The 57,137-nt window shown below is 69.2% G+C and carries 51 protein-coding genes (1 of these 51 cut by a window edge); 27 read left to right on the plus strand and 24 right to left on the minus strand.

The features are described from left to right. Window positions 1–389: 389 nt before the first annotated feature. Entirely contained in the window at window positions 390–1,043 is a 654-nt protein-coding gene (locus ACIHAO_RS22130) for an alpha/beta fold hydrolase (protein ID WP_396560592.1), read from the minus strand. Window positions 1,044–1,099: 56 nt separating this feature from the next. After that, on the minus strand, window positions 1,100–3,034 hold the full coding sequence (asnB, locus tag ACIHAO_RS22135; RefSeq protein WP_396560594.1) for an asparagine synthase (glutamine-hydrolyzing): 1,935 nt from the start codon (window positions 3,032–3,034) through the stop codon (window positions 1,100–1,102). A gap of 192 nt (window positions 3,035–3,226) precedes the next feature. Between asnB and ACIHAO_RS22140 the strand changes: the two genes are divergently transcribed. Beyond that, window positions 3,227–4,165 carry a cytochrome c oxidase subunit II gene (locus ACIHAO_RS22140; protein WP_199749040.1) on the plus strand — a complete coding sequence of 313 codons (939 nt, stop codon included), beginning with the start codon at window positions 3,227–3,229 and terminating at the stop codon, window positions 4,163–4,165. A gap of 40 nt (window positions 4,166–4,205) precedes the next feature. Further along, window positions 4,206–4,625, plus strand: coding sequence for a cytochrome c oxidase subunit 4 (locus tag ACIHAO_RS22145; RefSeq protein WP_125787918.1), 420 nt, complete (start codon window positions 4,206–4,208; stop codon window positions 4,623–4,625). A gap of 69 nt (window positions 4,626–4,694) precedes the next feature. Here ACIHAO_RS22145 and ACIHAO_RS22150 read toward each other — a convergent pair whose 3' ends face one another. Continuing rightward, window positions 4,695–5,579, minus strand: a complete 885-nt coding sequence (locus ACIHAO_RS22150; RefSeq protein ID WP_396560596.1) for a DMT family transporter — start codon at window positions 5,577–5,579, stop codon at window positions 4,695–4,697. Between the two features lie 82 nt (window positions 5,580–5,661). Here ACIHAO_RS22150 and ACIHAO_RS22155 point away from each other — a divergent pair, with 82 nt between their 5' ends. After that, window positions 5,662–6,624: a GlxA family transcriptional regulator gene (locus tag ACIHAO_RS22155; protein WP_125787916.1), complete on the plus strand. Its 963-nt coding sequence runs from the start codon at window positions 5,662–5,664 to the stop codon at window positions 6,622–6,624. On the opposite strand, the gene ACIHAO_RS22160 is transcribed toward ACIHAO_RS22155, so the two are convergent. Beyond that, the gene (locus tag ACIHAO_RS22160; protein WP_396560599.1) at window positions 6,621–7,010 is read right to left on the minus strand and encodes a cupin domain-containing protein; all 390 of its coding nucleotides are present in this window, start codon (window positions 7,008–7,010) and stop codon (window positions 6,621–6,623) included. The genes ACIHAO_RS22155 and ACIHAO_RS22160 overlap by 4 nt on opposite strands. Before the next feature lie 52 nt (window positions 7,011–7,062). On the opposite strand from ACIHAO_RS22160, the gene ACIHAO_RS22165 reads away from it, so the two are divergent. Then, on the plus strand, window positions 7,063–8,028 hold the full coding sequence (locus ACIHAO_RS22165; RefSeq protein WP_396560601.1) for a helix-turn-helix domain-containing protein: 966 nt from the start codon (window positions 7,063–7,065) through the stop codon (window positions 8,026–8,028). Between the two features lie 297 nt (window positions 8,029–8,325). Here ACIHAO_RS22165 and trpD read toward each other — a convergent pair whose 3' ends face one another. The 3 genes from trpD to ACIHAO_RS22180 all read right to left on the minus strand — a co-directional run bounded on the left by trpD (window position 8,326) and on the right by ACIHAO_RS22180 (window position 10,250). Continuing rightward, window positions 8,326–9,357, minus strand: coding sequence for an anthranilate phosphoribosyltransferase (trpD, locus tag ACIHAO_RS22170; RefSeq protein ID WP_396560603.1), 1,032 nt, complete (start codon window positions 9,355–9,357; stop codon window positions 8,326–8,328). Between the two features lie 4 nt (window positions 9,358–9,361). Then, complete coding sequence (locus ACIHAO_RS22175) at window positions 9,362–9,772, minus strand: hypothetical protein (RefSeq protein WP_016336048.1); 411 nt, start codon at window positions 9,770–9,772, stop codon at window positions 9,362–9,364. 61 nt (window positions 9,773–9,833) lie between these two features. After that, a complete protein-coding gene (locus ACIHAO_RS22180; RefSeq protein WP_396560605.1) occupies window positions 9,834–10,250 on the minus strand; it encodes a hypothetical protein in 417 nt (138 codons plus the stop codon). Window positions 10,251–10,345: 95 nt separating this feature from the next. Here ACIHAO_RS22180 and ACIHAO_RS22185 point away from each other — a divergent pair, with 95 nt between their 5' ends. Genes ACIHAO_RS22185 through ACIHAO_RS22200 form a run of 4 tightly spaced genes read left to right on the plus strand, consistent with a single transcriptional unit; the run spans window position 10,346 to window position 14,637 of the window. Continuing rightward, window positions 10,346–10,969: a heme-copper oxidase subunit III gene (locus tag ACIHAO_RS22185; protein ID WP_125787912.1), complete on the plus strand. Its 624-nt coding sequence runs from the start codon at window positions 10,346–10,348 to the stop codon at window positions 10,967–10,969. Window positions 10,970–11,024: 55 nt separating this feature from the next. Continuing rightward, window positions 11,025–11,843: a c-type cytochrome gene (locus ACIHAO_RS22190; protein ID WP_125787911.1), complete on the plus strand. Its 819-nt coding sequence runs from the start codon at window positions 11,025–11,027 to the stop codon at window positions 11,841–11,843. Continuing rightward, entirely contained in the window at window positions 11,840–12,973 is a 1,134-nt protein-coding gene (locus ACIHAO_RS22195) for a ubiquinol-cytochrome c reductase iron-sulfur subunit (RefSeq protein WP_396560608.1), read from the plus strand. Before ACIHAO_RS22190 ends, ACIHAO_RS22195 begins: the two co-directional genes overlap by 4 nt. Then, window positions 12,970–14,637, plus strand: a complete 1,668-nt coding sequence (locus ACIHAO_RS22200) for a cytochrome bc complex cytochrome b subunit (protein ID WP_125794857.1) — start codon at window positions 12,970–12,972, stop codon at window positions 14,635–14,637. The genes ACIHAO_RS22195 and ACIHAO_RS22200 overlap by 4 nt, the downstream gene beginning before the upstream one ends. Before the next feature lie 72 nt (window positions 14,638–14,709). Here the strand turns inward: ACIHAO_RS22200 and ACIHAO_RS22205 are convergent, their stop codons facing one another. From ACIHAO_RS22205 to ACIHAO_RS22235, 7 genes are all read right to left on the minus strand, one after another. Then, entirely contained in the window at window positions 14,710–15,102 is a 393-nt protein-coding gene (locus ACIHAO_RS22205) for a hypothetical protein (RefSeq protein WP_396560610.1), read from the minus strand. Then, window positions 15,099–18,971, minus strand: a complete 3,873-nt coding sequence (locus ACIHAO_RS22210; protein ID WP_396560612.1) for a nucleic acid/nucleotide deaminase domain-containing protein — start codon at window positions 18,969–18,971, stop codon at window positions 15,099–15,101. Before ACIHAO_RS22210 ends, ACIHAO_RS22205 begins: the two co-directional genes overlap by 4 nt. A 128-nt stretch (window positions 18,972–19,099) precedes the next feature. After that, complete coding sequence (locus ACIHAO_RS22215) at window positions 19,100–21,256, minus strand: AbfB domain-containing protein (RefSeq protein WP_396560614.1); 2,157 nt, start codon at window positions 21,254–21,256, stop codon at window positions 19,100–19,102. An 85-nt stretch (window positions 21,257–21,341) separates the two neighbouring features. Next, the gene (locus ACIHAO_RS22220) at window positions 21,342–23,402 is read right to left on the minus strand and encodes an AbfB domain-containing protein (RefSeq protein ID WP_396560616.1); all 2,061 of its coding nucleotides are present in this window, start codon (window positions 23,400–23,402) and stop codon (window positions 21,342–21,344) included. Between the two features lie 72 nt (window positions 23,403–23,474). Continuing rightward, a complete protein-coding gene (locus ACIHAO_RS22225; RefSeq protein WP_396560618.1) occupies window positions 23,475–24,560 on the minus strand; it encodes a hypothetical protein in 1,086 nt (361 codons plus the stop codon). 465 nt (window positions 24,561–25,025) lie between these two features. Next, window positions 25,026–25,310 (minus strand): Lrp/AsnC family transcriptional regulator, encoded by a 285-nt coding sequence (locus ACIHAO_RS22230; protein WP_005154220.1) that lies wholly within the window; start codon window positions 25,308–25,310, stop codon window positions 25,026–25,028. Between the two features lie 39 nt (window positions 25,311–25,349). After that, the gene (locus tag ACIHAO_RS22235; RefSeq protein ID WP_396560620.1) at window positions 25,350–27,071 is read right to left on the minus strand and encodes a DEDD exonuclease domain-containing protein; all 1,722 of its coding nucleotides are present in this window, start codon (window positions 27,069–27,071) and stop codon (window positions 25,350–25,352) included. Between the two features lie 96 nt (window positions 27,072–27,167). On the opposite strand from ACIHAO_RS22235, the gene ACIHAO_RS22240 reads away from it, so the two are divergent. The 4 genes from ACIHAO_RS22240 (at window position 27,168) to ACIHAO_RS22255 (ending at window position 31,964) form a co-directional block, all read left to right on the plus strand. Continuing rightward, a complete protein-coding gene (locus ACIHAO_RS22240; RefSeq protein ID WP_396560622.1) occupies window positions 27,168–28,556 on the plus strand; it encodes an NYN domain-containing protein in 1,389 nt (462 codons plus the stop codon). Between the two features lie 432 nt (window positions 28,557–28,988). After that, window positions 28,989–29,231, plus strand: coding sequence for a hypothetical protein (locus ACIHAO_RS22245; protein WP_125787906.1), 243 nt, complete (start codon window positions 28,989–28,991; stop codon window positions 29,229–29,231). Between the two features lie 445 nt (window positions 29,232–29,676). Then, the gene (locus ACIHAO_RS22250; protein ID WP_396560624.1) at window positions 29,677–30,729 is read left to right on the plus strand and encodes a C40 family peptidase; all 1,053 of its coding nucleotides are present in this window, start codon (window positions 29,677–29,679) and stop codon (window positions 30,727–30,729) included. 77 nt (window positions 30,730–30,806) lie between these two features. Continuing rightward, window positions 30,807–31,964: a glycosyltransferase family 4 protein gene (locus ACIHAO_RS22255; protein ID WP_396560626.1), complete on the plus strand. Its 1,158-nt coding sequence runs from the start codon at window positions 30,807–30,809 to the stop codon at window positions 31,962–31,964. Window positions 31,965–31,968: 4 nt separating this feature from the next. On the opposite strand, the gene ACIHAO_RS22260 is transcribed toward ACIHAO_RS22255, so the two are convergent. Then, window positions 31,969–32,592, minus strand: a complete 624-nt coding sequence (locus ACIHAO_RS22260) for a uridine kinase (RefSeq protein WP_396560628.1) — start codon at window positions 32,590–32,592, stop codon at window positions 31,969–31,971. A 124-nt stretch (window positions 32,593–32,716) separates the two neighbouring features. On the opposite strand from ACIHAO_RS22260, the gene ACIHAO_RS22265 reads away from it, so the two are divergent. The 10 genes from ACIHAO_RS22265 to ACIHAO_RS22310 all read left to right on the plus strand — a co-directional run bounded on the left by ACIHAO_RS22265 (window position 32,717) and on the right by ACIHAO_RS22310 (window position 44,484). Beyond that, window positions 32,717–33,070, plus strand: coding sequence for an SRPBCC domain-containing protein (locus ACIHAO_RS22265; RefSeq protein WP_396560919.1), 354 nt, complete (start codon window positions 32,717–32,719; stop codon window positions 33,068–33,070). Window positions 33,071–33,095: 25 nt separating this feature from the next. Then, window positions 33,096–34,295, plus strand: coding sequence for a cytochrome P450 (locus tag ACIHAO_RS22270; RefSeq protein ID WP_396560630.1), 1,200 nt, complete (start codon window positions 33,096–33,098; stop codon window positions 34,293–34,295). A 25-nt stretch (window positions 34,296–34,320) separates the two neighbouring features. Next, window positions 34,321–35,601, plus strand: a complete 1,281-nt coding sequence (locus tag ACIHAO_RS22275) for an adenosylmethionine--8-amino-7-oxononanoate transaminase (protein ID WP_396560632.1) — start codon at window positions 34,321–34,323, stop codon at window positions 35,599–35,601. A gap of 239 nt (window positions 35,602–35,840) precedes the next feature. Next, window positions 35,841–38,099 (plus strand): bifunctional SulP family inorganic anion transporter/carbonic anhydrase, encoded by a 2,259-nt coding sequence (locus tag ACIHAO_RS22280; RefSeq protein WP_396560634.1) that lies wholly within the window; start codon window positions 35,841–35,843, stop codon window positions 38,097–38,099. A 257-nt stretch (window positions 38,100–38,356) separates the two neighbouring features. Beyond that, window positions 38,357–40,558, plus strand: a complete 2,202-nt coding sequence (locus ACIHAO_RS22285; protein WP_396560921.1) for a SulP family inorganic anion transporter — start codon at window positions 38,357–38,359, stop codon at window positions 40,556–40,558. Window positions 40,559–40,606: 48 nt separating this feature from the next. Then, entirely contained in the window at window positions 40,607–41,329 is a 723-nt protein-coding gene (bioD, locus tag ACIHAO_RS22290) for a dethiobiotin synthase (protein ID WP_396560636.1), read from the plus strand. Between the two features lie 84 nt (window positions 41,330–41,413). Then, window positions 41,414–42,430, plus strand: a complete 1,017-nt coding sequence (gene bioB, locus ACIHAO_RS22295; protein ID WP_125787900.1) for a biotin synthase BioB — start codon at window positions 41,414–41,416, stop codon at window positions 42,428–42,430. Then, window positions 42,417–42,620, plus strand: coding sequence for a hypothetical protein (locus ACIHAO_RS22300; RefSeq protein ID WP_396560639.1), 204 nt, complete (start codon window positions 42,417–42,419; stop codon window positions 42,618–42,620). The genes bioB and ACIHAO_RS22300 overlap by 14 nt, the downstream gene beginning before the upstream one ends. A gap of 153 nt (window positions 42,621–42,773) precedes the next feature. Next, window positions 42,774–43,379, plus strand: coding sequence for a DUF2567 domain-containing protein (locus ACIHAO_RS22305; protein WP_396560641.1), 606 nt, complete (start codon window positions 42,774–42,776; stop codon window positions 43,377–43,379). Window positions 43,380–43,425: 46 nt separating this feature from the next. Further along, window positions 43,426–44,484, plus strand: a complete 1,059-nt coding sequence (locus ACIHAO_RS22310) for a M48 family metallopeptidase (RefSeq protein ID WP_396560646.1) — start codon at window positions 43,426–43,428, stop codon at window positions 44,482–44,484. A 152-nt stretch (window positions 44,485–44,636) separates the two neighbouring features. Here ACIHAO_RS22310 and ACIHAO_RS22315 read toward each other — a convergent pair whose 3' ends face one another. Both ACIHAO_RS22315 and ACIHAO_RS22320 read right to left on the minus strand, forming a co-directional pair. Next, entirely contained in the window at window positions 44,637–45,353 is a 717-nt protein-coding gene (locus tag ACIHAO_RS22315) for an LON peptidase substrate-binding domain-containing protein (RefSeq protein WP_125794869.1), read from the minus strand. Between the two features lie 40 nt (window positions 45,354–45,393). After that, the gene (locus ACIHAO_RS22320) at window positions 45,394–46,029 is read right to left on the minus strand and encodes an NUDIX domain-containing protein (protein ID WP_125787895.1); all 636 of its coding nucleotides are present in this window, start codon (window positions 46,027–46,029) and stop codon (window positions 45,394–45,396) included. Window positions 46,030–46,144: 115 nt separating this feature from the next. Here ACIHAO_RS22320 and nadA point away from each other — a divergent pair, with 115 nt between their 5' ends. Genes nadA through ACIHAO_RS22340 form a run of 4 tightly spaced genes read left to right on the plus strand, consistent with a single transcriptional unit; the run spans window position 46,145 to window position 50,910 of the window. Then, a complete protein-coding gene (gene nadA, locus ACIHAO_RS22325) occupies window positions 46,145–47,155 on the plus strand; it encodes a quinolinate synthase NadA (protein ID WP_396560649.1) in 1,011 nt (336 codons plus the stop codon). After that, on the plus strand, window positions 47,152–48,807 hold the full coding sequence (locus ACIHAO_RS22330) for an L-aspartate oxidase (protein ID WP_396560651.1): 1,656 nt from the start codon (window positions 47,152–47,154) through the stop codon (window positions 48,805–48,807). The genes nadA and ACIHAO_RS22330 overlap by 4 nt, the downstream gene beginning before the upstream one ends. Then, the gene (gene nadC, locus ACIHAO_RS22335; protein WP_396560653.1) at window positions 48,804–49,694 is read left to right on the plus strand and encodes a carboxylating nicotinate-nucleotide diphosphorylase; all 891 of its coding nucleotides are present in this window, start codon (window positions 48,804–48,806) and stop codon (window positions 49,692–49,694) included. The genes ACIHAO_RS22330 and nadC overlap by 4 nt, the downstream gene beginning before the upstream one ends. A 46-nt stretch (window positions 49,695–49,740) precedes the next feature. After that, window positions 49,741–50,910, plus strand: coding sequence for a S8 family serine peptidase (locus ACIHAO_RS22340; protein WP_396560655.1), 1,170 nt, complete (start codon window positions 49,741–49,743; stop codon window positions 50,908–50,910). A 64-nt stretch (window positions 50,911–50,974) separates the two neighbouring features. Here the strand turns inward: ACIHAO_RS22340 and ACIHAO_RS22345 are convergent, their stop codons facing one another. The 6 genes from ACIHAO_RS22345 to ACIHAO_RS22370 form a co-directional block, all read right to left on the minus strand. Beyond that, window positions 50,975–51,355 (minus strand): hypothetical protein, encoded by a 381-nt coding sequence (locus tag ACIHAO_RS22345; protein ID WP_396560657.1) that lies wholly within the window; start codon window positions 51,353–51,355, stop codon window positions 50,975–50,977. Window positions 51,356–51,365: 10 nt separating this feature from the next. Continuing rightward, a complete protein-coding gene (locus ACIHAO_RS22350) occupies window positions 51,366–52,712 on the minus strand; it encodes an alpha/beta hydrolase (RefSeq protein ID WP_396560659.1) in 1,347 nt (448 codons plus the stop codon). A gap of 30 nt (window positions 52,713–52,742) precedes the next feature. Next, on the minus strand, window positions 52,743–54,044 hold the full coding sequence (locus tag ACIHAO_RS22355) for a WXG100 family type VII secretion target (protein ID WP_396560661.1): 1,302 nt from the start codon (window positions 54,042–54,044) through the stop codon (window positions 52,743–52,745). Continuing rightward, window positions 54,041–54,445: a hypothetical protein gene (locus tag ACIHAO_RS22360; RefSeq protein ID WP_396560663.1), complete on the minus strand. Its 405-nt coding sequence runs from the start codon at window positions 54,443–54,445 to the stop codon at window positions 54,041–54,043. Before ACIHAO_RS22360 ends, ACIHAO_RS22355 begins: the two co-directional genes overlap by 4 nt. Before the next feature lie 111 nt (window positions 54,446–54,556). Beyond that, a complete protein-coding gene (locus ACIHAO_RS22365; protein WP_005155348.1) occupies window positions 54,557–54,859 on the minus strand; it encodes a hypothetical protein in 303 nt (100 codons plus the stop codon). A 21-nt stretch (window positions 54,860–54,880) separates the two neighbouring features. Further along, window positions 54,881–55,222, minus strand: a complete 342-nt coding sequence (locus tag ACIHAO_RS22370; RefSeq protein ID WP_125787887.1) for a WXG100 family type VII secretion target — start codon at window positions 55,220–55,222, stop codon at window positions 54,881–54,883. Between the two features lie 206 nt (window positions 55,223–55,428). Between ACIHAO_RS22370 and ACIHAO_RS22375 the strand changes: the two genes are divergently transcribed. Next, window positions 55,429–56,406: a hypothetical protein gene (locus ACIHAO_RS22375; RefSeq protein ID WP_396560666.1), complete on the plus strand. Its 978-nt coding sequence runs from the start codon at window positions 55,429–55,431 to the stop codon at window positions 56,404–56,406. A gap of 159 nt (window positions 56,407–56,565) precedes the next feature. Here the strand turns inward: ACIHAO_RS22375 and ACIHAO_RS22380 are convergent, their stop codons facing one another. Next, window positions 56,566–57,137: the 3' portion of a S1 family peptidase gene (locus ACIHAO_RS22380; RefSeq protein WP_396560923.1), read on the minus strand. It continues 127 nt past the right edge of the window; 572 of the gene's 699 nt are visible here — the last part of the coding sequence; the start codon falls outside the window, past its right edge; its stop codon occupies window positions 56,566–56,568.

Genomic DNA, 57,137 nt, shown 5'->3' on the forward strand with positions numbered 1-57,137 from the left:
GGTTGCGCATTGGTGTGGGGGTCGCGGGAATTGGCTCGCGGCTGTGGGTCCGGCCGTGTCGCGAAAGCCACTTTCGGGACCTCAGGCGTCGCGAAAGTGGCTTTCGCGACGCATCTCGACCGTGGGTTTCAGCGACGGCACCTGTGGTGGCGAAGACGCCGTCTTCGCTACCACGCCCCTGCCCCGACGTTGCGAAAGCCACTTTCGCAACGTTGAACGTTGCCAAAGTGGCTTTCGCAACCTGCCACCTTTGCCCTACCCGTCAATAACCCCTTCGCTGCATCGGGGTGTCGTGAGCGTGCCGGGTTCCGGCGCACGTGTGTCCGGAGCCGGATCTCGTGTGTTCAGGCCGGATCACGTGAGTTCGGGCTGACAGGCGGGCGGGGTCTTCACGCGCGTGCGGTGAGAATTCCGGCGATTTCCGCGGGCCGCGAAATGTGCGGGCAGTGCCCGGCGTCGATCTCGATCGCGGTCACGCCGAGCCGGTCCCGGGCGGCCCGGCGCAGCCAATCCGGGCGAAGCGTGCGGTCCCGGGAGGGGACGATCACCGTCGACGGGATCTCCGGCGCGGGTCCGGCGGGATGCGTCGCGAGAACCGCGGGACTGAACAGCCGCAGGCTCTCCAGCGCCCGCCGTTCGGTCTCGGGATCGCAGTCGTGGAAGAGGAACTCGGACGCCTTCGCGGGGTCGGCCGTCGGGTCCACGCCGATCCAGTCCGGTTCGAGCACGGCCATGGCCTCGTCCCGCAGGGTCTTCCCGCCGGCGAAATCGGGGATGTAGGCGGCGATCCACACCATCGCCCGCGCGTCGAGCGCTTCGGCGATCGCGGGAAGCAGTACGCCGGATCCGGAATGGGCCACGACGACCGGCCGTCCGCCGTCGTACTGCTCCCGCGCGTGCTGCGCGTAGCCCTCGATCGGCAGCTCCGCCGGGGTCAAGAGGTCCACGGCGATCGCGCGATGCCTGGCGGCGGTGAGCAACTTGGCCACCCGGTCCCAGCCCGACGGGCCCTGCGTCGTGCCGTGCACGAGGACGAAGTCCATCCCTTCATGCTGGCCTCCACCGCGTGAAGGGTGAAGGCCAGCGAAGGGAGTCGTGACTAGAGCTTCACCGGGTAGACGGGTTCCGGCACCTCGGGCTTGATGCGGTTCTCCACGAAGATGCCGTGCCACAGCATGAACATCAGCAGCGCCCAGAGCTGGCGGCTGCGGTCGTGCTGGCCTTCTTTGTGCTCGTCGAGCAGTGCCAGTGCGGCCTTCTTGTCGATCAGCGCGTCGGTCCGGGAGTCGGAGATGATGCCCTTGGCCCAGTCGTACATCTCGTCGCGCAGCCACAGCCGGATCGGCACCGGGAAGCCGAGCTTGCGCCGGTTGAGCACGTGCCCGGGAATGATCTTCGCCAGTGCCTGGCGCAGCGCGTACTTGCTGGTCCCGTGCGTGAGCTTCTGGTCGACGGGGATGGTCGCGGCGACCTTGAACACCTCGGGGTCGAGGAACGGCACGCGCAGTTCCAGCGAGTTCGCCATGGTCACCTTGTCGGCCTTGACCAGGATGTCGCCGCGCAGCCAGGTGAACAGGTCGACGTGCTGCATCCGCGCGACCGGGTCCCAGCCTTCGGAAACGCGGTACCAGGGAGCGGTGACGTCCTTGAACCCGACGCCCTCCTGGTAGGTGCGCAGCACGGCACGGAGCTGCTCGTCGCGGAAGTTGCGGGCGTTGCCGTAGTAGCGGTCCTCCAGCGACAGCGCGCCCCGCCGCAGCAGGTCCTTCCCGCGGGTGCCCTCCGGGATCTTCGTGGAGACCTTCCCGAGGATCTTGCGCACCCCGCCGGGGATCTTCTCGAACGGCGCCAGCGAGATCGGCTCGTTGTAGACGGTGTAGCCGCCGAAGAGCTCGTCGGCGCCTTCACCGGACAGCACGGCCTTGACGTGCTTACGTGCTTCGCGGGCGATGAACCACAGCGGTACGAGCGCCGGGTCGGCCACCGGATCGTCCAGGTACCAGACGATCAGCGGCATCGCCTCCATCATCTCTTCGGCCGACACCACCCGGACCACGTGCTTCACCCCGATCGCGGCGGCCGTCTCGGCGGCGACGTCGACCTCGGAGTAGCCCTGGCGGTCGAAGCCGCTGGTGAACGCGATGAGGTTCGGGTTGTGCTCCTTCGCCAGCGTCGCGGTCGCGGTCGAGTCGATACCGCCGGAGAGGAACGCGCCGACCGTGACGTCCGGGTCGGAGATCATGTGCTTGCTGACCGAGTCGCGCATCACGTCGGCGATCCGCTCGTACAGCGCGTCCGCCTCCGCCTGGCCGTTGACCGGTTTCGCGGTGAACTGCGGGTGGAAGTAGCGGGTGAATTCGACGTCGCCGCCCGGCACCAGCCGGAACGAGGTGCCGGACTCGACGCGGCGGATCCCGGTGTGCAGCGTCTCGGGCTCCGGCACGTACTGCAGCACCAGATAGTGCTGCAGGGCCGTCTTGTCCAGCTTCTCCTCAACGCCGAGCACGCTCGAAAGCTCCAGCAGGCTCTTCTTCTCACTCGAGAAGGCGACCTTGCCGGGGCCGGCGGAGTAGAACAGCGGCTTGATGCCGAACGGGTCGCGCGCGCCGAAGACGACCTTCTCCTGGGAGTCCCAGATCATGAAGGCGAACATGCCGCGCAGCTTCTTCACCGCGTCGTCGCCGAGGTAGTGGTACGCCGCGACGATCGCCTCGCCGTCACCCTCTGTGGCGAATTTCGCACCGTGTTCGGCGGCCAGCTCGTCGCGCAGCTCTTTGTAGTTGTAGATCTCGCCGTTGAAGTTCAGCGTGTAGCGCTCGGGAGCCTCCGGCGGGCCCCAGATCAGCGGCTGGTGGGCGTGGTCGACGTCGATGAAGGCCAGCCGGTTGAAGCCGTAGACCACCTCGGCGTCGGCCCAGGTGTCGTGCTCGTCGGGGCCGCGGTGCCGCTGGCAGCGCATGGCCGCGTCGACGGCGTCACGGGCGCTCGCAGCGTCGGCTTCGGTCGAACAGATCAGTCCAAGCAGGCCGCACACGTCTAGTTCACACACCTCTTGTTGGCCGAGCGGGGAGAAGGGCCCAGTATGCCGGTGGGCGTGTACCCCCGGATGTGGTGGGGGATACGCGTGTTGGGGTCACCCCTTGGTCAGCGCGGCCCCGTAACTCGGCTAGGCTCCGCGTGAACAAGAAGATCGGTCGAGGAGGCTCTGGTGAAAGGGCAAGGCGCAGTGGGAAATCCAGAGCGCATCCCGGTTAAGCGGGCTGGTCGCGTCGCAGCGCTGGCCGCGCTGGTGATGCTGACCGCGACGGGCTGTTCCGGGGACGAGATCCTCCGCTTCGGCTGGCCTGTCGGGGTGACCCCGCAGGCGCACGACATGCGCACCCTGTGGACGTGGACGGTCGTCGCCGCGCTGGTCGTCGGTGTCATCGTCTGGGCGCTGATCTTCTGGACCGCGATCTTCCACCGCAAGAAGAAGACCGCCGACGGTGCGGAAGAGGAACTGCCCCGCCAGTTCCAGTACAACATCCCGCTGGAGATCTTCACGGTCGTCGTCCCGACGATCATGGTCTGCGTGCTGTTCTTCTTCACCGCGACCACCGAGAACCGCGTGCTCGCCGAGACGGACAACCCGGACGTCACGGTCGACATCGTCGCGTTCCAGTGGAACTGGGAGTTCAAGTACAAGAGCGACTCCAAGAACCACGACGACCCCGAGATCACCACGGTCGGCAGCTCGACCGAGATCCCGTTGCTCGTCCTGCCGACGAACAAGACGATCCAGTACAACCTGCGGTCGGCCGACGTCATCCACTCCTTCTGGGTGCCGGAGTTCCACTTCAAGCGGGACGTCATGCCGGATCCGGAGAAGAACAACCAGGACTTCACCTTCCAGAACTCGATCGACAAGGAAGGTTCGTTCGTCGGCCGCTGCGCGGAACTGTGCGGCACCTACCACTCGGGGATGAACTTCGAGGTCAGGGCGCTGTCGCCGGACAAGTACGCGCAGTACATCCAGCTCCGCGGCACGGTGAACCCGAAGAGCGGCAAGCCGAACACGGCTTCCGAGGCGCTGACGGCGATGAACTGCGGCGACCTGTGCTCGCCCTACGCCGTCACCACCACCCCGTTCAACACCGACCGCACCGCGCGGGTCGCGTCCAACTGACCCGGCTGTTCGAGCCCGAAACAGGAGTGAGGCAACGTCCATGAAGGTCGAAGGACGGATTTTCTTCCTCGTCGCGGTCTTCTCCGTCGTCGTGGCGGGTATCTACGCGTACATGACCGGAACGATGACCCGGGACGGCGTCGAGCCGGTCGGTGTGGTGGCCCTGATCCTCACCGGTGGCCTGGCCTTCCTGGCCGGGAGCTACCTGCAGTTCGTGGCGCGGCGCATCGAGCCGCGTCCGGAGGACCGGGAAGACGCCGAGATCAGTGACGGTGCCGGCGAGCTGGGCTTCTTCAGCCCCGGCAGCTACTGGCCGATCGGTCTCGCGGCGGCCGCCGCGCTGACCGGTGTCGCGCTCGCGTTCTTCCACATCTGGCTGCTCATCATCGCGCTGGGCCTGGTGATCGTCGCCATCGGCGGGCTGGTGTTCGAGTACCACACCGGTCCGAACCACGAGTGACGTTCTGACGCCGAAGCGGCGCCCCGCTCCCCTTGGTGGGAGCAGGGCGCCGTTTTCGCGTTCAGAGGACTAAACGCGGGCGGGGAGCGGTGCTTCGGGCTTGACCGGTCGCTTCGGCGCCAGCGCCGCCGCCAGGACGGCCAGCATCCCCGCGATCTCCGGCCACGTCGGCCGGTGCCCGTAGGCGAGGACGTCCACCACCACCGCGACCACGGGATAGACGTAGGACAGCAGAGCCACCGTCGTGGTCGGCAGCTTGCCGATGCTCGCGTACATCAGGACGTACATCAGCGCGGTGTGCACGGTTCCGAGCAGGACCAGCCACAGCAGCCCCGAGGTGTCCGTGGGCAGCGGCGTGACGAGCAGCGCGGGGGCGAGCACGATCGTCCCGGTCGCCAGTTGGACGGCCGCCAGGACGTGCGGGCGCAGGTGCTTGAGCTGTTTCGCGATGAACGAGGCACCGGCGTAGAGCGCGGCGGCGCCGAGGGCGAGCGCGATCCCCGCCAGTCGTACCGGTTCGCCGTCGGCACCGTGCGCCGACAGTGAGATGAGCGCCACCCCGCCGAACGCGATCAGCGCTCGGACCAGCTGGCTCTTCGCCATCTTCTCGCCGAGGAACGCGGCGGCGAGACCGACCAGCATCAGCGGCTGCGTGTGGTAGACGACGGTGCTGACCGAAATCGACGACAGCGCGTACGAGGCGAACAACAGCACCCAGTTCCCGACCAGGAACAGCCCGCCGAGGACGGCGAGCAGCAGGTCGCGGCGGCTGAGCGTCCACGGGCGGAGCCATCCCCTGGCGGCGCTCCACACCAGGAGCAGCAAGCCGCCGACGAGGCTCCTCGCGAACGCCACGGCGGGCGCGTCTGCGCCGCTTTCGAGGACGACGGCGCCGATCGTGCCGGAGAGTGCCATCGCGGCGGTCCACTGCAACACGGGGTTGTTCTTGTTCATGGCGACCACTTTCGGCCGTGGGGCCGCTTTCAACCAGTGTCAGAGATGACATCGACCGCAAAACTTGTGACACACTGCGCGGATGGATGTGAAGAAGGTCGCGGTGGTGCTCGCCGACCAGGTCTCACCGTTCGAACTCGGCGTCGCGTGTGAGGTCTTCGGCACCGATCGCAGCGCGGACGGCATCGAGGGCTGGGATTTCGCGGTCTGCTCGCCCGGTGGCGAGAACGTCCTGAGCTGGTCCGGATTCGGGCTCGATGGCTTGGAGAGCCTGGACTTCGCGGCGTCGGCCGACCTGCTGATCGTGCCGACCTGCGCCCCGCGCAGCGCGAGCCCGCCGGAACCGGTGCTCGAAGTCCTCCGCGACGCGGCGAGCCGGGGCGCCTGGGTCGCGGGCTTCTGCGCGGGCGTCTTCTCGCTCGGGTACGCGGGACTTCTCGACGGGCGCAACTGCACCGTCCATTGGGTCTACGAGCAGGAATTCCGGTCGCGCTTCCCGACCGCGAAGGTCGACCCGAAGGCGTTGTACGTCGACGACGGTGGAGTCCTCACCAGCGCGGGAACCGTCGCCGCCGTCGACCTGTGCCTGCATCTGGTGCGGGAACTGCGCGGCGTCGCCGCGGCCACCACGCTGGCGCGGCGGATGGTCGCGGCGCCGCACCGGGTCGGCGGGCAGGCGCAGTTCGTGCAGGCGCCGGTGCCCGAGACCGCCGCGCCGGACGACACCGTGCTCGCCGAAGCGCTCGAATGGATCGAGCGGCGGCTGGACCGGCCGTTCACCGTCGCGGAACTCGCCCGGCGCAGCGGTTTGGGGGAGCGCACGTTCCTGCGCCGGTTCTCGGCGGCCACCGGTACGACGCCGCACCGGTGGCTCACCGAACGCCGCCTCGATCGGGCGCAGTCGCTGCTCGAGGAAGGTCGTCTGTCCATTGAGGACATCGCGGTCGCCTGCGGATACGCTTCCGCCGCGGCACTGCGGCATCAGTTCGGCAAGCTGCGCGGGACCAGCCCGAGCGCTTACCGCCGGACGTTTTCCGCGGGCTAGATTTCCTGCCCCACGGTGACATGGACATGGTCGGGGACCTCTTCGTGCCGGTCGCCGACGGTGAGCGTTCCGGTCGGTTCGAACAGCAACAGCGACGCACCGTCCACTGAGGACGGTTTGTGGAAAGTGCCGCGCGGGACGACGAACACGGAGCCGCGGGGGAGCGTGACGACCCGCTCGCCCGTGTTTTCGCGCAGCGCGATGTCCAAGGTGCCGTCGAGGACGAGGAAGAACTCGTCGGTGTTCTCGTGAACGTGCCAGACGTGCTCGCCGGCGACCTTGGCGAGGCGGACGTCGTAGTCGTTGACGTGCGCGACGATCCGCGGGCTCCAGATCTCGTCGAAGCCGGCCAGCGCGGTGTCCAGATCGATCGGTTGCTTGCTCATGATCCGATCCTGGCCGCTGGACCACCGGAGCGGTGAGTGCTAGGAATCGCATATGTCGCATGATTTCTCGCACGAGGTCGCCGTCCTGGTGGACGAGGGGTCCAACCCCTTCGAAATGGGGGTCGCGACCGAGCTCTTCGGCCTGCGGCGGCCGGAACTGGATCGCCCCTGGTACGGCCTCACACTGTGCGCCGCCGAGCCGTCCGTGCGCATGCACCTGGGGATGTTCACCCTCACCGGCATCGCCGGACTCGAAGCCGTGGAGACCGCCGACACCGTGATCGTGCCGAACCGGCCCGATCCGGAAGGTCCGGTCCGGGAGCCGGTGCTGACGGCCATCCGCGACGCGGCCGCGCGGGGAGCCCGGCTGGTGAGCTTCTGCACCGGCGCCTTCACCCTCGCGCGGGCGGGCGTGCTGGACGGACGGCGCGCGACGACCCACTGGAAGTGGGCGGGACTCTTCCGCGAGCTGTATCCCGAAGTCCTGCTGGAGCCGGACGTCCTCTTCGTCGACGACGGCGACATCCTGACCGCGGCGGGCAGCGCGGCCGCGCTCGATCTGGGCCTGCACCTGATCAGCCGCGACCACGGCGCCGAGATAGCCAACGCGGTGAGCAGGCGGCTGGTGTTCGCCGGGCACCGCGACGGTGGCCAGCGACAGTTCGTCGAACGCCCGCTGCCGCCGGTGCCGGACACCTCGCTGGCGCCGATACTCGCCTGGGCGCGCGAACGGCTGGACCACCCACTGACCGTCGCCGACCTCGCCGCGCGGGCGGCGGCCAGCCAGGCGACGCTGCACCGGCGGTTCCGCGCCGAACTGGGGACCACGCCGCTGGCGTGGCTCACCACCGAACGGATCGCGCTGGCGTGCCGGCTGATCGAGCGCGGTGAGCAGCGGCTGGATCGGGTGGCGCGGGCGTCAGGCTTCGGTACCGCTGCGAACCTGCGTACGCAGCTTCGGCGGGCTACGGGACTGACGCCTACGGCTTACCGGGCGCGGTTCAGTACCGCTTCGTAGTCGGTCGCCTGTGCAATGAAAGGCCCCTTCATTGCGAAATTTGCAATGAAGGGGCCTTTCATTGCACGTCGTGAGTGGGACGCGATGGGCCTCTTCGCCGACCACGGACTCCCTGGAGCAATAGAACTCCCGTGCCATGAAAGGTCCTTTACTTGCAAAATTTGCAAGTAAAGGACCTTTCATGGCACGGGAGGAGGGGCGGAGGTGCTCGGCGGGGGACCGATGTCATGAAAGGGTCGTTCAGGACAAAAAACGTCCTGAACGACCCTTTCATGACACTTACGCGAGAGAGAGCTGTCAGGCGAAGGCGATCCACCGGTTCAGCAGGTCGGCCGCCGCACCCGAATCGACGGCCGAGGCCGCCCGGGCGAGCCCGGCGGCCAGGTCGTCTTCCAGCGAGCCCGAGAACCCGGTGAAAGCCGCCAGCGCGGCCGCCGAGTTGAGCAGCACCGCGTCCCGTACCGGCCCGGTCTTCCCGGCCATCACCTGCCGGAACACCTCGGCGTTGTGCGCCGCGTCGCCGCCGCGCAGGTCTTCCGCGGTCGCGCGGGCGATGCCCAGCGACGCGGGGTCGAAGCTCCGCTCGGTGATCTCGCCGCCGGAGACCACCCACACCGAACTCGTGGTCGTGGTGGTGATCTCGTCCAGCCCGTCGTCGCCGCGCACGAGCAGCACGGTCATCCCGCGCCGCGCGAACACCTCGGCGAGCACGCGGGTCTTGTCCGCGTACGCGCAGCCGATCAGCGAACTGCGCGGTTGCGCGGGGTTGGTGAGCGGGCCCAGCAGGTTGAACGTCGTCGGCACGCCGAGTTCACCGCGCGTCGGGCCGGCGTGGCGCAGGGCGGGGTGGAACTTCGGCGCGAAGCAGAAGCCGATGCCCAGTTCGTTCACGCTGCGCTGGACGGTCTCGGGCGGCAAGTCGATGGTGACGCCCAGTTCCTCCAGCACGTCGGCCGCGCCGGACTTCGACGAGGCGCTCCGGTTGCCGTGCTTGGCCACCGGGGCGCCGGCCGCGGCCGTCACCACCGTGGCCATGGTGGAGATGTTGACCGAATTGGACCGGTCGCCGCCGGTGCCGACGATGTCCACCGACGGCCTGTCGATCGTCACCCGTTTGGCGTGCGCCAGCATGGCGTCGGCCATGCCGGAGATCTCCGCCGGTGTTTCACCCTTCGCGCGCAGCGCGACGGCGAACCCGGCGATCTGGGAGGGCGTCGCCGCCCCGCTCATGATCTGGTCCATCGCCCACGCGGTGTCCTCCTCGGACAGATCCGCGCGCGCGATGAGCTGGTTGAGCAGGGACGGCCAGCTCTTGGCGGCCGCGCTCATCGGCTCAGCCGTGCACGGCCGGCACCCGGCGGGCGCGCAGCACGTCGGCGACGGTCTCGGCGGCCGTCAGCGGGTCGAGCGGGTGGACGAGCACCGCGTCGGCCTGCGACCAGGTCGCGAGCCAGCGGTCGTCCTTGCGCCGGACCGAAACCACGATCGGGGGGCAATCCTCGATCTCGTTCTTCAGCTGGCGGGTCAGCCCGATGCCGCCCGTCGGCTGCGCCTCGCCGTCGAGGATGGCCAGGTCCACGTTGCCCGCGTCCATCTCGACGAGGACCTCGGAGATGCCGGAGGCCTCGGTGTAGTCCACCCGGCCGAGGTCGGCGGCGGGCCTGCGGCCGACGGCGTTGATGATCGCCTCGCGCACCTCCGCCTTGTGGCTGAACACCAGGATCCGCATCGCCTGCTCGCCCATGAGCGCGCCTCCGCCTCGTCTAGTCATGTCGACCCCGCGATGTTATCCGCCATGACCGACATCACGTGGACGCACCCGACGGCTGGAGCGCGTCCCAGCCCAGCGAATCGCCGCCGAGCCGCTGCGCGAGGCCCGCCATCCGTGACCGTTCCTGCGCGCAGTGCAGCGCGTCGAGGGTCTGGACGCGCACCGCGTGCGTCAGGGTGAAACCGCCGTCGGGGCCCTGTTCTCGCAGCTCCCAGCCGTCCTGGGCGAGGATCGATGTCGCCTCCGCCACCTTTTCGGGCGGCAGTTTCAAGTGGTGGCGCAGGATCGCGGGCGCTTCGGCGACCCAAGCGGGTGATCTCGCCAGCACCGAAGAATCCGCCTCGGCCGGGTCGAAAGCCTCCGCGACGATCTCCACGCCGGGCGTGTCGACGGTCAGACCTGGGAGCTTCGGCTTCTTGACCAGGTCACGAAGCCGATCTAGTAAACCCATGAGTAGCCCTGTTCCCACTTTCGTTCAGATGTGACCCGACACGCACGCGACTTGCCGTGGACCCACCCGGCGGGCCCCGTGCGTGAGAGGACATAATGCGACGCGTGACAACGGCAGCTCCCACCATCAGCCAGCGGGTCCACTCGCTGAACCGGCCGAACATGGTCAGTGTCGGCACCATCGTGTGGCTGTCCAGCGAACTGATGTTCTTCGCCGGACTGTTCGCCATGTTCTTCACCGTGAAGGCGCAGAACGCGTCCGGCCAGTGGCCGCCGCCGCTGCACGGTGAGCCCTTCCACCTGAACATCGCGCTGGCGATCCCGTTCACCGTGATCCTCGTGGCGTCGTCGTTCACCTGCCAGTTCGGTGTGTTCGCCGCCGAAAAGGGTGATGTGTTCGGCCTCCGCCGCTGGTACATCATCACGTTGATCATGGGCGCGATCTTCGTCGGCGGCCAGGGTTACGAATACATCAACCTGATCCACGAGGGGCTGACGATCCCGTCCGGCGCGTACGGCACGGTCTTCTACCTCGCGACCGGGTTCCACGGCCTGCACGTCATCGGCGGGCTCATCGCGTTCGTGTACTTGCTCATCCGCACCAAGCTGAGCAAGTTCACCCCGGCTCAGGCCACCTCGGCGATCGTCGTGTCGTACTACTGGCACTTCGTCGACATCGTGTGGGTGGGCCTGTTCGCGGTGATCTACATCCTTCCGTGAACGAAGCCGCCACCACGACCTATCGGCCTGAACTGACAGCAAGGGTTGCCGCAAGATGACCTCCAGCAAGAACAACACGGAGCGCCGCTTCCGCAAGCGGTCGAAGGCACGCAGGCGGTTCGCCGGCGCGCTGGCGCTCGGGATCGCGCTGCTGAGCGTGGGCGGGTTGTACGCCGTTTTCGCCCCGGAGCCGCAGACCGCGCAGGCGCAGGGCGAATCCGCCCTCCTGCGCGAGGGCGAGAAGCTCTACAACAACACGTGTATCGAATGTCACGGGCCGAAGCTCGAAGGTGTCACCGACCGTGGCCCGAGCCTCATCGGCATCGGCGACGCGGCCGTGTACTTCCAGACCTCCACCGGCCGTATGCCGGCGGTCCGCCAGGAAGCCCAGGCGCAGCGGAAGCCGCCGAAGCTGTCCGAGGCCGAGATCAACGCCCTGGGCGCCTACATCCAGGCCAACGGCGGTGGCGCGCAGCGCCCCACCGAGAAGGGTGACGCGCTGCGCGGCGAGGACGTCGCGCGCGGCAGCGAACTCTTCCGCCTCAACTGCGCCTCCTGTCACGGCTTCACCGGCCGCGGCGGCGCGCTCTCCTCGGGCAAGTTCGCCCCGAACCTGGACCCGGCCACGGAAGAGCAGATCTACACCGCGATGCTCACCGGGCCGCAGAACATGCCCAAGTTCTCCGACCGGCAGCTGTCGCCGGAGGAGAAGAAGGACATCATCGCGTTCGTGAAATCCGTTAGTGACGGGAAGAACTCCCCTGGCGGTAGCTCGCTCGGCGGTCTTGGCCCGGCCTCGGAGGGCGCGATCGCGTGGATCGTCGGGATCGCCGCGCTGATCGGCGTGACGTTGTGGATTGGATCGAAGGCATGAGCGCCGAAGGGCCGAAGCCGCCGACAGAGGCGGAATTGGCGGACATGGATCGCGACCAGCTGGTCAAGCTGGGTACCGCGCTCGACGGGGTCGAGATCATCGAATACCCGACGCCCTGGCCGGTCGAGGGGACGAAGGCGGAGAAGCGCGCCGAGCGCGCTGTCGCCCTCTGGTTCGTGCTGGCCGCGCTGTCCGGCCTCGCGTTCGTGGTCCTCCTCGCGTGGCCGCACTGGTTCGAGTACAAGGAGCCGGGCAAGACCGGCTACACCATGTACACGCTGTACACGCCGCTGCTCGGGGTCACGCTCGGCGTCGCCGTGCTCGCCATCGGTGTCGGCGCCGTCCTCTACACCAAGAAGTTCATCCCGGCCGAGGTCTCGGTCCAGGAGCGCGGGGACGGCGGGTCGAAAGAGGTCGACAAGGCCACCATCCTCGCCCAGCTGGCCGACTCGGGCAGCCGCAGCACCATCGCGCGCCGTTCGATGATCAAGCGGTCCGCGGGTGCCGGTGCCGGTGTGCTAGGCCTCGCCGTCGCGGCGCTGCCGATCGCGTCCTTCATCAAGGACCCGTGGAAGGACACCGAGAACCGCGACTCCCTGTGGCACTCGGGCTGGAAGAAGAACTTCCCGGACGAGGTCGTCTACCTGCGCCGCAACACCGGCCGTCCGCACGAGATCTCCCTGGTCAAGGCCGAGGACCTCGACGCGGGCGCGATGGAGACGGTGTTCCCGTACCGCAAGTCCGAAGAGCACGACGAGCACGCGCTGTCGGCCGCCTTCAAACGCGTCGACAACCCGGTCATGCTGATCCGCCTCCGCCCGACCGACGCCGCCAAGGTCGTCAAGCGTCAGGGCCAGGAGGACTACAACTTCGGCGACTACTACGCGTACACGAAGATCTGCAGCCACGTGGGCTGCCCGACCTCCCTGTACGAGCAGCGGACCAACCGCATCCTCTGCCCCTGCCACCAGTCCCAGTTCGACGCGCTCCACTACGCCAAGCCGATTTTCGGGCCGGCGACCCGGCCGTTGGCCCAGCTTCCGATTACAGTGGACTCTGAGGGCTACCTGATCGCGCGCGGAGACTTCAACGAGGCCGTCGGACCGGCCTTTTGGGAGCGTAAGTCATGAGTTCACTCACCACCCCGACGAAGGGGACGAACCCGGTCGAGAAGGCCGCGGGCGCTGGTGCGAAGTGGGCCGACGACCGGTATCACCTGGCCAAGGGCATGCGGCACCAGCTCAACAAGGTGTTCCCGACGCACTGGTCGTTCCTGCTCGGCGAGATCGCGCTCTACAGCTTCATCATCCTGTTGCTGTCGGGTGTCTATCTCACGCTGTTCTTCGACCCCTCCATGGAGGAGGTCGTCTACAACGGCAGCTACACCGGCCTGCAGGGCGTCGAGATGTCGCGGGCCTTCGCGACCACGCTGGACATCTCGTTCGACGTCCGCGGCGGTCTGTTCGTCCGCCAGCTGCACCACTGGGCCGCGCTGATCTTCGTGGCTTCGATGATGGTGCACATGTTCCGGATCTTCTTCACCGGCGCGTTCCGCCGCCCGCGTGAGGCGAACTGGGTCATCGGTGCGCTGCTGCTGGTCCTGGGCATGTTCGAAGGCTTCTTCGGCTACTCGCTCCCGGACGACCTGCTCTCCGGTACCGGTATCCGCGCGACCCTGTCGGGCATCGTGCTCTCGGTGCCGGTCATGGGCACCTGGATCCACTGGGCGCTGTTCGGCGGGGAATTCCCCGGCAACGAGATCATCCCGCGCCTGTACACGATCCACATCCTGCTGCTGCCGGGCATCATGCTCGGCCTGGTGGCCGCGCACCTCGCGCTGGTCTGGTACCAGAAGCACACGCAGTTCCCCGGCGTGCGCCGCAAGGAGACCAACGTCGTCGGCGTCCGCATCATGCCGGTCTTCGCGCTCAAGGGCGGTGCGTTCTTCGCACTGGTCACCGGCGTCATCGCGCTGATGTCGGGCCTCTTCCAGATCAACCCGATCTGGAACATCGGCCCGTACAACGCGGCGCAGGTCTCGGCGGGTTCGCAGCCGGACTGGTACATGGCCTGGGCGGACGGCATGCTGCGGATCTGGCCCGCGTGGGAGCTCTACCTCGGGAACTACACGGTCCCGGCGGTGTTCTTCCCCGGCGCGGTCGGGATGCCACTGCTGATCGGCCTGCTGGTGATGTACCCCTGGATCGAGCGAAAGCTGTCCAAGGACACCGCTCACCACAACCTGCTGCAGCGTCCTCGCGACGTCCCGGTGCGAACCTCGCTGGGCATCATGGCCCTGACGTTCTTCGCGGTCATCATGCTGTCGGGCTTCAACGACATCATCGCGTTCGCCTTCGACATCTCGCTGAACGCGACGACGTGGGCGGGCCGGATCGGTGTCCTGCTGCTGCCGCCGATCGCGTACTACATCACCTACCGGATCTGCCTCGGCCTCCAGCGGGCCGACCGCGAGGTGCTCGAGCACGGTGTCGAAACCGGCATCATCAAGCGCCTGCCGCACGGTGAGTTCATCGAGATCCACCAGCCGCTCGGCCCGGTGGACGACCACGGCCACGCGATCCCGCTCGAGTACCAGGGCGCGTCGGTGCCGAAGAAGATGAACAAGCTCGGCTCGGCGGGGCACGCCGTCGCCGGTTCGACCTGGTCCCCGGACCCGGTCGAGGAGACGATCGCGCTGGAGCGCGCCCGGTCCAACGGGCACGGCAACGGCAAGGTCGACGACATCGGTGGCGAGCCTTCGGAGGAGCGCAAGGAGATCACCTCCGGGCACTAGCTCGTCGGATACGTGTGAAGGCCCCCTTCCCTCGGCTCAGCCGAGGGAAGGGGGCCTTCACACGTTGAAGCGTCAGCCGGTGACCTTGAGCTCCAGGGGACGCATGTCGTCGTCGCTCGGGACGACGGTCAGGCCTGCGGCGGTGAGGACGGCGGTGAGCGCCGTCCGCATCGCCGCGTGGACGGCGATCTGCTGCCGCACCCGAGGATTCTCCTTGTCGCCGGCCACCAGGAACCGAAAGGCCTCATCACGCCAAGGCCTTGCCACCACCCAGTCGACCCAGACCCCGCAGGCACCCTCGAAGACGTCCACCTCGATCACGGCGCCTCCGGCGTCCCGGTGATCGTCCGGATCAGGCTCGACGATCACCGGGAATCCCGCCGCCCGCAGCACGGCTTCGGTCCGGTCGCCCAGAGCGAGCAGCCGTTCCTGTTCGGCGGGATGGACGCGGCGGAGCGAAGTCATCCGCCTGCTCCACTGCCCACCAAGACGCGCTGTTCCGCTTCGGCGGCCGTCGCCGAACCGGGGAAGAGGCCGCGCCTCTTGTAGGACTTCTTGATCATGTCGATCAGGCTCCCCTTGTAGATCTTGTCGATCTCGGGATCACCGGTCCACGGTACCGAGAAGGACGTTTTGAGGTCGGGCGCCATCTTGCTGACCCAGTCCCGTTTGCAGTCGGGGCACGGTTCGCGTTCGCTGTAGAGGCCCTTGATGTTCTTGGGGTCGAAACCCTGCTCGATGACCTGCTCGACGATGTGCTGCTCGGAGTGGCGGCCGGCGTCGTTGCTGTTGCCCGCCACGTAGCCGTCGGGGAGCTTCCCGTGCGGGTCCTTGTAGCCGGGGAGATAGGCGACGGCGACGTTCCGGCTCGTTCCGTAGCCGTTTCCGATCCGGTAGTCGAGCGCGATGCTCGGCAACGTTCCCCCGTTGTCACCGTGATCCACGAGCCCACAGGTGAAATCGGGGATGTCCGCGGCTTTCGCGGTGGCCGGTACCTGGCTGATCCGGTTGCACCATTTGCGGATGGCGTTGAAGAGCGGTTTGACCTTGTCCGCGACCTTGCGGAAGATCGCGGACTTGTTCAGGAACTTGGAAATGTTCTGGATGATCTTCACGACCGCCGAAGCCACCTTGGGCAGCTTCAGGAAGACGACGACGATCGACGCGACGTTGACCACGGTCCAGATGCAGGCTTCGATGTTGCCTTCACCGAAGCACCGCTCCGCGTCGCGCCAGCCGATCACCTCGAGCAGGACTTCGGCCCCGATCTCCACCAGGAACGACGTCACACTGCCGCCGTTCTTGGACTGCTCCGCGGCCTGGCGGTACTCGTCCAGCAGCATCCGCCCGAATTCGGTCGTCGAGAGCATGGCGATTTCTTCTTGGGACAGATCGGGCAGCCCGGCGCCCGTCTCCTCTGCCGCGCGGCGTCTCGCTTCCTCTTCCTCCTTGCGTTGCTGGTCCTCCGCGCGGTCGGCGGCTTGCTGGGCTTCGGTCGCGCTCTGCCGTGCCCGTTCCGCGGCGGCGGCCGCGTTGCGCGCGTGTTCTTCGGCCCGGTCGGCCGCCGCCCTGGCTTCCGCCGCCGAGGCTTCGGCTGCGGTCGCCGCGTCCCTGGCGAGTTGAGCGTCCCGTTCGGCACGCGACGCCGAGTCCCTCGCCGCCTGTGCATCACGTTCGGCCGCGGCGGCGTTCCGGCCGGCGATGGCGGCGTCGGCGTTGGCCTCGTTGGCCGCCGCACGCGCGGTTTGCGCGTCGGCGCGGGCGGCCGCGTCCGACGCGTTCGCCCGCTCGCCCGCGGCGCGAGCCAGCGCGCCTTCGGCCGCGGCCGCGGCTGCCGCTTCCTGCGCTTCGGCCGCCGAGTTCGCCGCTGCGGCGGCTGATGCCGCTGCCCGCGCAGCCGCTTCGAACGCGGGTTTCACCTCTTTCTGCGCCCGAGCAGCGGCTTCGGCGGCCCGATCTGCCGCCAGCCTCGCTTCGGTGGCCCGGTCGCGGGCCGCTTGCGCCTGCTCGGCTCCGACCGCCCTGGCCTGGTTGGCGACCAGGATGGCGAAATCGGCGTCGAGGTCCGAACCCGCGTACGGCGCGACGACGGTGATCGCCCGGTTGGCCGGATCGGTGATCGCGCTCGACGACGACCGCGCGGCGGTGGACGCCCGCAGGGCGATATCCGCTTGCGTGGCCGCGGAGACCGACTCGGTGAACGCCGCGTCGGCCTCGGCGCGGGTACGCTCCGCCGCCATCAGCGAACGCATCGCCTCGCCGGCCGCTTGTTCCGCGAGCTGAACCGCGTTCCGTGCCGCCTCGGCCGCCTTGGTCTCCTCGGCGGTCGCCTCGGCCGCCTTCACGTTGGCTTGGGTGGCGTGGTGATGGGTCTCCGCCGCCGAGGACTCGGCCCGGTTCGCCGCGTGGTTGGCCGCGGAGGCGGCGGCACGGGCTTCCTGAGCCGCGGCGCGGGCCCGTGCCGCCGCTCGGGTCGCTTCGCCCGCCGCTTGCCTCGCGACCACGGCGGCGCCGGTCGCCCGGTTGGCGGCGTCGCGGGCCGCGGTGGCCGCGGCGGTCGCGTTGTTGGCCTCGTTCCGCGCCGCACTGGCGGCGTTCTTCGCGTCGGTCTCCGCCGCGGTGCCCCGTGCGGCGGCTTCGGCCGCGTTCAGCGCTTCCGCCTTCGCCTGCGCGGTCTGCTTCAGCCGTTCCGCGGTGAAGGCGGCGTCGCGAGCGGCTTTCGCCTTCCCTTCTTCGCCCACCGCCCGCTGTTCGGCTTCCCCTGCGAGCCGTTCCTGTTCCTGCGCGCGGAGGTTGGAGTCGTTGGCGATGCCGGCTTGACGCTGGGCTTCGCCGCGGTGACGACGTGCTTCCGCGGCCGCTTGGTCGGCACGCTGACGGGCGGCGGCCGCGTTGGCCCGCTCGGCCTCGGCGACCCTGCGGGCGCTCTTCGCCCTGTCCCGCTGCCGTTCCGCTTCTTCGCGATGCGCGCGGGTGCGTTCGGCCGAGGCCCTGGCGGCGTTGGCCGCGGCTTCGGCCGCTTCGCGAGCCTGCTTGGCCCGGACGGCCGCGTCCTTGGCCGCCACCGCCTGCACTCGTGCCGCTTCCGCCACCTGTGCGGCAGCGACCGCGTGCTCTTCGGCGTGCAGACCCCATTGGCGAGCCTGCTCGGCGTGTTTCTCGGCGCGTTCCTGGGCGTTGCGTGCCTGGTCGGTGGCTTCGGTGGCGTCGATCGCGTGCTGTGCGGTCTCCGAGGCGTGGACCGCCGCCTGCCCGGCCGCGCTCATGCCTCTCGCCATGTCGGCCCACTGAGTCCCGTAGGGGAGTCCGACGGCGACGAGTTCGGCGGCCTGGACGCCGGCCTGCTCGGCCGCGCGCACGCCATCGGCCGCGGCGTCGCGGGCGTTGCCGACCTGACGGGCGGCCTCGGCCTTGACCAAGGTGAAGGAGTCGGGAGGGTGGTTGCCCGCCGCGTCGTTCGCGTCCAGGATCTGCTTGGCCTTGCGGGCTTCGTTCCCCGCGAGCACCATCGCATTCGCGATCCGCTGGAGCGCGCGCAGCGCGTCCCCGTGCGCCACCATCAGGTTCCGCCGCGCGGTCATCGCCCGCGCGGCCCGCTTGGCGAGGTCGCTCAGCTGCTCGGCGGCCCGTGCCGCGGCCTCCTGATCACGGATCTGCTTTTCCCGCTCTTCGGCGTCACGTTTCGCCGCGGCGAGGTATCCGGTGTTCAGGAACTCCGCGATCGCCGCGTCACCCGCGTCGAGCGCGGCCTGTGCCGCCGTCTTCACATGGTGCCCGGCGACGCCGAGCAGTGCCGTGACCCTGGCGCGCAGCTGCTCGGCACGTGCCTGGCCGCCCGCCGCGATCTGTGCGTCGCGCTCCCTCGCGATCTCCTTGCCGTAGGCGAGGAACTGCTCGCGGTCGGTATCGCTTCCCGCGAGGACTCGGTGGACCTCGGCGTTGAAGATCGGCCCGCCGGTACCCGCCATCGCCTGGATGGTGACCCGGTTCTGGCGCGCGGTCTCGGCTTCCCGCGCCGCGGCCCTCGCCTTGGCGGCGTCGAGGCCGGTTTCGAGGAATTCGTGCAACGCGGCTTCGGTGCCCGCGTCGAGCGCCGCGCGCGCGGCCTCACGTACTTCGGGCTCCTCGGCCAGCTCGGCGTGATCGGCGATGATCTGTCGGACGACGGGACTGCCCACCAGGGCGGGTACGCCCGATCGGCCGTCCCAGCTGCGGTACGGGTCTTCCGGCAGGGGACGGGCCGGGGACGTCGGTGGTGGCGTGGTCGGTGGTGGATCGTCGGCCGCGACCGCGGGCGCCGGGTGAATCAGCCCGGCGAGTACGGCGGTGGCCAAGAAGACAAGGAACGTTCTCAGTAGATATCTCGTTCTCGACATCAGAACCCCCAGGTATCGGTGAAAAGAACTACTGCGGGGTGAATGAGGTGCCTTGCCGGTGTACCCGGCAAGGCACCTCGGAATTGTCAGTTGTAGTACTCTTTCGCGCCTTCGGCCGCGGTGTGTTCGATCCTTCCGTTCTGGAAGTAGCTCACGCGTTTACCGGGTACGCCGGGGAAATCCATTTCGTCGGAAGTGGGATAGCCGAGCCTGCTTCGTTCGTATTGCAGTGCCGCCCACCGATCGAAAATGGCCCCGTAGATCAGCTTCGGGCCGATGCTCGGGTGGTACCAGATGCCTCTGGGGCCGGCGAACAGGTTGCGCATGCCCTTCCCGTCGGGCAGGTATCCGGTGTCCCCGCTGGGGAGGTATCCCGGAATGTTCCGGCCGCCGGATTCGAGGTACTTGTTGAGCAGGGGGTCCATTATCCGAACCACGCCGTGCTGGGCAGACCAGAAGGCGCCGCCCTTCTGGAAGCGTTTGTACCGGATGCCGTTCAAGATGTTTTCCGGCTGGGTCTGCGGGCCGAGGCCGTTCCAGCCCCACCAGTCCTCGTTGAGCCAGCGCTCGTCGATCTTCGTGGTGATCGCAGGATTGGGACCGACGGGAATCCAGCTGATGTCGGCGGCGAAGTTGCCGTCGGTGTCGAAGTTGTTCTCCTTGCTCTGACCGTTGGCCGCCCAGAGCTCGCCCCAGTACTGTCGCAGGAAGCGGCCCGGATGCGCCTTCGCCTCCAGCGTCACGTTGGTCGGATTGCCGTCCCTGCCCGCCTTGGCGCACCAGGTGGCGTTGAGTTTGTAGACGTCGGTGCCGTCGTTGCCCGCCAGCTGGACCCGCAGGTTGGGCGCGATGCGCAGGTAGCTGCCGACCCGGGTGGCCGATTCGAGCGAGAAGCAGTTCGGGTCGGCGAGCCCGGGGACGATCTTCCAGGTGGCGTCGCCCAGTGGTGCGGTGACGACATTCGACGGCTGGGTTCCCGGGGTGGCCCAGGCATCGCCGCCGGCACTGCGGACGTGCCAGCCTCGCCGCCCGGCGGTGACTCCGGCGAACGCCTGTTCCAGCACGGTGTACTGGCCCTTGGCGAGGAAGTCCTTGACCTGGTCCCAGGTCCCGTTCGCGGCGACGTCGCCCGCCGCCGCGGCGAGCCGGGGACGGAGCCTGCTCGCGTCGGCCTTGGCCTTGATGTCGCGGACCTTTTGCCGGTCGGCCTCCTCCCGCTCCCGCAGGATCCTGGCGTCGTCCCTGGCGCGGGCCTCGGCGACCCCGGTCCTGATGTAGCGGTCCCAGTCGGCCGCCACCCCGGCGAGGGCAGCGATGGCCGCGTCCTTGATCTCGCGGTGCACGGGGTCGGCGAGTTCCGGGGTCTTGAGCAGCTCGCGGATGAAGTCGTCGTCGGCGAGGTCGAGCCAGGCCGCGACGGCGATGACGGGAACCTTGTCGCAGGCGTCCTTCTTCGCCATCCTGGCGGCTTCCCTGCGGGCGGCTTCCTGGTTCTCCTGGTTCAACCGGTCGAGGTAGTCGAGCTGGTCCTGGTGATTCAGCGCCCGGATCTTGTTCTCGATGAAGTCCTTCCACACCGCCGCGTCACCGCCGAACGCGTCGAAAGCGCCCTGCTTGAGTTTCGGCTGTTCCGGCTTCGCCTTCTGGTACACCTTGTAGATGAACATCTGATCGTTGTCGTTGAGCATGACGTCGTCGAAACCGACGATGTCGGCGTCGATCAGGATCTCCCGGCGCAGCTGGACGATGCGGTCCCAGGCCTCCTGACGACGCTGCCGTTCGACGCGGTCGCGGGCGGCGAAATCGAAGACACCGGTGCGGATGAACGCCGTGGCGTCGGGGGCGGCGTTGTTGTCGAGCATGACCTTGTAGACGCGGTAGGCCTCGGCCTTGGTGACCGGGAAGTTCGTCGCGTTGATCTTGTCGTAGACCTTGAAGACGAAATTCATGTCGGTGGCTTCGCGCCATTCCTTGGTGGCTTCACCGACTTCGATCTCGAAAACCGCGCGCACCTTTTCGGTTTCGGTTGCGCTCGGCAGTTCGGCCGCGGCGGCGTCCGGGCTTTCGCGGGGAACCGGTGCCTCGGGGGCCGACGGGGCGGGCGCCTCGACGGTCGGGCTCGACGGTGCCGGGGGAGCGGCGTACCCGGTGGCCGGGGTGAACAGGCCGCACAGCACGGTCGCGGCGGTCAGGACGGCGATACTTCCGGCTGGTCGTCTGCCGACGATCAGTGATCTTCGCATTTCGCATACCTTTGTTCGGACGAAAAGGTCAGCCGGGGGCCAGGGAGCGTTTCCCAGGCCCCCGGCTGGAGCAAGACGGACTCGGTCAGCCGACGGACATGAACACGAGGATTTCGTGCGTGCTGGAGTTCCAGGTCATGTAGCCGTGCTCGAAATTGCTCTGGCGGCCGATGGGGATGGTGAACTCGTCGCTGGTCGGGAAACCGAGCCTGCCGTTTTCCGCGCCGAGTGAATTCCACCGGTCGCGAATGGAGCCCATCACGAATTTGGCTCCGGTCGACGGCGTCCAGTAGATCGCCATGTTGTGGCCGTGGAAGTTGATCATCGACCGGTTGGTCCCGTTGAGCTGGTTGGTACTCGGCAGCAGCCACTTGTGCCCGCCGAGGCTCAGGTACCGGGTGAGGATCTCGCCGTTGATGAACTTCGCGCCGGTCTCCGGGCCCCAGTACAGGCGGCCGTTGGTGAATTCACGGAACCGGACACCCGCGTCGTGGATTTCCGCCGCCTTCGGATTACCGGCGAGCCCGCGCAGGCCGTCGTTGTTGAACCAGTCCAGCATCAGCGGCGTCGACACCTCGGGATTCGGTGCGACCACCCGCCAGTGCGAGTCCTCGACGAAGAGCCGGTCCGTGTCGAACCAGTTCCCGCCACCCTGCTGGGCGATCCAGAGCTGCGCGTCGATATGCCGCATGATCCGGCCGGGGTGCGCCTTCGACTCCAGCTGGACCTCGCCGCCGTTGCGCCGTGGGCACCAGGTGGCGTCCTTCTTGAACTGGTCGGTGCCGTCGTTGCCGTGCAGTTTGACCCGCAGATCCTGCTGCCGCAGGTAGTTCCCGGCGCGGTCGGTGGACTCCAGGGAGTAGCACAGCGGATCGGCGAGCCCGCTCGCCACCTTCCAGGTCGCGTTCGGCAACGGCTTGGTTCCGTCGGTGCCGGGGTTCCCGGTGGTGATCCACGCGTCGCCCCCGCCGGTGTGGACGTGCCAGCCCCGGACGCCGGGGGTGTAGGTCCCGAACGACTGGGTCAGCACCTCGTACTGGCCCGTGCGCAGGAACGTGATCACCGCGTCGCGGTTGCCCGCCAGCGCCGCGTTGGCCGCCGCGACCAGCCGCGGCCGGAGCCCGCTGTTCTCCGCGCGGACCTTGAGCTGCCGGACGGCGTCCCGGTTGGCCTGGTCTTCCTGCGCTTCACGGCGGGCCTTGTCCCGTCCGGCCGCCGCCTTGAGCCCGGTGTCGATGAACGCCTTCCACACCGCCGGGTCCGTGCTGCGGGAGGCGCGCTCGGCCGCGTCCTTGACCTCGATGTTCGCCGGGTTGGCCAGTTCGGGCAGCCGCAGCAGCTCACGGACGAAGACGTCGTCCTCGGCGTCCAGCCAGACGTTCTGGAAGGTGGCCGGGATCTCGGCGACGGCGGTGCGCCGCTTGATGTCACGCTCTTCCCGGGCCGCCTTCTCGGCGTTCTCCTGCCGGAGGCGTTCCAGGTGTTCGATGATGTCCTGCTCGGCGAGGTCGAGGATGGTGACCTCGATGAAGGTTTTCCAAACGGCGGCGTCGCCCTTGTACGCGGTCATCGCACCGCTCTGGACCTTGGAGCCGCTCTTGGCCCGGCTGGCGACCTGGAAGACGAAGTTCCGGTCGGTGAGGTCGAGCAGCACGGGGTCCAACGGGATGATGCGGGCGTTCTCCAGCGCCTTCATCCGCGCGCCGATCCGGTCCCGCCGTTCGATGTCCCGGAGGATCTTCTCGTCGTGATCGCGCTGGACGAATTCGTGGATACCGGTCCGGATGAACGCCGAGGCGTCGGCGACGGTGAGACCGTAGATCCGAGACGCTTCCGCCTTGGTGCGGGGGAAGGCGTCGATGCTGATCTTCTCGTAGACCTTGAAGACGAAGTTCTTGTCGGACAGCCTCAGCCAATCGTCGGTCGCCTCACCGACTTCGATGGCCTCCACGGCCAGCACCTTGTCCCGCTGTGACGCCGGGGGAACCGTGGTCGACTCGAGGTCGGGTTCCGCGGTGGGCACGGCGGGCGGCACACCCTGGCCGGGTGGTGTTTCGGCCGCACCCGCCGGTGCGCCCATCAGCCCCGCGAACACGGCGGCGACGGCGGCCACCGCGATGCCACGGCTGAGCCATGGCCTTGACATGGACGTTCTTCGCATACCCCAGTCACCTATTCTCGAGAGGAAGCCGCCGCGGGAAACCGGACGGCGGGATGATCAGCTCGGGTTCTTGATCCGCTGCTCGCCTTCGAGGGCCTTCCGCAGCAACGACTCCCAGTACTCGACGTTCTCGCCGGAGAGGGACCGGTTGTCCGTCCAGTCGCCTTCCACCGTCCTCGCGGGGTCGATGATCGCTTTCCAGTTGGGGTTCTGGGCGGCCTGCTGCGCGGCGAGCAGGATGGCATGCCAGGTTTCCGCCTGCCGCTGGGCGAAGTCCCTCGCCTCTTCCCATTTCGACCGCACCGGCGAAACCTCGGTGCCGACCTTGCGCCAGGCGGCCGCGGCCCGGTCACGGGCCTCCTTGCCTGCTTCGCCTTCGATTTCCCGCGCGGCCTTTTCGGCGGCTTCGGCGTCGACGATCAGCTGGGTGATCGTCAGTTGCCACTGGCGGTTCTGGCGCAGCATCTCTTCGCGGAAGGTCTCGATGTCCAGCCGCGCGCCCTGTGCCCAGCCCCAGGCGAAGAAATCGGTCAGGTCGTCGTCGGTCGATCCCTCGCGGACCGCGTAGGCAGCGGCGAATCTCACCTGGGTGCCCGGATCCCGCTCGGCGAGCATTCGCACGTATCGGCGGTCCTCCTCGACGAGGGCACGTTTCTGCTCGCCGAGGTCGGCGCGGAACTTCTGATCCCGCGCCTTCGCGGCTTCGTAGCCGCCACCGTGACAGAACTGTTCCCGTTTGGCCGCGGTCGCCGTCAAGTGGTGGTTCGCCGCGTCGTAGACCTCCGGCGAGTAGGCCCGGAGGTGGGTCTCAAGCAGTCGCCGGAGGAATCGCTTGTTGCCTTCGTCGCGGTTGAGCGCCCGTTGTGTCGCGTATTCGAGCCCGCCGCCGGGATAGCGGAGGAACTCGATGGACGCCGCCTCCGGGTTTTCGCTGAGCAGAGCGATCCACGCGTCCGTCTTCACCGTGCTGTGGACGCTGTACCTGGCGTGGGTCAGGACCTCCCAGCGGGCGATCTCGCCGGGTGTCATCGCCGCGGCCGTGGCGTGCACTCCGGTTTCGGCGGCGAGCCCCGCCGGAACGGCGATCGTCCCGGAGAACAACGCCGCGGCGCAAAGCGCGCAGGACAAAATACGCTTGTACACTCCAAGCCCCCAGTCAGCTTCGGTGCAGGTTGAATTAACGGGGACCCTTCCCGGACGGCGCCGGGAAAGGTGTCGGTGGCAACGGCGTCCGGAATCGGGACCGGAGCCGGCGAGGAATTCGAAATTCTTCGAATCCTTGTCGGGAAAATGCCCGCGCTTACCCGGCGACTGTTTCAGTCGCCGGGAAAGGCTTCGTCAGTGGCCGCGTATCCGGCGGCTTCGGTGATGGATCGGCAAGCCGCTCCCGCCGACGGGCGGTGCGGTGGCTCGCGTGGAGTGAATATGGCGGCGATCGCCGCGATCCCATGACGGATCGATCATCGGTACGTACTCCGGAATCCCCAGTACCGGAATTCCCCCAGTGAAATTCCGATTCTGATCCCACCTAACCGCGACTGGCCGGTTCGCGCAAGATGCACCCCGCTGGTGAAAAAGTCACCGGCGGGGCGGGGTTCTTGTTTTTCCTCAAGCTCCTTCGACGCCGATGTCGAAAGCGGACTCGCTGTCGGCCTTCGAGTACGAGCGGAACGCGATGTGCGTGACCGTGCTCAGCACGCCGGGGACCTTGCCGATCTTCGCCGGGATCAGGTCCGCGAGGTCCTCGTGGGCCGCGACGCGGACCGAGGCGATCAGATCGACGTCGCCCGCGCAGGAGTAGACCTCGCGGACACCCTCGATGTCCGCGATCGCCTGTGCCGCCTCGGGGATGGCATCGGCCTCGACCTGGATCAGCACGATCGCGGTGATCACTACAGCGCCTCCTACGTCAATGAATCCGGTGCCGGAATCCTAACCCGCCACGCGTTCGAGTGCCGTCGCGCTCGACGCCAGGTCGAGCCACTCCTGCCAGCCACCCGCCACGGCGGCGGGTTCCGCCCAGGGCTGCGTCGTGCGCACGAGCCGGACACCCGGGCGGGTCAGCCAGCGCAGGAGGATCTGGATCTCCTCCGGGATCGCGCCGAAGAGCGGACCGGGGCCGGGGATGACCGTCTCCGCCGAGGCCACGAGCATCTCGACCACCGGCATCGGCGGCACCCCGCGCCGGGCGACACCCGCCGACGCGAGCCTGCCGTACCGGATCACGGCCAGTTCCCAGCCGCCTTTCCCGTCCGGCCCGGCGGCGATCAGTTCGGGGATTCCGGCCAGCGCCGACTGACGGTGCGCCCGGCCGACCGCGCGGATCAGCCCGGCCAGCTGATCGCGATGCTGGGCGGCCTGTTCGTAGTGCTCCGCCGCGGAGAGCCGGGCGAGTTGCTCGGCGGCGGCTCGCAGCGGACGTCCGTCCGTTCCGGCGATGAGCCCGGACACCGCCAGCACACTCGGCCGGTACGCCTCGATCGTCTGCTGCCCGGCGCACGGCGCTCCGCAGCGTCCGAGTTCGGCGAGGACACAGGGCGTTCCGTTCGGCGCGGTGGCCGAGATCCGCTGGGTGCACGTCCGCAGCCCCGAGGCGCCGGCGAGGGTGTCCGCGGCCGAGCGGGCGTCGGTCTGGGTGCGGAAGGGCCCCAGCATCCCGTCTCGCGGCATGCGGACCACCGAGAGGCGGGGGAACGCCTCCTCGGTCAGCGCGACCCACCAGGCGTGCCGTGGGTTCTTGGAACGGCGGTTGTACATGGGCCGGTGGGCGGCGATCAGCCGGAGTTCCCGGACCGCGGCCTCCAGCGCGTGCGCGCATTCGACCGCGTCGACCCGTTCGGCCAGCGCGACCATCTCCCGGATCCGTCCTCGGCTCTCCGATCCGGTGAAGTACTGCCGGACCCGGCGGCGCAGGTCGGACGACGTCCCGACGTAGAGGACCTCGTCGCTCGGGCCGCGGAACAGGTAGACACCGGGCCTCGACGGCAGGTGCTCGGCCAGCGATCGTTTGCGGCGCTGGGCCGCCGTCACCTCGGGCAGGTAGTCCAGCAGTTCTTCGAGGGTGTGGACGCCGAGGTTGCCCACGCGTTCGAGCAGTGCGTGCAGGACGTCGACGGTGGCGCGCGCGTCCGCCAGCGCACGGTGGTTCGGCGTCGTGCGCGCCCCGAACAGCGCGGCCAGCGCGGAGAGCCGGTAGCTGGGGGTCTCGTCGCGGGAGATGACCCGGCGGGCGAGCCGGACGGTGCACACGACGGCCGCCTTGGGCCAGCGGTAGCCGTGGCCCTCGCAGGCCGCGCGCATGAAACCGGTGTCGAAGGGGGCGTTGTGCGCCACCAGCACGGCACCGGAGATGAACTCGAGGAACGCGGGCAGCACACGCTCGATGCGGGGAGCGTCGTAGACCATCGCGCTGGTGATGCCGGTGAGCTCGACGATCTGCGGCGGGATCGGCATCCCCGGATTGACGAAGGTGGCGAACTCGCCGACGATCTCGCCCGCGCGGACCTTGACGGCGCCGATCTCGGTGATCCCGTCCGGACCGGGTTTCGTCCCCGTGGTCTCCAGATCGAATACGACGAAAGTGGTGTCCCGCAAAGGGGTTCCGAGCTCGTCGAAGGCGAGTTGCGCCGCGCCGGGCCGCCGTCCGGTGTCCATGGTCGGGCACAGTAGGGGTGGGCACCGACAATCCCGGGAACGCCGCACGCCGTCCCATCCAGCGCGCCCCGAGGCCATGGGGCCTACGCTGGAGCGATGCAACCGCAGCCCGCAGAGCCCGAATCACGCGAGGACGCCACCGGTGGTCCCTCGGGTGTCGTGGCGTCGGCGGGCGCGGACGAGCCGTCCGAAGAGGTACCGGCCGAAGGCTGGACGTCCTTGCCGGAGACCGTGCGGGAGCGGATCGCCGAGCTGGCGGCCGCCGCCGTCGGCAAACTGCCGGTCGCCGACGTGCCGAGGCAGCTGCGCCCGGTCGCGAAGTTCGCCCCGGCGAAACGCGCGAAACTCGGCGGGGCGGCGTTGCTCGCCGCGCTGGGGGAGTCTTCGCAGTTCCGGGTCGCGGTCACCGAATGGCTGCGCGACCACCGCAAGGACGCCCTCGACCCGAACGCCCCCGATTCCGTCGCCGCCGCGGCCGCCGCCGTGCTCCTCGGCGAGGCAGGCGCGGCCGGACGGGTCCGGCTGGTGGCGAAGAACGCCGAGGAGACGGCGTTGCGCGCCGAACGCGATGCCGCGCTGGCCCGCAACCAGCGGCTCGAGAACGAACTGGCCCAGCTGCGCGAAGAGTTGCGCGAGGCCAAGGAGATCGCCGGTGGCGCGCGGGGCGAACGCGAGGCCGAGGTCGAAAAACTGTTGAAGCGCTTGCGAGAGCAAGGTGTCCAGCTGCGTCAGGCCAAGGACGCGGTCGCCGCGGCTCGCGCCGAACTGGAGAGCGGCGGCGCCGAGAGCGCCGCGGAGATCAAGGCGCTGAAGGCCCAGCTGGACCGCGAGAGGCAGCGGGTCGCGGCCGAGCGGGCGCGCGCGGAGAAGGCCGTCACCGACGCCGAGATCGCCCGTCAGTCCGCCCGCGAGGCGCGTCAGGCCGACGAGGTCAGGCTCGGGCTGCTGCTGGACACCATCGAAGGCGCCGTCGGCGGGCTCCGCCGGGAGCTTTCGGTGAGCGCGCGGGGCCAGCGCCCGGCGGACATGGTCCGCGGCGCGACGTCGGGCCTCGGGGCAGGCGGCAAGATCCAGGACGTCACCGCGCTCGACCGGCATCTCGCGCTGCCCAACGTGCACCTGATCGTCGACGGCTACAACGTCACGAAGACCGGCTACCCGGAACTGGCGCTTTCCGACCAGCGCGACCGGCTGATCCACCAGCTTTCCGCGCTCGCCGCGCGGACTTCGGCCGAGGTCACCGTCGTGTTCGACGGCGCCGGTGTGCTCTCCGTGCCCGCGGCCGTGCCGCGCGGGGTACGGGTGCTGTTCTCCGAACGCGGCGTCCTCGCGGACGACGTCATCCGGTCCCTCGTCGCGGCCGAGCCGCCGGGGCGGCCGATGGTGGTCGCGAGCACGGACCGCGCGGTGGCGGACTCGGTGCGGCGCAAGGGCGCGCATCCGGTGCCGTCCGCGGTACTGGTGTCGCGGCTCAGCCGGGTCTGAAGTACATGAAGGACCCCTTCCTTGCGCCTAGGTACAGGAAGGGGTCCTTCATGTACTTCACGCAAGAAGCGCCGCGGGTCACGCAGTAGGTACCTAAGAGGAGGCTCGCCAGAACCGTCCTTACTGCTCACGAGGTCCAGTACCGGCGATTTCACGTGACCGACCGGACGACACACGTGATCCGGCGGACGACACGCGTGACTGGACGGACGACACGACCGCGGCCGGGTTCCGCCGCGAGCCGTCCGTCCAGTCACGCGTGTCGTCCCTCCAAGCACGTGTGTCGTCCGTCCAGTCACGCGAAATCGCCATCCGGCACCGGCAGTACGTACCTGAACGCGGAAGGTTCTGACCGTCCTCGCCGCTCACGAGACCGAAACTGTCGGTGGTCGCTCTTAATGTGCACCTCACCACTGAAAGTGAGGAGTCGAGATGGACGGCAAGGCCATCGCCGATATAGCGGATATAGAGACCTTCGTCATCGATTGCGACCGGTGCGCGGTCCGCGGTGACGCATGTCATGACTGTGTCGTCAGTGTCCTTCTCGGCGCGCCGCCCGCGCTCGAATGGGACGCCGACGAGCGGAGGGCGGTCGACGCGCTCGCGGAAGCCGGGATGGTCCCGCGCCTCCGGATGGTCGAAATCGTGGGGCAGGAGCGCCGGAAATCCGCCTGAGACACGCCACGACCGGGGCATTCGACGAGTGGTCGATCCGATCGGGTGAACGGTAGGTAGTCGTGACCAGCCCCAGGATGTAACGCCTGTCACACCTTTCCGCTCATGCTGGTCCGAAGGTGTTTCGGCGCATCACGGAGAGTTTTTGCGCCTGCCATGGTGGACGTGGTGCCTGTGGTTTCGTAACCTGTCCGAGATCTCGTGGCCGGAAGTCGTCGCCAGACGGCGACACGGGATCGCCACTGAAGCAGCTTTGTCGGGGAGTTGCGCCAGAACCAGCCGTACGCCAAACCTGTTGCGATAGCACTCGGCCAGGCGCATGGCGGGAACGCGGGGAACCGCGCGGGCCTCACGGTCGGCGTCGCGGCTTCGCGGAAGAGGGCCCCCGACCTCTTCGTCCCGGGTTTTGAGTCGGTGGCCGACAGCAAAGGAGACACGCGCGACCGTGCAGTCGCATCCAGTCAAGCGCGTGGTGTCAGGAGCTTTGGCCGCGGCCGCGGTGATCACCGCCGTAACGGTCGCCCAGCCTGCTGCCACTGCTGCCCCAGCCCCCGCCCTCCAGCAGCCCCCGTCCGGTTCGGACGCTCTCGCCAAGTACCGCGACCTCGCGGCACAGGCGGAGAAGGCCAACGAAGACCTCCTCAAGGCGAAGGACGATCTCGCCGCGAAGCAGGCAGAGCTCGACAAGGCCGCGGCGGACGCCGCCGCCGCCAAGGACCTCGGTGTCAAGGCGGCCGGTGACGAGAAGACGTTCCAGGCCGAGGTGAACAAGTTCGCCGGTGCTTCCTTCACCAGCGGTGTGCAGCTGAACAAGCTGTCGTCGCTGCTGTCGGGCGCGTCGACCCAGGACTTCCTGGAGCGTTCTTCGGCGCTCGAGGTCCTCGCCGCGAACAAGAACACCGCCCTGAACAACCTGAGCGGTGCCGTCGCCCAGGCCGCGGCCGCCGCGAAGCAGGCGGCCGACGCCCAGAACACGGCCACCGCCGCCCGCGACGCCGCAGCCAAGCTGACGACGGACATCGAGGCGCGCAAGAAGACGCTGGACGACCAGGTCAAGGAGATCCAGCGGGTCAGTGGCAGCCTGAGCGCCGCGGACCGCACCGCCCAGAAGGACAAGGGCGGCGCGTTCCCCAACCTGCCCGCTCCGGGCCCCGCCGCGGCGGCGGCCCTCTCGGCCGCCAAGAGCAAGCTCGGCAGCCCGTACGGCTGGGGCGACGTCGGCCCCTCGTCGTTCGACTGCTCGGGTCTGATGCTGTGGGCGTACAAGCAGGCCGGTCTCACCCTGCCGCGGTCCAGCCGTCAGCAGTCGACCTTCGGCGCTCCGGTGCAGAGGGCGCAGCTCCAGCCGGGCGACCTGGTGTTCTACAACTCGCCGGTCTCGCACGTCGGCATGTACGTCGGCAACGGCATGATGGTGCACGCGCCGACCACCGGTGACGTCGTCAAGGTGTCGCCGCTGCAGAACAACTACGTCGGGGCCCGTCGCCCGACCGCTTGATCGAACACCCGGATGGGGCGGTGCCGCGCGAGCGGTGCCGCCCCTTTCGCTTGCGGTGGGCCAAGTAGCCTGCAGAGGTGCTGAGGACCCTGCTGGTGACCAACGACTTCCCGCCCCGGCCAGGCGGCATCCAGAACTACCTGAACTCGCTGGCCACCCGCCTGCCCGCGGACGACCTCGTCGTCTACGCGCCTTCCTGGGAATCGAGCACCGGCTCGCACGGCGAGTTCGACGCCGCCGCCCCGTTCGAGGTGGTGCGCCATCCGACGTCGCTCATGCTGCCGACCCCGGACGTGCTCAAGCGGGCGAAGGAGATCATGCGCGCCCGCGACTGCGAGGCCGTCTGGTTCGGCGCGGCCGCGCCGCTGGCGCTGCTCGGACATCCGCTGCGGGCCGCTGGCGCCCGCCGGGTGCTGGCGTCGACGCACGGACACGAGGTCGGCTGGTCGATGCTCCCGGGTTCGCGGCAGGCGTTGCGCCGGATCGGCGACACCGTCGACGTGATCACCTACGTCAGCAAGTACACGCGCTCCCGGTTTTCGGCCGCCTTCGGCCCGATGGCGGGGCTGGAGATGCTCCCGTGCGGTGTCGACACCGCGCTTTACCGGCCGGACCCGGCCGCGGGCAAGGAGATCCGCGAGCGGCACGGTCTCGGCGACCGTCCGACGATCGTCTGCGTTTCGCGGCTGGTGCCGCGCAAGGGCCAGGACATGCTGATCAAGATTTTGCCCGAGCTCCGCAAGCGGATCCCGGACGTGGCGCTGCTGCTCGTCGGCGGCGGCCCGTACCGCAAGACGCTCACGGGGCTGGTCGAGGCGATGGGGGTCGCGGACAGCGTCGTCATCACCGGATCGGTGCCGTGGAAGGAGTTGCCCGCGCACTACAACGCCGGTGACGTCTTCGCGATGCCGGCGCGGACGCGCGGGAAGGGACTCGACGTCGAGGGCCTCGGCATCGTGTACCTGGAGGCTTCGGCGTCGGGGCTGCCGGTCGTCGCCGGGAATTCCGGGGGCGCGCCGGAAACGGTGCTGGACGAGGTCACCGGGCACGTCGTCGACGGCCGCGACGAGCAGCAGTTGCGGGAGACGCTGGCCGCGTTGCTGGCGGATCCGGTGCGGGCGCGGCGGATGGGGGCCGCCGGTCGCGAATGGGTCGGTGAGAACTGGCGGTGGGACACCATGGCGGGCAGGCTTTCCGGGCTGCTCGACGGCGATCCCGTCGCGGCCGTGCGCTGAGGAGTCAGGGTTCGTAGCGCGCCGGGTGCTTCGGGTCGTCGACGCGGACCACGACGTCGGACAGCGCCGCCGGGTCGACTTCCCGTTCGTAGCGCTCGTAGGCGGGGAGCGCCCACGCGTCCGGCACCCGCCGCTTGAGCGCGGCGGGGGAGAGCCACAGGTGCACGCTCAGGTCGAAAGCGAGGCCCGCGCCGAAGAGGAACTCGCCGTCCAGCAGGACGACGCCGCCTTCGGGCAGCTCGACACGTTCGGCGCGGGTCGCGCGATCGCGGACCGGATCCCACAGCGACGGGAGGACCAGTCCGCTGCCGTCCTCGGCGAGCGGGTCGAGCACCTCGCGGCGCAGGGCGCCGAGGTCGAGCCAGTCGCTGTAGCGGGAGTCCGGATCCTGTTTGCCGCGTTCGAAACGCAGCGAGGCGGGGCGGAGGAAGTCGTTCGCCGAGATCCGCAACACCGCGTGACCGGCGATCCGCAGGGGATCGACCAGGGCGTCGGCGAGTTCTGTGGTGTTGGTCGCACCGGCGGCGCCGTCGACGGCGACCGCGATCCGGCGGCGGTCGGTGATCGCCGTGATGCGTTCGGTCAGTTCCGAGACCAGCAGAGCGGGAGAAATCGGACGGTAGCGCACGGAAAGAGATCCTCCACCCGGACCGGTGACTGTCGCACGGTACACCCGATGGGATGATGGCCCGGTGGCGAAAGCAACGGCCAAAACAGCCGGAAGTGGTTGGCAGGTAGGCGTTTCCCAGACCGTGCCGTACAACAGCGCACAGGTGTGGGACTTCCTGGTCGGACGTGAGGGTGTGGGGATCTGGCTCGGCCCGGGTGCCGAACTCGGCCGCGAGCCGGGTGCGGCGTACGAGACGGCCAACGGGACCACCGGCGAGATCCGCGGCCGTTCCGAAGGCGACAAACTCCGCCTGACCTGGCGGCCGAAGGACTGGGAGCACGACTCGACCCTGCAGATCACGGTGAGCGGCACCGAGCAGAAGACCACGCTCCGTTTCCACCAGGAATGGCTCGCGGGCGCCGACGAGCGCGAAGAACAGCGGGCATACTGGACCGAAGTGACCGAGCGAGTGGTGGCCGCGCTGGCCGAACGCTGACCGGCGCGCCGGGGGAGGCGTACCGATGGGGGAACCGAAGAACCTGGCCTGGGATCTCGTCCAGGAACCACACCGGGTCTCGGCGCTGCTGCGCGAAGAGGGCCCGGCCCGCAAGGTCCGGATGCCGCGTGGCCTGGACGTCTGGATCGTCACCGGCTACGCCGAAGCCCGCGCGATCCTCGCGGATTCCCGCGTCGGCAAGGATCCGGTGGCCATCCGACGGCTCTTCGAACGCGACGGCTTCGAATCCGCGGCCGACAGCGCCGTACGCGCGCTCGGCGCGCACATGCTCAACTCGGATCCGCCGGATCACACGCGGTTGCGCAAACTGGTCAACCAGGCCTTCACCTCGCGCACGGTTTCCCGGCTGCGGCCGAGGATCGAGCAGATCACCGCGGAACTGCTGGACGGCATCGGCGACGCCGAACGCGTCGACCTCCTGCCGGCCTTCGCCGTCCCGTTGCCGATCCGGGTGATCTGCGAACTGCTCGGCGTCCACGCGGGCGACCAGCCGGCGTTCGCGACGTGGTCGAACACGATGCTCGCCTGGTCGACGCCCGAAGAGCTCCAAGCCGCGGCCGCGCGGATGCACGCGTACCTCGTCGACCTCATCGAAGAAAAGCGCGCCGAACCCGCCGACGACCTGCTTTCGGGCCTGATCCTCGCCAGTGACGAAGGCGATTCGCTCGCCGCGGACGAATTGCTGGCCATGGCGTTCCTGCTACTGGTGGCGGGGTTCGAGACGACGGTCAACCTGATCGCGAACAGTGTTCTGGCGCTGCTCCGGGAGCCGGACCAGCTGGCCGCCCTCCGCGCCGATCCCGCCCTGCTGCCCGGCGCGGTCGAGGAGTTCCTGCGCTACGACGGCGCGGTCCACCTGGCGACCATCCGGTTCACCAAGGAACCCGTGCCGGTCGGTGACGTCGAGATCCCGGCGGGCGAATTCGTGCTCGTCTCCCTGCTCGGTGCGAACCGGGACGCCGGACGGTTCGAAGACCCGCATCGCCTGGACGTCACGCGCTCGGCGGCCGGGCATCTCGCGTTCGGGCACGGTATCCACCACTGCGTCGGCGCCCCGCTGGCCCGTCTGGAGGCCGAGATCGCCTTGCGCGGGCTACTGGAGAGATTCCCCGCCCTCGGCCTGGACGCCGAACCGGAAACCTTGCGGTGGCGGGAAAGCGCCCTCGTCCACGGCCTGGAAACCCTCCCTGTGCGCCTGCGCTGAGGAGGACGTGTCGTAGGGTCGCCGGATGGACGCCGCCGAACTCCTCGCGCTCGACGCGGAACACGTCTGGCACCCGTACGGGCCGATGCCGAGCCCGATCGACTCCCTGCTGGTCCGCGAGGCGAGCGGGGTCCGGCTCACCCTCGACGACGGCCGCGAACTGATCGACGGGATGTCGTCCTGGTGGGCGGCGATCCACGGCTACCGGAACCCGGTGCTGGACGCGGCGCTGGCCGAGCAGGCGGCCCGGATGAGTCACGTGATGTTCGGCGGGCTCACCCACGAACCGGCCATCAGGCTGGCGAAGACACTGGTCGACCTCGCCCCGGACGGGCTGCGGCACGTCTTCCTGTGCGATTCGGGGTCGGTGTCGGTCGAGGTCGCCGTCAAGATGTGCCTGCAGTACTGGCAGTCGGTGGGGCGCAAGGAAAAGCGGCGCCTGATGACCTGGCGCGGCGGCTACCACGGCGACACGTTCACGCCGATGAGCGTCTGCGATCCCGAGGGCGGGATGCACTCGCTGTGGCGCGGGATCCTGCCGGACCAGCTGTTCCTGCCCAAGCCGCCGGGTGGCTTCGCCGACGAGCCGGATCCGGCGTACCTCGACCTGCTCGCGACCGAGATCGAACGGCACGCGGGCGAACTGGCCGCGATCATCGTCGAGCCGGTCGTGCAGGGCGCCGGCGGCATGCGGTTCCACCCGCCCGCGTACCTGCGCGCGCTGCGCGAACTCACCGAGGCCAACGACGTCCTGCTCATCTTCGACGAGATCGCCACCGGTTTCGGCCGCACCGGCACGATGTTCGCGGCCGAACACGCGGGTGTCACGCCGGACGTCCTGTGCCTCGGCAAGGCGCTGACCGGTGGCTACCTGACGATGGCGGCGGCGTTGTGCACGCCGGAGATCGCCGACGGGATCTCACGCGGTGAACTTCCGGTGCTGGCGCACGGCCCGACGTTCATGGCGAACCCGTTGTCTTCGGCCGTCGCCAACGCGTCGCTGGGGATCCTGGCCGAAGGCGGCTGGAAGTCCGACGTCCCTCGGATCGAGGCCGCGCTGAAGGCCGGGCTCGAACCGGCTCGTGAGCTGTCCTCGGTCGCCGACGTGCGGGTGCTCGGCGCGATCGGCGTGGTGGAACTGGACCATCCCGTGGACATGGCGGTGGCGACCGAGGTCCTCACCGAGAACGGGGTCTGGCTGCGTCCGTTCCGGAACCTGATCTACACGATGCCGCCCTACATCTCCGAGGCGGACGACCTCGCCGCGATCACTTCCGCAATGGTCTCGGCCGCACAGAAAGCGTAAAAACGGCGAAATTCAGCACAAAGAGTGTGACCGTGACCACAGGAAACCGGGAAGGCCACGCTCGGTACAGAGCGTGGTCATGAGTTGATCTTGGTAAGGCGAACGGGCGAGTCCGATCGGGACCCATCTCGGGTGCTTTGTCGCGAATAGGTGTTACGTCCTAGTTCCTCGACGCGCAAGCAAACCTGAGAAACCTTTGCGTAGCGGACTTTTGCGCGCCGATCGGGTTTCCTGCCCCCATGATCGACTTCGTTGGTGACGAGCATGACACCGGGCCCCCGGGCCGCCGCAATCCCGCATCGACCCTCCTGAAGAACCTTCGCCACGACCTCCCGGCTTCGGTCGTCGTCTTCCTCGTGGCGGTCCCGCTCTCGCTCGGCGTCGCACACGCCGCCGGAGCCCCCTTGCTCGCCGGACTCGTCTCCGCCGTCGTCGGCGGAGTCGTCGCGAGCCTCTTCGGCGCCTCCGCCCTGCAAGTCAGCGGTCCCTCCGCCGCGCTGACCATCGTCATCGCGGAGACCATCTCGACCTTCGGCTGGGCGGCCACCTGCGCGATCACCGCCGCGGCGGGTGTGGTCCAGATCGTCTTCGGCGTCTGCCGCGTCGCCCGCGCCACGCTGGTGATCTCACCCGCCATCGTGCACGGCCTGCTCGCCGGGATCGGGCTGATCCTCGTCCTCGGCCAGCTGCACGTCGTCCTCGGCGGAGCGGCGCAAGGCTCCACGATCGCGAACATCCTCGCGCTGCCGGGCCGGATCGTCGGGCACCACGACCAGGCCGCGCTGATCGGTGTCGTCACCGTCGGTGTCCTGCTGGCGTGGACCAGGATGCCGGCTTCGGTACGCCGCGTCCCCGGTCCGCTCGCCGCCGTCGCGCTCGCGACCGGCCTTTCCGTCGCGGCCGGGATGGACCTGCCGCGCGTCGACCTCCCGAACGGCTTGCCGGGGCTGGGTTTCGTCCCCGAGGTGCCGTCCGGGTCCATGGCGGCGATCATCGCCGCCGTCCTCTCCATCGCGCTCATCGCCAGCTTGGAGAGCCTGCTTTCCGCCGTCGCCATCGACAAACTGCGCGAAGGGCCGCGCACCGACCTCAACCGCGAACTGATCGGACAGGGCCTGGCGAACGCCGCGTCCGGTTCGCTCGGCGGCTTCCCGGTCACCGGCGTCGTCGTGCGCACCATGACCAACTTCGAAGCGGGCGCCCGGACCAGGATGTCGGCGATCCTGCACAGCGCCTGGATCCTCGGCTGCTGCCTGTTCCTGGCCGGCGTGCTGCGGCTGATCCCGCTCGCCGCGCTCGCCGGTCTCCTCGTCTACGTCGGCGCCAAACTGGTCAACCTCACCAATCTGCGTGAGGTCCGCCGCCACGGCGACCTGCCGGTCTACCTCGCGACCCTGCTCGGCGCGGTCGCCGTCAACCTGCTCACCGGCGTCGCCGCGGGGATCGTGGTGGCGCTCGCGCTGATGCTGCGCCGGATGCTGTTCTCCGGGATCCACGTCGAACCGGACGGCCCGCGGACGCGCGTCGTCATCGAAGGCGCGCTCACTTTCCTTTCCGTGCCAAGGCTCACGAGCGTTCTGGCCACAGTTCCCGGGCGTTCCGAGGTGACGCTGGAACTGTTCGTCGACTACCTCGACCACGCCGCTTTCGACTGCCTGCGCGGCTGGCAGCGCGCGTACGAACGAGCCGGGGGCACCGTGGTCGTCGACGAGATCGGGCATCCGTGGTTCGGACGCGGCAAGGCGGGCGTGCCGACCGTGCGCCGGGGCGTCGCGTCACGGGTGGTGCCGCGCTGGCTCGCGCCGTGGTCGCAATGGCAGGCCGAACACCTCGAACTGCCGAGCCAGCGCGGCGGCAGCGTGCCGTTGTGCCGTGGTGCTTCGGAGTTCCAGCGGCGGACGGCGCCGCTGCTGCGGAGCACCTGGGACGGGCTGGCGAACGGGCAGCGGCCGCATACCTTGTTCATCACCTGCGGCGACGCGCGGATCGTGCCGAACCTCATCACCACCAGCGGTCCGGGAGACCTGTTCACCGTGCGGAACATCGGAAACCTCGTCCCGCACGCCGGTGCCGACGCGGATTTCTCCGTGGGGGCGGCGATCGAGTACGCCGTCGGACTGCTGCGGGTGCGGGAAGTGGTGGTGTGCGGGCATTCCGGCTGCGGCGCGATGAAAGCGCTGCTCGGGGACGCGCCCGCCGGGCTCACGCAACTGAGGGGCTGGCTGCGCCACGGCGAGGAAACCTTGCGGCGCAGGGAAAGGGAGGGACCGGTGCTGCTCGACGGTGCCCGTCCCGCACACGAAAGCGATCAGCTCGCCCTGCACAACGTGGTGCAGCAACTGGAAAACCTGCGCTCGTATCCGGTCGTCGACGCGGCGCTGGCCCGTGGCGAACTCCGGCTCACGGGCATGTACTTCGACGTCGGCGAGGCGAACGTGTCCCTGCTCGACGAGGTGCCGCGGTCGTTCACCTCGGCCGCGACGCCGGTCAAGTCTTAAGCCTCCGGAAGTCCGTGAAGGCCTCCTTGAGGGACCCAGGGTCCCTCAAGGAGGCCTTCACGGACATCGGCCGAGTTGACCGGGCGGCCGACCGATACGTCCCAGGATTCGGGAGCCCGTAAGGCTTTTCGCAACATGGAGGACATCTCCGGGCAACAAACCGGGCCGAAAGTGGGCCACGCCACCCGCCAGTAGGGTGATATTCACTCGATAGGGTGGTGCATATCGGACAATTCACCAGTTACCTGGTGATCATGATGGTGATCATCAAAAAACCTCTCGCCGTGCTCCGGCACGACCTGCCCGCCTCGCTGGTGGTGTTCCTCGTCGCCGTCCCGCTCTCACTCGGGATCGCTCTCGCGTCGGGGGCGCCGATCGTCGCGGGGTTGATCGCCGCCGTGGTGGGAGGTGTGGTCGCCGGAGCCCTCGGCGGCTCCCCGCTTCAGGTCAGCGGTCCGGCCGCCGGGTTGACGGTGATCATGGCCGAAACCATCGCCACCTTCGGCTGGGCGACCACCTGCGCGATCACCGTCGCCGCGGGCGCGCTCCAGATCCTGCTCGGGCTGAGCCGCATCGCCCGCGCGGCGCTCGCGATCTCGCCCGCCATCGTCCACGGCATGCTCGCCGGTATCGGCGTCACGATCGTCCTCGGCCAGCTCCATGTCGTACTGGGCGGAACGGCCCAGAGCTCGGCGCTCAAGAACATCGCCGAACTGCCCGCGCAGATCGTCGGCCACCACGACACCGCCGCGTTGATCGGCGTGCTCACCATCGGCATCCTGCTGCTGTGGCCGCGGCTTCCCCGGTCCGTCCGCAAGGTGCCCGGCCCGCTCGCCGCGATCGCGCTGGTGACCGTGCTGTCCGTCGCCACCGGGATGACCCTGCCCCGCGTCGACCTGCCGGGTGACCTGCTCAACATCCGCTTCGCGCCCGAATTCCCGGACGCGGGCTGGGGCGCCTTCGCCGTCGCGGTCATCACCATCGCGCTGATCGCCAGCGTGGAAAGCCTGCTGTCGGCCGTCGCCGTCGACAAGATGCACACCGGACCGCGGTCGAACCTCGACCGCGAGCTGATCGGGCAGGGCGCCGCGAACATGACCTCCGGCGCGCTGGGCGGTCTCCCGGTCACCGGCGTGATCGTCCGCAGTTCCACCAACGTCGCCGCCGGCGCCCGCACCCGGGTGTCCGCGATCCTGCACGGTGCCTGGATCCTGGTGTTCGTCGCCGCGTTCGCCGGGCTGATCCAGAACATCCCGCTCGCGGCGCTGGCGGGGCTGCTCGTCCACGTCGGCGCGAAACTGGTCAACCCCGGTCATATGAAGCAGGTCCTCAAACACGGTGATCTGGGGCTGTACCTGGTGACACTCGCCGGTGTCGTCGTCTTCGACCTGCTCACCGGCGTCCTGCTCGGTATCGCGCTTTCGGTGCTGCTGATGCTGCGGCGCACCGTGTGGTCCGGGATCCACGCCGAACGCGACGGCGACGAGTGGCGCGTCGTCGTCGAAGGTGTCCTGACGTTCCTCTCGGTGCCGAGGCTCAGCCGGGTGCTCGCGACCGTGCCCGACGGCGCGAAGGTGACCCTGGAGCTGGTCGTCGACTACCTCGACCACGCCGCTTTCGAGAGCCTTTCGAACTGGCAGCAGGCCCACGAACGCTCCGGCGGGCAAGTGACCGTCGACGAGGTCGGGCATCCGTGGTTCGCCAACGGCAAATCCGGCGATCCGACGCTGACCAGGACGGCCGCGATGCGTTCGGTGCCGCGGTTCCTCGCGCCGTGGTCGGACTGGCAGGCGAAGGACGTCGAGGTGCCCGGCCAGCGCGGCGGGCCCACACTGCGCGGGGCGACCGAGTTCCAGCGGCGCACGGCCGCGCTCATGCAACCCGCGCTCAGCAAACTGGCAGGCGGCCAGTCGCCGCACACCCTGTTCATCACCTGCGGCGACGCGCGGATCGTGCCGAACATGATCACCACGAGCGGGCCCGGCGACCTGTTCACCGTCCGCAACATCGGCAACCTGGTGCCCGCCCGCCGTGCCGACCCGTCGATGGGCGCCACCGTCGAGTTCGCCGTCGGCGTGCTGAAGGTGCGCGAGATCGTGGTCTGCGGGCATTCCGGCTGCGGCGCGATGCAGGCGCTGGCCACCGGCGCCCCCGACGGCGCGCCGATGCTGGCTTCCTGGCTGCGGCACGCCGAGCCGAGCGCGCGTCGCGACGTCCCGGTGACCCTCGACGGCGAACGTCCGGACAGGCACGTCGATCGGCTGGCGCTGCAGAACGTGCTTCAGCAGCTGGAGCACCTGCGCCACTATCCGCTGATCGCCGAGGCGGAGGCACGCGGCGAACTGCACCTGACCGGGATGTACTTCGACGTCGGGGCGGCGCAGGTCTACCTGTCGGACGACGAGAGCCCGGCGTTCGCCCCGGTCGGTGTCGTCGCCGTGCCCGAACAGGGCAGCTGACGGTCCCGTTCAGCCGTCCTCCACCCCGACCCACTAGATTCAACGCACGTGAGCATGCTGGTCATGACCGGCACCGGTACGGGTGTCGGCAAGACGATCTCCACCGCCGCCATCGCCGCGCTGGCCGCCGGTCAGGGCCAACGCGTCGCCGTGCTGAAACCGGCGCAGACCGGGGTCGGCCCGGACGAGCCGGGTGATCTCGCCGACGTGCTCCGGCTCGCCGGTCCGGTCACCACCCGTGAGCTGCGGCGTTACCCGGACCCGCTGTCGCCGGAGGCGGCGGCCAGGCTCTCGGGACTGCCGACGCTCGGCCCGAGTGAGATCGCCGCCGCGGCGAGCGACCTCAACGGCGAACACGACCTCACCCTCATCGAGGGCGCGGGCGGCCTGCTGGTCCGGTTCGACGCCGACGGGGCCACGCTGGCCGACGTCGCGTGGTCGCTCGGCGCACTGGTCATCCTCGTGGCCGAAGCCGGGCTGGGCACGCTCAACGCGACCGCGCTGACCGCCGAGGTCGCGACCAAACGCGGGCTCACCGTGGCCGGCGTGATCATCGGCTCGTGGCCGGAGGAGCCGGATCTGGCGGCGGTGTCGAACCTGCGTGACCTGCCGGTCGCCGCCGGTGCCCCGCTGCTGGGCGTGCTGCCCGCCGGGCTGGGCACGGCCACTCCGGAGGAGTTCGCCGACCGGGCGAGGGCCGGCCTCTCGCCGTGGTTCGGCGGGGAGTTCGACCCGGAATGCTTCGTCGGCCAGGCGTCGGCCAAGAAGTGACCTGCGTCGCTGTGGCCGAGGCACCCGGTCGTGCACGATGATGTGCCTTTGCTTCACCGCCCCACCCCGAACAGGAGCCGCCCCGTGACCACAGCCCCGGAGACCGTCGACATCCTCGCCGTGGCGCGCGACCAGGTCCTCGAGCGTGGTGTCGGACTCGCCGAAGAGCAGATCCTCGAAGTCCTGCGGCTCGACGACGACCACCTGACCGACCTGCTGGCGCTGGCCCACGAGGTCCGGATGCGCTGGTGCGGCCCCGAGGTCGAGGTCGAGGGCATCATCAGCCTCAAGACCGGCGGCTGCCCCGAGGACTGCCACTTCTGCTCGCAGTCCGGTCGGTTCCCGACGCCGGTGCGTTCGGCGTGGCTGGACATCCCCGGCCTGGTCAAGGCCGCCCGCCAGACCGCGGAGACCGGCGCGACCGAGTTCTGCATCGTCGCCGCCGTCCGCGGCCCCGACAAGCGGCTGCTCTCGCAGGTCCGCGAGGGGATCAAGGCCATCCGCGAGGACGGCAACGACATCCAGATCGCCTGCTCGCTCGGCATGCTCACCCAGGAGCAGGTCGACGAACTCGTCGAGATGGGCGTGCACCGCTACAACCACAACCTGGAGACCGCGCGGTCGCATTTCGCGAACGTCGTCACCACGCACACGTGGGAAGAGCGCTGGGAGACGCTGCGCATGATCCGCGAGGCGGGCATGGAGGTCTGCTGCGGCGGCATCATCGGCATGGGGGAGAGCATCGAGCAGCGCGCCGAGTTCGCCGCGCAGCTGGCCGAGCTGAACCCCGACGAGTGCACGATGAACTTCCTCATCCCGCAGCCGGGTACGCCGTATGAGGGCTACGAGATCGTCGAGGGCAAGGACGCGCTGCGCACCGTGGCCGCGTTCCGGCTGGCGATGCCCCGCCCGCTGCTCCGCTTCTCCGGGGGCCGTGAGCTGACCTTCGGTGACCTCGGTACCAAGCAGGGCATGCTCGGCGGCATCAACGCGATCATCGTCGGCAACTACCTGACCAACCTCGGCCGTCCGGCCACCGCGGACCTGGAGATGCTCGACGAGCTGAAGATGCCGGTGAAGGCGATCAGTGACGTCCTCTGACTCGCCCGCGTTCTGTGTCCACTGTGGACAGACGTCCGACGGTGGCGCGGAACATCCCGCTTGTCACAACCGGAGAACGGCACTCGAACCGCCGCGCTACTGCACGTACTGCGCGCGGCGGATGGTCGTCCAGATCACCCCGGTCGGCTGGACGGCCAAGTGCAGCCGTCACGGCTCTCTCGACGGCTGACCACCCACCCGCAATTCGTCATCTAATTGCGGTGGTTGCGGGCGCAACCACCGCAACCAGATGACGAATTGCGGGGGATGCGTGGCGGGTCGCGTGCGCTGGGGGCGTTATTGGTTACGCTCTGCACAAGCAGCTTGAGGGAGGAGTCCGGGGTTGGGCGAGACGACCGGTAAACCGGCGCACCTGTCTTCCAGCGTGCCCGACCCCTGGTCGGTGCCCGTGCTGCCGAGGCCGCGCCGCCCGTTCCCCAAGGTCGTGGTCAAGGCCGATCTGCTGCCGGCGGTGAGCGTCCTGTCCACGGCGGGACTGCTCGGCTTCCCGCTGGCCTGGCTGTGGGCGCGGCTCGCGCCGCCTCAGCGGATGCGGGTGATCAACGACCGCGGCGGCCTCGCCCCGCTGGAACTCGAGAGCTGGCACCGCTTCGACGACCTGGCCGTCTACGGTTTCCTCGCGCTCGGCGCCGGGCTGCTGATCGGCATCGTGACCTGGATGCTGCGGGAGCGCCGCGGCCCGGTCGTGCTGATCGCCGCGACCGGCGGCGCGACCCTCGCGGGCTGGCTGGGGACGACGATGGGGGTCGCGTTCGCCAACGGCCGCTACGAGATCGCCTCGACGCCCGCGGTCGGCGACGTCATCGCGAAGGCACCGCAGATCGAATCCCCGTGGATCATGCTCGCCGCGCCGCTGATGACCACGCTGGCCTACACGCTGCTGACCGCGTGGAACGGACGGGAAGACCTGGGTCGCCGCCTCGGCTGACGAATTTCCTCTAGGGTGGGCGGCAACTTCTCTAGGGGGCTTACTCTTGACCGACGACATCGAGGTTTCCCGGCACAACGCCGTCCGCTTCCCGGGCATCAGCCCGCGTGCCTACGAACACCCCGTCGACCGCGGCGCCTTGGCCACCTTGCGCGCGGTTCCCGGATTCGCGCAGGTCGTGAAGGCGGTTTCCGGTTTCTACGCCGAACGCGGCGAGCGGCTCATGGCGCTCGCGTCCGGAATCCGGGTCGGCCCGACGCAGTATCCGGAGCTGGACAAGCTGCGCAACGAATGCGCCGAAACACTCGACCTCGACCGCGTGCCGAACCTGTTCGTCGCCCGCAGCCCCGAGGTCAACGCGCAGACGATCGGCATGGACGAGCCGTTCATCGTGCTCAACACCGCGGCCGTCGAGGCGATGGACCTCGCGTCGCTGCGGTTCGTGATCGGGCACGAGATGGGGCACGTGCTGTCCGGGCACGCGGTGTACCGCACGATCCTGCTGCGGCTGATCAATCTCCAGATGTCGATGTCGTGGACGCCGGTGAGCGCGATCGGCATCCGCGTCGTCATCGCCGCGCTGCGCGAGTGGTACCGCAAGGCCGAACTGTCCTGCGACCGCGCCGGGCTGCTGTGCTCGCAGGACCCGACGGCGGCGCTGCGCTCGCAGATCCTCGTCGCGGGCGGGATCGACCCGTCGAAGATCGACATCCCGGCCTTCCTGAAGCAGGCGGCGGAATACGAGTCGGTCGAGGACATCCGCGACAGCTACCTGAAGCTGCGCTACGTCGAGACGATGTCGCATCCGCTGGCCGTCGTGCGTGCCGCGCAACTGCAGAAGTGGGCCGCGTCGGAGGACTACCGGGGGATCCTGGCCGGCGAGTACCCGCGCCGCGACGCGGACGCGCCGTCGTCCAACTGGACCGACGACCTGAAGTCGGCCGCGAAATCGTACAAGGATTCTTGGAACAGCTCGGCCGACCCGCTGACGAAGGTGTTCAGCGACGTCGGCGAGGCGGTGTCCGGTGCGGCGGGGAAGGTGTGGAGCAAGTTCGGCGGGGGCAACGGTTCGGACGAGGAGTCCACACCGGAGTCGGGTAAGTAGCGTTTCGCGAGTGTCATGCAAGGGTCGTTCAGGACGTTTCTTGTCCTGAACGACCCTTTCATGACACGGGGGCAGAACCTCGCGCGTGCTATGAAAGGCCCCTTCATTGCAAAATTTGCAATGAAGGGGCCTTTCATAGCGCTTGAGGGGGCTCAGTTCAGGTTCGAGGGGCGGGTGAACTCGCCGAGTTCCCCCGGCGGCATCGGGACCGCGCCGAGGGTGCTGAGGAACCCGGCCTCCCGCGTGAGCAGCCGGCACGCGATCCGCAGCCGTCGCAGCGGGTTGGTCTCTTCCAGCAGGCGCTGCCGGTCCTCCAACGGGAGGAGGCAGTCCGCGGTGAGCCGGTAGGCGAGGGCCGCGATGTCGCCGTCCTCGGGCGGGGTGGTCCAGTCGTCGGCGTCCCAGGCGGATTCGCAGTAGCGCCGGTGCGCGGCCTTCGCGACGTCGGCGAGCCTGTTCACGGTGTCGCCGGGCACCGTGGCGACCTGGTCGTCGGGTACCCATTCGACCGAGCCGATCAGGTACGGCGCGGAAACGCGGTCGATCTCGAGCAGCCGGAACCGGCGCCGCGCGGTGGTGACGACGTCGAATCTGCCGTCCGGCAGCCGTTTCGCCTCGCGCAGCACCGTGCTGCAGCCGACTTCGTGGACGTGCTCCGGCCCGCTGACCTCCCTGACCATCGCCGAACGCAGCGCGATCACCCCGAACTCGCGGTCCGGGATGACCTCGCCGACGAGGTCCGCCATCAGCTGCCGGTACCGCGGTTCGAAGATGTGCAACGGGAGGTGTGTTCCGGGCAGAAGCACGGTCTGTAGCGGGAACAGCGGCAAGATCGCCTTCCCGGTGGACTCCTCGCTCGGCTCGGTCACCCGTTCAAGGTACGGGGACCGAGGGGACTTCGCAGGACGGTCACTTCCGGGCGGGCGGGCGGAACACCGCGAACGGGTCGGTGATCTGCATCCCCTTGCCCGCGAAGGAGAAGAGCGCCGCCGGACGGCCGCCGCTGCGGCCCGGCGGGGCGGTGTGCCCGGTGGGCAGGAGCAGTCCGCGCCGGGACAGCACACGCTGCAGGTTCGTCGCGGACACCCGGTAACCCAGCGCAGCCGAGTACAGCCCCCGCAACGCCGATACGGTGAACTCTTCCGGGGCGAGCGCGAACCCGAGATTCGTGTAACAGAGCTTCGAGCGGAGCCGGTCGCGGGCGCGCAGCACGATGGACTCGTGGTCGAACGCCGTCCGCGGCAGCGCGGAGACGTCGTGCCATTCGGTGTCTTCCGGGATCTCGGGGTCCACATCGGACGGTACGAGGCCGAGGAACGCCGTCGCGACGACGCGCGGGCCCGGCACCCGGTCCGGCGCGCTGAAGACCGCCAGTTGCTCCACATGCTTCAACTGGCGTACGTCGACCTTCTCCGCGAGCTGCCGCCGGATGGACGCCTCGACGTCTTCATCCGGGCGAAGCCTTCCGCCGGGAAGAGACCAGCGGCCCAGATGGGGATCGAGCGCCCGCCGCCACAGCAGGACCCGGAGTGTGTCCGAGCGCACTTGCAGGACCGCTCCCAAAACCTCGTGGGCGAGGGGGGTCTGGGTGTTAAGATGACTTCGCACGGTTTTCGATTATAAGGCGAAAACCGGAGACAGGTCCAGGAGGGCCAGAACGATGACGAGCACCCTGCAGAACGACCTGACCCCGTACGGCGGAGTTGTCGCCGACGCCGCTTGGGCGGAGGAGGTGCGGAGCCTCGCTCGCAAGCGCGACGCCGTCCTGCTCGCGCACAACTACCAGGTCCCCGAGATCCAGGACATCGCCGACTTCACCGGCGATTCCCTCGCGCTCAGCCGCATCGCGGCGAGCAGCGACGCGTCCACCATCGTCTTCTGCGGCGTGCACTTCATGGCCGAGACGGCGAAGATCCTGGCGCCGGAGAAGACGGTCCTGATCCCGGACGCGCGAGCGGGCTGCTCGCTCGCGGACTCGATCACCGGCGACCAGCTGCGCGCCTGGAAGGCCGAGCACCCCGGCGCCGTCGTCGTCTCGTACGTGAACACTACGGCCGAGGTCAAGGCGGAAACCGACATCTGCTGCACCTCGTCGAACGCCGTCGACGTGGTCGCTTCCATCCCCGCTGACCAGGAGGTTCTGTTCCTGCCGGACCAGTTCCTCGGCGCGCACGTCAAGCGGGTGACCGGCCGGGAGAACATGCACATCTGGGCGGGCGAGTGCCACGTGCACGCCGGGATCAACGGCGCGGAGCTGGCCGAGCGGGCCGCCGAGAATCCGGACGCGGACCTGTTCATCCACCCGGAATGCGGCTGCGCGACCTCGGCGCTGTACCTCGCCGGCGAGGGTGCGGTCGCCCCCGAGCGGGTCAAGATCCTCTCGACCGGCGACATGGTCCACGCCGCCCGTGACACCAAGGCGAAGTCGGTGCTCGTGGCCACCGAGATCGGGATGATCCACCAGCTGCGCAAGGCCGCGCCGGAGATCGACTTCCGCGCCGTGAACGACCGGGCGTCCTGCCGGTACATGAAGATGATCACGCCCGCCGCTCTGCTGCGGTCGCTGCGGGAGGGCGCCGACGAGGTTCACGTCGACGTCGAGACCGCCGCCCGTGCCCGCGCTTCCGTGCAGCGCATGATCGAGATCGGGCAGCCTGGCGGCGGAGAATGACCGACCCGGTTACCGCCTTTCAGGCGAAAACCTGCCCGGCGTGGGAGGCCGCCGCCGATCTCGTGGTGATCGGCAGCGGGGTCGCCGGGCTCACCGCCGCGCTGCGCGCGCGGGAGCTCGGGCTGCACGTCCTGGTGGTCACCAAGGCGGCGGTCTCCGACGGGAACACCCGCTGGGCGCAGGGCGGGGTCGCGGTCGTGCTGGAGGGTGAGCACGAGCGAGGCGACTCGGTCGGCAAACACGCGGCCGACACGCTCACCGCGGGCGCCGGGCTCTGCGACGAGAGCGCGGTCCGTTCGATCATCGCCGGTGGCCCGGCCGCGGTGGCCAGGTTGCGGGCGGAGGGCGCCCGTTTCGATCCGGCCGTCGAAGGCCGTGACGAACTGGCGCGCACTCGCGAAGGTGGCCACAGCGCTTTCCGCGTCATCCACGCCGGTGGCGACGCGACCGGTGCGGAGGTCGAGCGGACGCTGGTCGCGAAGGCCGGTGACCAGCGGATCCCGGTGCTGGAGCACCACATCGCCGTCGACGCGATCCGCACGCCCGCGGGCGAGGTCGTCGGCGTGACCGTCCTGGACCACAACGGTGTGCCCGGTGTCGTCCGGGCGCAGGCCGTGCTGCTGGCCAGCGGCGGGCTGGGGCAGCTCTACCAGGCGACGTCGAATCCGGAGATCGCCACGGGTGACGGGCTCGCGCTCGCGTTGCGCGCGGGGGCGCAGGTCGCGGACGTCGAGTTCGTCCAGTTCCACCCGACGGTCCTGTTCACGCCCGGCGCGCGCGGGCGCCTCCCGCTGGTCACCGAGGCGGTGCGCGGCGAGGGCGCGACCCTGCACGACGCGACGGGCGCCCCGGTCATGCGTGGGGTGCATCCACTCGGTGATCTCGCGCCCCGCGACGTCGTGTCGGCGGCGATCACGCGCCGGATGGGGCAGGCGCCCGGCGGTATCGACGACCACGTTTTCCTCGACGCGACAGGGATCTCCGGGTTCGCCAAGCGATTCCCGACCGTGCACGCGGCGTGCTCGGCGATCGGGCTGGACCCGGCGAAGGACCCGATCCCGGTCACGCCGGCGGCGCATTTCGCCTGCGGCGGTGTGGTGACCACTGTGGACGGACGTTCCGGTGTCCGCGGTCTCTACGCGGCGGGCGAGGTGGCGAGGACCGGCCTGCACGGCGCGAATCGCCTGGCCTCCAACAGTTTGCTCGAAGGGCTCGTCGTCGGGCAGCGGGTGGCGGAGGCGGTCGCCATCGATCTCGCCGCCGGCTTGCTGGCCGACCCGCGCCGCGGTGTGCTTCTGCCTCCGTCGAAGGTCGCGGTGGCCGACCGTGACGCGCTGCAGCGCGCGATGAGCCGCTACGCCGCGATCGGCCGGGACGCCGAAGGGCTTTCGGTCGTCGGTTCGGTGCTGGATCTTTCGGTGATCGAGAGTCCTTTGTGGACACCACGGATCGTGGAGGACGCGGCGCTCACCTTGGTGGCGGAGGCCTTGGTCGCGGCGGCCGCGCGCCGGACGGAGTCCCGCGGCTGCCACGTGCGGACCGATTTCCCCGAACGTGACGACAACGTCTGGCAACGCGGCCAGCTCATCCGGCTCAGCCCGTCCGGGCAGCCGGTGCTGGCCGATCCGATCGCTTTGGAGGGTGTGGCATGAGCGAATTCTCCCCGTGGGTCACCAAGGCGCTGGCCGATCACGGTCTCGACGTCCCCGATGTGCACCGCGTCGTCACCACGGCCTTGGCCGAGGATCTGCGGTACGGGCCCGACGCGACGACGAACGCCACCGTGCCCGAGTCCGCGACCGCGCTGGCCGAGCTCACGCCGAGGACGGCCGGGGTGGTCGCCGGGATCCCGGTGGCGCTGGCGGTGTTCGACGTCGTGCTCGGTGCGGAGCTGGAGATCCTGGCCGCGCGCGACGACGGCGACCGGCTGACCGCCGGCGAACCCGCGCTGGTGCTCCGCGGCCCGGTGCGTGGCCTGCTCACCGCCGAACGCACCGCGCTGAACCTGCTGTGCCATCTGTCCGGCATCGCCTCCGCGACCGCCGCCTGGGTGAGCGCCCTGGAGGGGACCGGTTGCCGGGTCAGGGATTCGCGCAAGACCCTGCCCGGACTGCGGTTGCTGGAGAAGTACGCGGTCCGCGCGGGCGGCGGGGTGAACCATCGGCTCGGCCTCGGTGACGCCGTGCTGATCAAGGACAACCACGTGGTCGCGGCCGGTTCGGTGACCGCCGCGCTCACGGCTGCGCGCGAGCACGCGCCCGAACTGCACTGCGAGGTCGAGGTCGACGACCTCGGCCAGCTGGAAGAGGCGCTCGCCGCGGGAGCCGACGAGGTGCTGCTGGACAACTTCACCCCCGACGAATGCGCGAAGGCCGTCGACAGGCGTGACGAGGTTTCACCGAAGACCCGCCTGGAATCCTCGGGCGGCCTGCGGCTGGACGTGGCGCGGGCGTACGCGGAGTCCGGTGTGGACTTCCTGGCGGTCGGCGCGCTCACCCATTCCTCGCCCGCGCTCGACCTCGGGATGGACCTGCGCTGACCTCCGGCAGTACGATTCCCTTGTGTGACAAGGGAATCCTGGAGGAATGGTGGGCTTTGCCGGTAAAACTGCCGTCGCGGGATGCGTCGCTTTCATGGCATCGCTCGGCATCGGAGTCCCGGCGACGGCGGTCGCCGAGCAGTGCGCGAATCCGACGGGCACCTACACCGCCGCCGTTCCGTGGGGGCAGCGGCTGATCGACCCCGTGCGGATCTGGCCGCTGTCGCGCGGCACCGGCCAGCTGGTCGCGGTGATCGGGACCGGGGTCGATGGTGGCAACGGCCAGTTCGCGCCCGGTCAGCTCGTCGGCGGCCAGGGCACCACGGCCGACGACTGCGACGGCCGGGGCACGATCGCCGCCGGGATCGTCGGCGCGCAACCGGATCCGTCCACGACGTTCACCGGGATCGCGCCCGGCGCCAAGATCCTGCCGATCCGGTACACGCAGGTGAACGGCGGCGGCGATCCCGGGCAGCTCGCGTCCGCCATCGAAACCGCGCTGAACCGCGGCGCCGGGATCATCCTGATCGCCGTCCCCGCGGCATCCGACAGTCCCGCGCTGACCGGCGCCGTCTCGCGTGCGAGGGAGAAAGGCGCGCTGATCATCTCTCCCGCCGCGGGGACACAGCAGGGCCAGACGTCGTACCCGACCGCGACGCCAGGGGTGCTCGCCGTGGGGTCGACGAACCAGACCGGTGCGGCGGTGCAGACGGAATCCGGTTCCTACGTGGGGATTTCCGCGCCCGGCGCCGAACTGGTCAGCACTTCCGCCGGCGCGGGCGGGACGGTGGCGCACCGGTGGCCGGTGAGTGACCCGAGCCTGGCCGCCGCGCATGTCGCCGGTGTCGCCGCGCTCGTGCGCGCGTATCACCCGGAGTTGTCGCCGGAGCAGGTCGTCGCCCGGCTGACGCTGACCGCGCACCGTGGCCCGGGTGGCGGTCACGATCCTCGGCGGGGCTGGGGCGCGATCGACGCCTACGCCGCCGTTTCCGCCTCGATCCCGGCCGGGACACCCGGCCCGGGAGGACCGCCGAGCGTCGCTCCGGACACCTTCGTCGTCCCCGCCGCCGCACCCGTCCGAGCCAACGCGGACAAGGTTTCCGGCGTTCTCGCCATCGCCGTGGTGGCCGCCGCCATCGCCGCGGGTGTGGTGGTGGCCGCGGTCCGGCGAGGCAAACGCCGGGGCTGGAAGCCTTCACGGTTCCGCGCCTCGTGAGCGGCAGCGGTGTACTGGGGGACACCGCCGCCACTCACGAGGTCTTTTCGCGACCCCCTGGGGTTTAGGGGACGACGGGTACGCAGGCCGTCGAGCCCACGATGGTCACGCCGTCGCCGACGCGGGAGACGTGCACGTTGAAGTCGGCGCCGTCGCGGCTGAACTGCGCGATCAGCTCACGCGGGTTGCTGCGGTCGCGTGTGCGCCAACCCTGGTTTTCCATCAAGGGCAGGACGACGTCGACGAGGGTGCGGACCGCGTCGGACGCGTCGTCCACGCGAAGGCCGTACTGCCAGCAGAGCGACCGGCCCGGCTGAGCCGGGTCGCAGTCCAGTTCGCCTTCCACGGTGCGCTCCGCGGCGGTGCCGAAGGTGCCCGCGACGCCGTCGATGACCGTCGCCAGGTCCTCGGCAAGCGGGTCGAGCGCGGTGTTCGTGGTGATCATGATGAACCTTTCACAAGCCTCTTCCGACGCCTTCGATGGCCATCTCGCGCAGCGAGCCGCCGGTGAAGCCCTCGTGCGTGACCGCGCCGCCGGTGATCACACCGTAGATGTTGTTCCACGAATCGGAACCCGGCTTGAGCACACCGCTGTGGGAATCGAAGCCCCACTGCAGGTCGCCGTTCGCGTCGCGGCCGGTTTCCAGTTCGACGACGCCGGGGAAGCGGTCGGGGTCCGCTCCGTGCCCGGCGCCGAGCCATTCGACGAGACCGGCGTTGCCCTGCGCGACCACGATCGGGTCGAAGGGGGCCGTCATGGAGTAGCGCTGCACACCGGCCTGGCTGGCCGGGAGGTCGTCCGGGTTCCAGATCCCGTGGCCCATCCCCGCGGACTCGACGTGCAGCACCTGATCGGTCCTGAGCCCGAGCTGCTCCGCGAGCCCCACGGTCGCGCCGCCGTAGCTGTGCCCGACGGCGGTGACCACGACACCCGGGCCGGCGTGGCTGTCGATCTGGCCGCGCAGTTCGTCACCGAACGCCTTGAGATCGGGCGCCATGGTCTGCGCGTAATGTGCGGCAGGCCCTTCGGTGATGACGTTCTGCGGAAAGACCCCGTCGGCCCAGACCACCATCGCGGTCCGCCCGGTGGCGTCCGCGGCGACCAGGCTCTTGCCGAGGTCGGCGTAGCTCTGGAAGTTGTCGAACGAGGTGTTGACGCCGGGGACGAACAACCCGACGTTGCGGGTGCCCGGTTCGATCCGGCCGACCAGTTCGGCGATCCGGCCGTTACCGGACGGATCGAACCGCAGGATCTGCCGGTCGTTGGCGAGGATGTCCTCGTACAACGCGATCCGGGTGCGCGCGTTCGCGATGTCGTCGGCTTTTCCGCCGTGTGCCAGGAGGTTCGCGAGCCGTTCGCGTTCGGAGGTCAGCGCGTCGGTGACCTTCGTGCGGTTCTCGGCGATCGCGGCCGCCCAGGATCCGGTGTCGGCCGCGCCGCCGACGCCCGCCGGATTCCCCGCCTTGGGCAACGGGTTCTCCGGCATGAGCGCCCGGTACGAAGCGGCGACCTGGACGTCGGCGCGCCGGTAACCGCCGGCCGCGGAGGTGAGCCCTTGATGGATCACCGTCGCCCTGGTGATCCGGCCGTCGAGTTTGCCCGCGACGTCCTTGATCGTCTTGGTGTACGTCGCCGATGCCGCGCCGGACGCCGAAACCTGGCCGAACGCGGCGGAGGGGATGTTCTCACCCGCCAGCGCGGTCTGCGCGGTCTTGAGCACGCCGGCACGCTGTTCGAGTTCCGCCGCCGCCGCTTCGAGCCTGGTGGGGGCGACTCGGTAACCGCCCGCACTGGATGCCATCACCGAGCCGCCTCTCCTGGTCGGAAAAGATCAGTACTGTTCGGGTTCTTCGCCGAGCACGGCGGGAGCGACCGGTGACGACTGACCCCAGACGTTCTCGGTCTCCACGAGCCACGGCGGGATACGCCGTCCGGAACCCATGTCGCCGCCCGCGCCCATGCCCATCGGCATCATGGGCATCATCGGCATCGCGCCCTTGGCCGCCGCCGCGCCCGCCGCACCGGCGGCCCCGCCCGCGAGCCCGCTCATCGCGCTGCCCGAGCCGCCGTCGCCCGCCAGACCGGAGAACGCGGCAGGCACCTCGCCGGGGCCGGAGACCCCGCCGCCACCGATCGCGCCGCCGTCCAGCGAAGGCGCGCCGCCACCGCCGATCGGGATGCCGCCACCGGCCCCGCCCGCGGTCGCGCCCGCCCCACCGGCGCCGCCACCGCCGAGCTCGCCGTCCTTCTTCTCGTCCTTGGGGTTCTTGCCGTTGGCCCAGCCCGGCACCCGCGGCATGATCGAGCCGAACCGGCCGAACGCGGCGGCCGAGGCCGCGGCGAGACCGGCGGTGAACATGTCGCCGAACAGCGGATTCGACTTGGGGACCTGGCCCGGCTGGCCGGTGGTGGGCGGCGTGGAGCCGTCCGAAGGCAGCGGATGCGTGTTGTCGCCCGGCACGACACCCACACCGGGTGTTCCGCCGATGTTGTTGCCGACCGAGCCACCAGGAGCGGTGCCGCCACCGGTGACCGGCGGCGGGGTGACGGCGTTCGGCGAGGCCGGAATGGACTCTTCCGCCGTCGAGTACTCGCCCGCGAGCTGGGTCATCACCACGATGGCCTTGCTGTGCGCCGCGCTGGCCGCGCCCGCGGCCTGTTGCTGCGCTTCGACGTTCGCGATGGCCTGCTGCCGTTGCTGCGCGGCGTTGATGATCGTCGCCTGCGACGCGTCCGGCGGCAGCAGCGGCGGATTGACGGCCAGCGCGAGGTCGGCGGGGGCGACGTCGGGCACCGCGACCGGCGGCGGCATCTCCTTCTTGGCCTTCACCAGCGCGTCCGCCGCGTCCTCGAGGAGGTTGTTCATCGCGTGCGCGGTCTGGGCGACCTTGCGGATGCCGCCGACCAGGTCGGTGATCATCGTGTGGTACTTGTCGGCGGCGCCGCCGGTCCAGCTGCCGGAGAAGTCCTTCAGCTCACCGGTCAGGTTCTCGGCCTGTTCGAACAGGCCGGAGCCGGTGGACTGCCATTTGTGGGCCGCGTGACGTGCCGTGTTCGGGTCGCCCGACTGCAGCATCGCGTAGAGCTGCTGGTGCGAGTACGCGGCGAAGTTCGTGTGCGCGGTCTCGGTCATCCCTTGTTCCCCCCGCCGTTCGAGCCGCTGTTACCGCCCAGCACGCCCCCGAGGACGTTGAGCAGCGGATCGAGCAACCCGGCCTGCTGACTCGAGTGGTTCATGTCGCCCGCCACCGAACCGTCGGCCGCCGCGTAGCCGTCGGCGACGGTCGTGGTGACGTCCTGCGCGAAGGTGATCGCGCCCTTGACCTGGTCCAGCAGCCCCTGCATCTCGGCGACGGCCGCCTGGTGCGCCTTGTTGAGTGAACCCGCCTCCCCGAACTCGCCGAACAGCAGCGGCTGTTCGCTCAGGGTCAGCAGGAAGTCGTTCGGCTTGGACATCGCGTGGATCTGGGTCTCCAGTTCCCGCACGAAGTCCTTCAGTGATTCCAGATGGACGTAGTACGACTGGTCTTGCATTGATCCCGGCTCTCTCGTGAACGGCCACGCCGACAAGGGGACGACAACGCGCAAAGCCGGCCGGCCGGTGCCGAGGGGGGTGAAAGCACCGGCCGGCCGACGGATGGGGGATCAGCCGGCGAACAGGCCCTGGTTACGGTTCTCCAGGCTGTGCTGGAGATCGTGGGCGTCGCCGACCTTGCCACCGAACTGCGCGATGATCGCCACGATGTCCGCGGTGGCCTGGCGCAGGCGGGTTTCAGACGCACGGGCCGCTTCACCGGCGGAGCTGCCGGAGGCGTACCAGGTCTGGGTGATCGGCTGCAGGTTCGTGTGCAGCTGTTCGAGCTGGGACGTGAGCGCCTTGGCCTTGGCGGCCAGCGAGGCCGAGCTGTGCTGCAGCGCGGCGAAGTTGATTTCGACGACGTCAGCCATGATTGGTGGTCCTCTCGCGGATCAGGGGTTGAGCCGGTGGAACACGGTCTGGTCGACGGTTCCGCTGACCCCGGTCAGGCTTTCCCGGACCTGCTCGTCACCCGAGTTGTAGTTCCGGTTGCTCTCGTGCACGAGGCGCGACATCGTGTTGAGCTCGTTCACGGCGATGGTCATCTTCTCCTGCAGACGGCGCTGCAGATCCCAGAACGCGACCGCCTGGTCACCCTTGTAGTTGTGCAGGGTCTGGGTCAGCTCGCTCTCCAAGCTGGCCATCGTGGTCTTGGCGTTCGACGCGGTTTCCTCGAACCCCTGGACGGCGCGCGCCATCGCAGCTGCGTCTGCCTGATATCCCGTACCGGTCATTGATGGGCCACCTCCTCTCATCTCGCTGGAAATCCCGGTGAGCACCAGGGGACGCCCTGTCTGCTCTTGTGAAGGACACGCTAGAAAACAGGGGAGTCCGGTCAAACGGCACAACTGCCGGTCGCAGTGACGGCACTATTACCCACAGCTCGCCGGTAGGGCCGTCCCCACCCTCGATCAGGGGGAGTGCTCCAGTGTCCGGACCGATGCCTCCCGGCACCCTCAAACCCATGGTGGACAAGGGTTTCAGGACAGTATCGCATCGCCCGCTGATGATCTTGGCGGCGGCGATGGCGGTGCTCGGGGTGATCGCGCTCGGCGGTCTCGTTTTCGACGATCGCAGCCTCGTGAACGCGCCCATCTGGCTCAAACCGCTCAAGTTCACGATTTCCGTGGGGCTCTACGCGGTGACGCTGGCCTGGCTGATCGGGCAGCTCACGCGGGGCAAACGGCTCGGCTGGTGGCTCGGGACGATGTTCGCGGTCGGCCTCGGCATGGACATGGCGCTGCTGTTCTGGCAGGTCATCGTCCGCGGCAGGACACTCCACTTCAACCAGGCGACCCCGGCCGACCAGTGGATCAACAACATGGTCGCGAACGGTGCCTTCGCCGGCTGGGGAGCGACGGCGGCCATCGCGGTTCTCCTGCTGTTCCAACGTCTTCCCGACCGGGCGATGAACTCCGCGTTGCGCGCGGGTGCCGCGTTGTCCGTCGCCGGCATCGGGATCGCGCTGCTGATGTTCGGGCCGAACGAACAGCAGAAAGCCCAGTTCCGCTCCGGCGAACGGCCGTCGATCATCGGTGCCCACGCGGTCGGCGTGCCCGACGGCGGCCCGGGACTGCCGGTGCTGGGCTGGAGCACCGTGGGCGGGGACCTGCGGATCCCGCATTTCTTCGGCATCCACGCGATCCAGGTGCTGCCGCTGGTCGCTTTCGGACTGCTCAAGCTCGCCAAGCGGTATCCGGTGCTGGAATCGGAGTTCGTGCGGCGGAATCTGGTCCGGACCGCTTCGGCAGGCTTCGCGGGGCTGCTGGTGCTGCTCACCTGGCAGGCTCAGCGCGGGCAGTCCATCGTGAACCCCGATTTCTGGACGCTGGTCGCGGGCGCCGGGATCATCGCCGTCGTGGCCGCCGGGTCGGCGCTTTCGCTCCGGACGAGGCGGCCGATGCATCAGCTGCTGTGAGCCTCCGCGAAATCCGGTCGGGACTTCCCGCGGATCGGCTGTTTGCCGGTTGAGCCGGGCGACCAAGGTGCCGGAAAGTGTGGGCCGGGTTGGTCGTGAGTGGCGTCTCGGGTTCTAACCCGAAGCGCCACTCACGGCCGGCTGGGGCGCGTAGTGGTGTCAGACCCCCGCGGTGGTGCGGATCCAGTCGCGGCTCGCCGCGACGCTGGCGTAGTTCTGGGTGCCCTGCGGGTTCGTGCCGGAGTTGGTGCCGGTCGAGCAGACACCGACCTGGACGCCGTTCGAAAGCTGCGGGCCGCCCGAGTCGCCGTGCCAGGCCGAACCGTTGACGCCGACGCTGGCGATGGCCTGGCCGCCGTACGCGTCGCTGCTGGTGCCGGTGATGCGGACGTCGGCCGTCTTCAGGACGCTCGACGGCGGGTTGCTTCCCTGCGTGCGGCCCCAGCCGTAGATCTGGTTCGTGGTGCCGTTGGCCGGGTTCGCGGTGCCGAGCTTCATGTACGTCGTGCTGACCGCGGTCGTGAGGTGCAGCAGGGCGATGTCGCCGCTCGGGGCCGCCTTCTGCTGGTCGACGTCGGCCTCGGTGCCCTGGTTCAGGTTGACGTTGCCGACCTTGACGTGCATGCCGGGCTTGTTGAGGCAGTGCTTCGCGGTGAGGACCCATTGCGGAGCGATGATCGTGCCGGAGCAGTTGAAGCCGCCGAACGCGGTGGCGTCGTCCCAGTAGATCT

Source organism: Amycolatopsis sp. NPDC052450 (genome assembly GCF_044547565.1).
Lineage (GTDB): Bacteria > Actinomycetota > Actinomycetes > Mycobacteriales > Pseudonocardiaceae > Amycolatopsis.

Coding starts and splice junctions, on each gene's coding strand:
- ACIHAO_RS22130 (WP_396560592.1), bottom strand. CDS start 1,043: ATGGACTTCGTCCTCGTGCACGGCACGACGCAGGGCCCGTCGGGCTGG.
- ACIHAO_RS22145 (WP_125787918.1), top strand. CDS start 4,206: ATGAAGGTCGAAGGACGGATTTTCTTCCTCGTCGCGGTCTTCTCCGTC.
- ACIHAO_RS22150 (WP_396560596.1), bottom strand. CDS start 5,579: ATGAACAAGAACAACCCCGTGTTGCAGTGGACCGCCGCGATGGCACTC.
- ACIHAO_RS22155 (WP_125787916.1), top strand. CDS start 5,662: ATGGATGTGAAGAAGGTCGCGGTGGTGCTCGCCGACCAGGTCTCACCG.
- ACIHAO_RS22160 (WP_396560599.1), bottom strand. CDS start 7,010: ATGAGCAAGCAACCGATCGATCTGGACACCGCGCTGGCCGGCTTCGAC.
- ACIHAO_RS22165 (WP_396560601.1), top strand. CDS start 7,063: ATGTCGCATGATTTCTCGCACGAGGTCGCCGTCCTGGTGGACGAGGGG.
- trpD (WP_396560603.1), bottom strand. CDS start 9,357: ATGAGCGCGGCCGCCAAGAGCTGGCCGTCCCTGCTCAACCAGCTCATC.
- ACIHAO_RS22175 (WP_016336048.1), bottom strand. CDS start 9,772: ATGGGCGAGCAGGCGATGCGGATCCTGGTGTTCAGCCACAAGGCGGAG.
- ACIHAO_RS22180 (WP_396560605.1), bottom strand. CDS start 10,250: ATGGGTTTACTAGATCGGCTTCGTGACCTGGTCAAGAAGCCGAAGCTC.
- ACIHAO_RS22185 (WP_125787912.1), top strand. CDS start 10,346: ATGCGACGCGTGACAACGGCAGCTCCCACCATCAGCCAGCGGGTCCAC.
- ACIHAO_RS22190 (WP_125787911.1), top strand. CDS start 11,025: ATGACCTCCAGCAAGAACAACACGGAGCGCCGCTTCCGCAAGCGGTCG.
- ACIHAO_RS22195 (WP_396560608.1), top strand. CDS start 11,840: ATGAGCGCCGAAGGGCCGAAGCCGCCGACAGAGGCGGAATTGGCGGAC.
- ACIHAO_RS22200 (WP_125794857.1), top strand. CDS start 12,970: ATGAGTTCACTCACCACCCCGACGAAGGGGACGAACCCGGTCGAGAAG.
- ACIHAO_RS22205 (WP_396560610.1), bottom strand. CDS start 15,102: ATGACTTCGCTCCGCCGCGTCCATCCCGCCGAACAGGAACGGCTGCTC.
- ACIHAO_RS22215 (WP_396560614.1), bottom strand. CDS start 21,256: ATGCGAAGATCACTGATCGTCGGCAGACGACCAGCCGGAAGTATCGCC.
- ACIHAO_RS22220 (WP_396560616.1), bottom strand. CDS start 23,402: ATGTCAAGGCCATGGCTCAGCCGTGGCATCGCGGTGGCCGCCGTCGCC.
- ACIHAO_RS22235 (WP_396560620.1), bottom strand. CDS start 27,071: ATGGACACCGGACGGCGGCCCGGCGCGGCGCAACTCGCCTTCGACGAG.
- ACIHAO_RS22240 (WP_396560622.1), top strand. CDS start 27,168: ATGCAACCGCAGCCCGCAGAGCCCGAATCACGCGAGGACGCCACCGGT.
- ACIHAO_RS22245 (WP_125787906.1), top strand. CDS start 28,989: ATGGACGGCAAGGCCATCGCCGATATAGCGGATATAGAGACCTTCGTC.
- ACIHAO_RS22270 (WP_396560630.1), top strand. CDS start 33,096: ATGGGGGAACCGAAGAACCTGGCCTGGGATCTCGTCCAGGAACCACAC.
- ACIHAO_RS22275 (WP_396560632.1), top strand. CDS start 34,321: ATGGACGCCGCCGAACTCCTCGCGCTCGACGCGGAACACGTCTGGCAC.
- ACIHAO_RS22280 (WP_396560634.1), top strand. CDS start 35,841: ATGATCGACTTCGTTGGTGACGAGCATGACACCGGGCCCCCGGGCCGC.
- ACIHAO_RS22285 (WP_396560921.1), top strand. CDS start 38,357: ATGGTGATCATCAAAAAACCTCTCGCCGTGCTCCGGCACGACCTGCCC.
- nadA (WP_396560649.1), top strand. CDS start 46,145: ATGACGAGCACCCTGCAGAACGACCTGACCCCGTACGGCGGAGTTGTC.
- ACIHAO_RS22330 (WP_396560651.1), top strand. CDS start 47,152: ATGACCGACCCGGTTACCGCCTTTCAGGCGAAAACCTGCCCGGCGTGG.
- nadC (WP_396560653.1), top strand. CDS start 48,804: ATGAGCGAATTCTCCCCGTGGGTCACCAAGGCGCTGGCCGATCACGGT.
- ACIHAO_RS22340 (WP_396560655.1), top strand. CDS start 49,741: ATGGTGGGCTTTGCCGGTAAAACTGCCGTCGCGGGATGCGTCGCTTTC.
- ACIHAO_RS22345 (WP_396560657.1), bottom strand. CDS start 51,355: ATGATCACCACGAACACCGCGCTCGACCCGCTTGCCGAGGACCTGGCG.
- ACIHAO_RS22350 (WP_396560659.1), bottom strand. CDS start 52,712: ATGGCATCCAGTGCGGGCGGTTACCGAGTCGCCCCCACCAGGCTCGAA.
- ACIHAO_RS22355 (WP_396560661.1), bottom strand. CDS start 54,044: ATGACCGAGACCGCGCACACGAACTTCGCCGCGTACTCGCACCAGCAG.
- ACIHAO_RS22360 (WP_396560663.1), bottom strand. CDS start 54,445: ATGCAAGACCAGTCGTACTACGTCCATCTGGAATCACTGAAGGACTTC.
- ACIHAO_RS22365 (WP_005155348.1), bottom strand. CDS start 54,859: ATGGCTGACGTCGTCGAAATCAACTTCGCCGCGCTGCAGCACAGCTCG.
- ACIHAO_RS22370 (WP_125787887.1), bottom strand. CDS start 55,222: ATGACCGGTACGGGATATCAGGCAGACGCAGCTGCGATGGCGCGCGCC.
- ACIHAO_RS22375 (WP_396560666.1), top strand. CDS start 55,429: ATGCCTCCCGGCACCCTCAAACCCATGGTGGACAAGGGTTTCAGGACA.